The sequence below is a fragment of the Parafrankia sp. EUN1f genome (assembly GCF_000177675.1).
Lineage (GTDB): Bacteria > Actinomycetota > Actinomycetes > Frankiales > Frankiaceae > Parafrankia.
The window spans coordinates 1-47,888 of the sequence record NZ_ADGX01000064.1; the positions used below are offsets into that span (position 1 = coordinate 1).

General features: G+C 71.5%; 32 protein-coding genes and 1 pseudogene. 22 read left to right on the forward strand and 11 right to left on the reverse strand.

What is annotated here, in order from left to right:
- A partial coding sequence (locus FREUN1FDRAFT_RS19715) for an RNA-guided endonuclease TnpB family protein (RefSeq protein ID WP_035952459.1) occupies positions 1 to 674 on the forward strand: 674 nt, incomplete at its 5' end.
- Between the two features lie 447 nt (positions 675 to 1,121).
- Here FREUN1FDRAFT_RS19715 and FREUN1FDRAFT_RS19720 read toward each other — a convergent pair.
- On the reverse strand, positions 1,122 to 2,135 hold the full coding sequence (locus FREUN1FDRAFT_RS19720) for an alpha-hydroxy acid oxidase (RefSeq protein WP_006541912.1): 1,014 nt from the start codon (positions 2,133 to 2,135) through the stop codon (positions 1,122 to 1,124).
- Positions 2,136 to 2,286: 151 nt separating this feature from the next.
- The gene (locus FREUN1FDRAFT_RS19725) at positions 2,287 to 3,831 is read right to left on the reverse strand and encodes an alkaline phosphatase family protein (RefSeq protein ID WP_198144415.1); all 1,545 of its coding nucleotides are present in this window, start codon (positions 3,829 to 3,831) and stop codon (positions 2,287 to 2,289) included.
- 919 nt (positions 3,832 to 4,750) lie between these two features.
- Between FREUN1FDRAFT_RS19725 and pglW the strand changes: the two genes are divergently transcribed.
- The 13 genes from pglW (at position 4,751) to FREUN1FDRAFT_RS19790 (ending at position 31,266) form a co-directional block, all read left to right on the forward strand.
- Positions 4,751 to 9,577: a BREX system serine/threonine kinase PglW gene (gene pglW / locus FREUN1FDRAFT_RS19730; RefSeq protein ID WP_006541915.1), complete on the forward strand. Its 4,827-nt coding sequence runs from the start codon at positions 4,751 to 4,753 to the stop codon at positions 9,575 to 9,577.
- 128 nt (positions 9,578 to 9,705) lie between these two features.
- Positions 9,706 to 13,296, forward strand: coding sequence for a BREX-2 system adenine-specific DNA-methyltransferase PglX (gene pglX, locus FREUN1FDRAFT_RS19735; RefSeq protein WP_006541916.1), 3,591 nt, complete (start codon positions 9,706 to 9,708; stop codon positions 13,294 to 13,296).
- A gap of 79 nt (positions 13,297 to 13,375) precedes the next feature.
- On the forward strand, positions 13,376 to 17,518 hold the full coding sequence (locus FREUN1FDRAFT_RS19740; protein WP_006541917.1) for a hypothetical protein: 4,143 nt from the start codon (positions 13,376 to 13,378) through the stop codon (positions 17,516 to 17,518).
- A complete protein-coding gene (pglZ, locus tag FREUN1FDRAFT_RS19745; RefSeq protein ID WP_006541918.1) occupies positions 17,515 to 20,892 on the forward strand; it encodes a BREX-2 system phosphatase PglZ in 3,378 nt (1,125 codons plus the stop codon). The genes FREUN1FDRAFT_RS19740 and pglZ overlap by 4 nt, the downstream gene beginning before the upstream one ends.
- Positions 20,889 to 22,280 (forward strand): BREX system ATP-binding protein BrxD, encoded by a 1,392-nt coding sequence (gene brxD, locus FREUN1FDRAFT_RS19750; RefSeq protein WP_006541919.1) that lies wholly within the window; start codon positions 20,889 to 20,891, stop codon positions 22,278 to 22,280. Before pglZ ends, brxD begins: the two co-directional genes overlap by 4 nt.
- Before the next feature lie 86 nt (positions 22,281 to 22,366).
- Positions 22,367 to 24,481 carry a DEAD/DEAH box helicase gene (locus FREUN1FDRAFT_RS19755; RefSeq protein WP_232295292.1) on the forward strand — a complete coding sequence of 705 codons (2,115 nt, stop codon included), beginning with the start codon at positions 22,367 to 22,369 and terminating at the stop codon, positions 24,479 to 24,481.
- 89 nt (positions 24,482 to 24,570) lie between these two features.
- A complete protein-coding gene (locus tag FREUN1FDRAFT_RS19760) occupies positions 24,571 to 24,936 on the forward strand; it encodes a type II toxin-antitoxin system RelE/ParE family toxin (RefSeq protein ID WP_006541921.1) in 366 nt (121 codons plus the stop codon).
- A gap of 12 nt (positions 24,937 to 24,948) precedes the next feature.
- On the forward strand, positions 24,949 to 25,278 hold the full coding sequence (locus tag FREUN1FDRAFT_RS19765) for a helix-turn-helix transcriptional regulator (RefSeq protein ID WP_006541922.1): 330 nt from the start codon (positions 24,949 to 24,951) through the stop codon (positions 25,276 to 25,278).
- Between the two features lie 74 nt (positions 25,279 to 25,352).
- Entirely contained in the window at positions 25,353 to 26,525 is a 1,173-nt protein-coding gene (locus FREUN1FDRAFT_RS19770) for an alkaline phosphatase family protein (RefSeq protein ID WP_006541923.1), read from the forward strand.
- A gap of 87 nt (positions 26,526 to 26,612) precedes the next feature.
- Positions 26,613 to 27,092 carry a DinB family protein gene (locus FREUN1FDRAFT_RS19775; protein WP_006541924.1) on the forward strand — a complete coding sequence of 160 codons (480 nt, stop codon included), beginning with the start codon at positions 26,613 to 26,615 and terminating at the stop codon, positions 27,090 to 27,092.
- A 327-nt stretch (positions 27,093 to 27,419) separates the two neighbouring features.
- Positions 27,420 to 28,574 (forward strand): MFS transporter, encoded by a 1,155-nt coding sequence (locus tag FREUN1FDRAFT_RS19780; RefSeq protein ID WP_035952468.1) that lies wholly within the window; start codon positions 27,420 to 27,422, stop codon positions 28,572 to 28,574.
- Positions 28,575 to 28,996: 422 nt separating this feature from the next.
- A complete protein-coding gene (locus FREUN1FDRAFT_RS19785; RefSeq protein WP_006541927.1) occupies positions 28,997 to 30,154 on the forward strand; it encodes an acyl-CoA dehydrogenase family protein in 1,158 nt (385 codons plus the stop codon).
- Positions 30,151 to 31,266: an acyl-CoA dehydrogenase family protein gene (locus tag FREUN1FDRAFT_RS19790; protein ID WP_006541928.1), complete on the forward strand. Its 1,116-nt coding sequence runs from the start codon at positions 30,151 to 30,153 to the stop codon at positions 31,264 to 31,266. The genes FREUN1FDRAFT_RS19785 and FREUN1FDRAFT_RS19790 overlap by 4 nt, the downstream gene beginning before the upstream one ends.
- 84 nt (positions 31,267 to 31,350) lie before the next feature.
- On the opposite strand, the gene FREUN1FDRAFT_RS19795 is transcribed toward FREUN1FDRAFT_RS19790, so the two are convergent.
- The 3 genes from FREUN1FDRAFT_RS19795 to FREUN1FDRAFT_RS19805 form a co-directional block, all read right to left on the reverse strand.
- Positions 31,351 to 32,037, reverse strand: coding sequence for a TetR/AcrR family transcriptional regulator (locus tag FREUN1FDRAFT_RS19795; protein WP_006541929.1), 687 nt, complete (start codon positions 32,035 to 32,037; stop codon positions 31,351 to 31,353).
- Between the two features lie 289 nt (positions 32,038 to 32,326).
- On the reverse strand, positions 32,327 to 34,117 hold the full coding sequence (locus FREUN1FDRAFT_RS19800) for a class I adenylate-forming enzyme family protein (protein ID WP_006541930.1): 1,791 nt from the start codon (positions 34,115 to 34,117) through the stop codon (positions 32,327 to 32,329).
- 1 nt (position 34,118) lies between these two features.
- Positions 34,119 to 34,907, reverse strand: a complete 789-nt coding sequence (locus FREUN1FDRAFT_RS19805) for an enoyl-CoA hydratase/isomerase family protein (protein WP_006541931.1) — start codon at positions 34,905 to 34,907, stop codon at positions 34,119 to 34,121.
- Between the two features lie 233 nt (positions 34,908 to 35,140).
- Between FREUN1FDRAFT_RS19805 and FREUN1FDRAFT_RS19810 the strand changes: the two genes are divergently transcribed.
- The 3 genes from FREUN1FDRAFT_RS19810 to FREUN1FDRAFT_RS19820 are packed head-to-tail and all read left to right on the forward strand — an operon-like array spanning position 35,141 to position 38,786.
- On the forward strand, positions 35,141 to 36,319 hold the full coding sequence (locus FREUN1FDRAFT_RS19810; RefSeq protein ID WP_006541932.1) for an amidohydrolase family protein: 1,179 nt from the start codon (positions 35,141 to 35,143) through the stop codon (positions 36,317 to 36,319).
- Positions 36,316 to 37,521: an acyl-CoA dehydrogenase family protein gene (locus FREUN1FDRAFT_RS19815; RefSeq protein ID WP_006541933.1), complete on the forward strand. Its 1,206-nt coding sequence runs from the start codon at positions 36,316 to 36,318 to the stop codon at positions 37,519 to 37,521. The genes FREUN1FDRAFT_RS19810 and FREUN1FDRAFT_RS19815 overlap by 4 nt, the downstream gene beginning before the upstream one ends.
- Positions 37,521 to 38,786, forward strand: coding sequence for an amidohydrolase family protein (locus FREUN1FDRAFT_RS19820; protein WP_006541934.1), 1,266 nt, complete (start codon positions 37,521 to 37,523; stop codon positions 38,784 to 38,786). Before FREUN1FDRAFT_RS19815 ends, FREUN1FDRAFT_RS19820 begins: the two co-directional genes overlap by 1 nt.
- An 84-nt stretch (positions 38,787 to 38,870) precedes the next feature.
- On the opposite strand, the gene FREUN1FDRAFT_RS19825 is transcribed toward FREUN1FDRAFT_RS19820, so the two are convergent.
- Together FREUN1FDRAFT_RS19825 and FREUN1FDRAFT_RS19830 are read right to left on the reverse strand one after the other, a co-directional pair.
- Entirely contained in the window at positions 38,871 to 39,380 is a 510-nt protein-coding gene (locus tag FREUN1FDRAFT_RS19825; RefSeq protein ID WP_006541935.1) for an NUDIX hydrolase, read from the reverse strand.
- A gap of 48 nt (positions 39,381 to 39,428) precedes the next feature.
- Positions 39,429 to 39,995 (reverse strand): dihydrofolate reductase family protein, encoded by a 567-nt coding sequence (locus tag FREUN1FDRAFT_RS19830; protein ID WP_006541936.1) that lies wholly within the window; start codon positions 39,993 to 39,995, stop codon positions 39,429 to 39,431.
- Between the two features lie 182 nt (positions 39,996 to 40,177).
- On the opposite strand from FREUN1FDRAFT_RS19830, the gene FREUN1FDRAFT_RS19835 reads away from it, so the two are divergent.
- Positions 40,178 to 40,771: a TetR/AcrR family transcriptional regulator gene (locus tag FREUN1FDRAFT_RS19835; protein WP_006541937.1), complete on the forward strand. Its 594-nt coding sequence runs from the start codon at positions 40,178 to 40,180 to the stop codon at positions 40,769 to 40,771.
- Positions 40,768 to 41,604 carry an alpha/beta fold hydrolase gene (locus FREUN1FDRAFT_RS19840; protein WP_006541938.1) on the forward strand — a complete coding sequence of 279 codons (837 nt, stop codon included), beginning with the start codon at positions 40,768 to 40,770 and terminating at the stop codon, positions 41,602 to 41,604. The genes FREUN1FDRAFT_RS19835 and FREUN1FDRAFT_RS19840 overlap by 4 nt, the downstream gene beginning before the upstream one ends.
- A gap of 59 nt (positions 41,605 to 41,663) precedes the next feature.
- Here FREUN1FDRAFT_RS19840 and FREUN1FDRAFT_RS19845 read toward each other — a convergent pair whose 3' ends face one another.
- Positions 41,664 to 42,380 (reverse strand): SDR family oxidoreductase, encoded by a 717-nt coding sequence (locus FREUN1FDRAFT_RS19845; RefSeq protein WP_006541939.1) that lies wholly within the window; start codon positions 42,378 to 42,380, stop codon positions 41,664 to 41,666.
- Between the two features lie 22 nt (positions 42,381 to 42,402).
- Between FREUN1FDRAFT_RS19845 and FREUN1FDRAFT_RS45220 the strand changes: the two genes are divergently transcribed.
- Together FREUN1FDRAFT_RS45220 and FREUN1FDRAFT_RS19855 are read left to right on the forward strand one after the other, a co-directional pair.
- On the forward strand, positions 42,403 to 42,609 hold the full coding sequence (locus FREUN1FDRAFT_RS45220; RefSeq protein WP_006541940.1) for a hypothetical protein: 207 nt from the start codon (positions 42,403 to 42,405) through the stop codon (positions 42,607 to 42,609).
- A gap of 12 nt (positions 42,610 to 42,621) precedes the next feature.
- Positions 42,622 to 43,485, forward strand: a complete 864-nt coding sequence (locus FREUN1FDRAFT_RS19855) for a helix-turn-helix transcriptional regulator (protein ID WP_006541941.1) — start codon at positions 42,622 to 42,624, stop codon at positions 43,483 to 43,485.
- Positions 43,486 to 43,503: 18 nt separating this feature from the next.
- On the opposite strand, the gene FREUN1FDRAFT_RS19860 is transcribed toward FREUN1FDRAFT_RS19855, so the two are convergent.
- Positions 43,504 to 43,953 carry a group II truncated hemoglobin gene (locus FREUN1FDRAFT_RS19860; protein ID WP_006541942.1) on the reverse strand — a complete coding sequence of 150 codons (450 nt, stop codon included), beginning with the start codon at positions 43,951 to 43,953 and terminating at the stop codon, positions 43,504 to 43,506.
- Between the two features lie 193 nt (positions 43,954 to 44,146).
- On the opposite strand from FREUN1FDRAFT_RS19860, the gene FREUN1FDRAFT_RS19865 reads away from it, so the two are divergent.
- Entirely contained in the window at positions 44,147 to 44,908 is a 762-nt protein-coding gene (locus FREUN1FDRAFT_RS19865; RefSeq protein WP_006541943.1) for a crotonase/enoyl-CoA hydratase family protein, read from the forward strand.
- Positions 44,909 to 44,948: 40 nt separating this feature from the next.
- Here the strand turns inward: FREUN1FDRAFT_RS19865 and FREUN1FDRAFT_RS19870 are convergent, their stop codons facing one another.
- Both FREUN1FDRAFT_RS19870 and FREUN1FDRAFT_RS19875 read right to left on the reverse strand, forming a co-directional pair.
- Positions 44,949 to 46,607 carry a GMC oxidoreductase gene (locus tag FREUN1FDRAFT_RS19870; protein ID WP_006541944.1) on the reverse strand — a complete coding sequence of 553 codons (1,659 nt, stop codon included), beginning with the start codon at positions 46,605 to 46,607 and terminating at the stop codon, positions 44,949 to 44,951.
- Between the two features lie 778 nt (positions 46,608 to 47,385).
- Positions 47,386 to 47,888 (reverse strand): annotated as a pseudogene (locus tag FREUN1FDRAFT_RS19875) (hypothetical protein); the annotation flags it as partial.

Consider the following 47,888-nt stretch of genomic DNA (forward strand, 5'->3'; position numbering starts at 1 on the left):
CGGTGGGACGGGCGGGTGTCGACGCGGGGGTCACGTCGCTGGTCACGTTGTCGACCGGGGAGAAGGTGGCCAACCCGAGGCACGAGCAGCGGGATCGGGAACGCCTTGCCCGGGCGCAGCGGGCGCTGTCCCGCAAGGCGAAGGGCTCGGCGAACCGGGCGAAGGCCCGGCTGCGGGTTGCCCGGGTTCATGGTCGGATCGCCGATCGGCGTCGGGATCATCTGCACCAGTTGTCCACGAGGATCATCCGCGAGAACCAAACGGTGGTCGTCGAGGACCTGGCGGTGCGGAACATGGTCCGGAATCGTTCGCTGGCCCGGGCGATCTCGGATGCGTCGTGGTCGGAGCTGCGGCGGATGCTGGAGTACAAGGCCGGCTGGTATGGCCGGGAGGTCATCGTCGTCGACCGCTGGTATCCGAGCTCGAAGACCTGTTCGTCCTGCGGGGCGCGGGTCGAGGTTCTGCCGTTGACTGTTCGGGAGTGGGCCTGCCGGTGTGGTGTGGTGCACGATCGGGATGTGAACGCGGCGCGGAACATTCTGGCCGTGGGGCTCACGGTGTCAGCCTGTGGAGACGGAGTGAGACCTCCCCGTTCCTGGAACGGGGAGGCTTCTGTCGGTGAAGCAGGAAAACCTGCCCGTGAGGGTGGGAATCGCCGGCCTTCAGGCCGGTGAGAATGTCAAATGCCCATGCAGCCCATACGACGGCCGAGACGCGCAGGCCCTCACCGGGAGTTCGCGTATGCATTCAGTTTCTCCTGTCTCCTTGAACGGCGTGCGGAATGTCGCGGATCGCGACCGCGGCATCTATGCAAGCAGCGTTCGGGCGGGCCTGGGAGATGGCGCTTTCCAGGTTCCGACAGAACCCCCCTGCTTCCGCCGAACGGCCTTCGCGTGGAGATGTGGATGTCAACCGGTCCGAGGTGCGGGGCTTCCTCGTCACCCGCCGGGCCAAGATCACGCCGGAGTGGGCGGGGCCTCGACGTCCTCGCCACGAACATGCCCGGCCGCGCCCTGCATGCACCGCTCTACCCGACCTCGACCGAACAACCGACTTCGACCCGCATAAACCCATCCCAGGCTGACGGCTTCTCCCGGGCCGCCCGGCAGGCCATGGCGCGATCAGAGGCCGAGGAGGTCGGGGGTGAGGTCGTCCAGGCTGCGGGCGCCGGCGAGGGTCATGGCGTGGCGCAGCTCGGCGGTGAGGGTGCTCAGCAGGTGCCGGACGCCGTCGGCGCCGCGCGTCGCCAGCGCCCACAGGACGGGTCTGCCGAGCAGGACCGCGCGGGCTCCGAGCGCGAGCGCGGCCAGGATGTGGACGCCGCCGCGGATCCCGCCGTCGACGTAGACCTCGGCGCCGGTGCCGGCCAGAGCCCGGGCGACCGCGGGCAGGGCGGTGGCGGTGGGGATCGCGGCGTCCAGCTGCCGGCCGCCGTGGTTGCTGACGACGACCGCGCCCGCCCCGGCCCGCACGGCGGCCAGCGCGTCGTCGGCGCGCAGAACGCCCTTGACGATGACCGGCAGCCGGCTGACGTCCCGCAGCCAGGTGATGTCGTCGAAGGTGAGGTCGGTGGCGATGCCGCCGGGGGGATAGCTGGTCAGGAGCTCGCCGCCGTACCAGGGTGCGTCCGCGCGGGGCGCGGGGAAGGGGCGGTCGCCGATCACCGGGGTGTCGACGGTGAGGACGAGGGCGGCGGCGCCGGCGGCCTCGGCCCGCCCCACGAGATCCTGGGTAAGGGATCGGTCGCGCAGCACGTAGACCTGCGCCCACCACGGCGCACCGCCGTCGCGGATGTCGGTGTAGGGCCGGCTGGTCATGCACGAGACGCAGGTGAGGGAACCGGCCTTCGCCGCGCCGAGGGCGGTGGCCACCGCGCCCCCGGGCTCGACCACATGCTGGGCGGCGGTCGGGGCGACCAGCACCGGGGTCTGGACCGGGGTGCCGAGCACGGTCGTGTCGGTGGTGACGCTGGTGACGTCCCGCAGCACCCGGGGGTGCAGGCGCAGCGCGTCCCAGGCCGGCGTCGCCTCGTCGAGTGCCGCGTGGGTACCGGCGCCCTGGCGGAAGTAGTCGTACACGTCCTTCGGCAGTACCGCGGCGGCCTGCTGCTCCAGCTCGTCCAGCCAGCCGCTCACAGCCCGGCCCCCGACCCCGACCCCGCGTGCACCTCACCCGTTTTGTTCATCGACATAATGATAAATGGATGGACCGCCGGCGCGGGGGCCTGCCCGCGCCGGCGGCCGTGCCGCCCTCGCTACCAGGGCGAGGGCGGAATCGGTGCGGTCGTCAGGAGGTCGTCACCTTGAAATCGTCCACGGCCCAGTACCAGTTGTTGGTGCCGGTGTAGCGCAGCAGGAACTGGGCGTTCGTCGCCCCGGCCGGGACGGTGGCGGTGACCGTGCGCAGGCCGTTCTCGCTGGTGGTCGTCAGGGCGGCGAGCTGGGTCGCCGTGCCGCCGTTGAAACGCACCGAGACGCGGCCGGTCTGGCTGCCCTCCGCGCGGAAGTCGGAGAAGAAGCTCAGCTTCACCGTCTGCCCGGCGGTCACCGGGTACTGCGGGGTGAGCAGGGTCGAGTCGAACGCGCCGGAGCCGTGGGAGACGTCGTCCCACTCGTCGGAGTCGGCGACGGCGAAGACGTCCCGTACGAGCAGTGCGTTCTCGCGGGCCTGGCTGGCCTGGGCGCGCGACCAGAAGTCCTGGGTGGTGAACGTCCAGCCCTTCCACTCCTCCATGCCGCCGGTCGGCATCGCCGAGTTGTCGACGCTCCAGCCGGCCGGCGGGGTGTGCGTGTAGCCCTTGACCGTGGTGGGGATGCCGGTCTCACCGCTGCGGGTGAGCAGGGACGGGCGCAGGCCGTCGAACGCGTCGGCGGCGTGGCTGCCCACCGGGACGCCGTCGAGGCCCCACGCCGGGTTGATCGTGATGCCCATCCGGGACAGCGCGGTGGCGCCGGCGTCGGCGAGCTGGATGTCGTTGCGGTAGCCGGCGGGGACGCCGTCACCGGCGACGATCACGTAGGTGCTGCGCTCGGGGATGGTCGCCCCGCCGTGGCCGCCGGTCGGCTTGTGGCCGTGGTCGGCGGTGACGATGATCGTCCACTGCTCGCTCGCGCGGGTCGGGCGGGCGTTGACGGCGGCGAGCAGCTGGCCGAGCCGGGCGTCGGCGGCCTCGATCGCCTGGGTGAACTGGGTGCTGTTCGCGCCGTAGGTGTGGCCCGCGTGGTCGACGTCGTCGAGGGCGACGAACACGACGTCGGTCGCCGGGTCGGCCAGCGCGTTGACACCGGCCTGGGCGGTGGTGGCGTCCGGGCCGCCGGCGAGAGAGGTGTCGGCGTGCAGGATCGTTCCGCCCGCGGTGACATTCGTGACCAGCGGCGACCAGGTCGCGAAGGCCGCCGTGCGCAGACTGGGGCTGACCTGCTCGATGCGGTCGATGAAGCTCGGGTACGTCGCGTACTGCTTGCCGGAGAAGGTGTTGTCGACGACGTGGTGCTTGGCGGGCCAGACCCCGGTCAGCATCGTCGACCAGCCGGGGCCCGACAGCGTCTGCGCGCCCTTCTGCCCCCAGTCCGAGTCGCTCGCCGACGAGTAGAGCAGGGTACTGCCCCAGGTGCCCTGGGCACGGAGCGCGTCGAGGTTCGGCGCGTTCGCGGCGTCGACCCGGGCGATCTCACCCGCGCCGTCGATACCGACGAACAGGAGCTTCGGGGTCAGGGCCGTCGCCTGGGCGGGTGCCGTGCCGGCGACGACACCGACGAGCCCGGCGGCGAGGACGCCAGCCGCCATTCCCGCGGCGACGCGCCGCGCCGGGCGTCTGAAGAAGCTGGCCATCATGGATACAACTCCGATCAGAGTCTGATGGTGAGGGCTGCCACCCTCCGGCGATTACCTTCGCGGACCCACGGCTGCGCCGCGGGAAAACACAGGGGTGTACACGAAACATTCAGACGGGTGCGGGCGGGCGTTTGTCCGCTGCTTCCGAGCAAGAAGTGAGGATTATGGCTGCTGCAGGGACTGTAATCCTCATTTCTTGCGGATTGTCAAGCGACCGCGTGCGTTATTATGTCCCTTTTGGCCGAATCGCGGGCTGCGTGTGGCGGTGCGGGATCCCCGGTGGGTAGGCAAGCGGCGGGTGGGCGCGGAACGCCAGGTTGATATCGGTGGCCCGGGGTCGGCTACTTCTCGGGATTTCTTGACGCGCCAAGGACGACGAGAATCCTCAGGATCTTGAGCGGTGGCCTCGAATTCGCGTTGCTACCCGACGGGGTATGAGAATTCGGTCGTGGCAGCGACTAATATCCTCCGCTCCCAGGGTCGGGCCTGGGGCCGAGTTCGGGTCGAGACCTGGGCCCCGGCCCGAGCCCAAAGTCCGTGCCCCGAAGTGATGCCCAAGCCCAGAACCGTGTTCGAGCGTGGCGAGATCATCGATGTCGGAACGGCGGGGGAGCGCTGTGAGTGCTGCCCGGTCGTCATGTGCGGGTGGGTGTCGCCATGGCTCCGGCTCCGGGCCCCGTGGCCGCCGGGGCGGGAGTGCTGGGGCGGGAGTGTCGAGGCGTGCGGCGATGGTTGCGACGCGGATGGTCACTGCCGATCCAATCAGATCACTCCAGTCGGCAAACGTGGACACGGTGGATGGAAAATTTGATCGAACTTCGTCTGATTTTTACGGAGAACAAGAATAATGTCGCGTTCGGTGACATCGTGGGCCTGACGTTCGGGGGCGGGCCGCGGGCATGGCGGGGGCGGATGGATGCGTGACGGGCTGGGCCGGTGGGAGACGGTCACGCCGTCGCAGTTCCCTCATGAGCGGGAGGCACTGGAGCACGTCCGGCTCCTGCTGCCGGACGCCGAACCGTTCCGCGCCTGGTCGAACTTCACCTTCACCGCGACCACCGGGCACATCCGCGAGGTCGACCTGCTGGTCGTCGCCCGCGGTGGTGTCTACCTCATCGAGATCAAGAGCCTCGTCGGGCGGCTGACCGCGTCGGGTTCGACCTGGACCCAGCACCGGGCGTCCGGGTCCACCCGCATCTTCGACAACCCGCTGCACCTGGCGAACCAGAAGTCCAGGGAGCTGCGCTCCCTGCTCCAGGTGGCCGCCCAGGCGAGCCGGACGAAGATTCCCTTCATTCAGCCGGCGGTCTTCCTGTCGAATCCGACGCTGCGGGTCGACCTTCCCGACCACCACCTCCCCTGGGTCTTCGGCCCCGAGCGGGCCGCCGCGGTCAACCCCGGTGGCGCTGGTGGGGCCGGTGGTGGCGCTGGTGGCGCGGGCATCGTCGGAAACGCCGGCGGTGCCGGCGGAGCGGGCGGGCGCGGCACGATGCTGCCGTCACTCTGGACCGGGCTGCTGGACGTCCCGCTGCGTGACGAGCGGCAGCGGATCACCCCGGCGCTGTCGAAGGAGCTGGCCAGGCTGCTGCCCGCGGTCGGCATCGCGCGCAGCCGGCGCCATCAGCAGGTGGGCTCGTGGCAGCTGGAGTTCCCGGCCTTCGACTCCGGCCTGACCTGGCAGGACCACCACGCTGCCCATGCCCAGGTCGCGTCGGAGCGGCGGCGGGTGCGGATCTACCTCGTCGAGCGGGCCGCCGGCGAGGCGGAGCGGGCGCGCCGGGAGGCGGTCGCCCGCCGCGAGTTCCTGGTGCTGAACGGGATCAGCCACCCCGGGATCGTCCAGGTCGACGGCCTGGAGAGCCATGAGGCCGGCCCGGCGCTGATCTTCCGGCACCGCCCGGACGAGATGCGCCTCGACCACTACCTCGACCAGTTCGGTGACAGCCTCGACGCCGGCACCCGGGTCTCCATGATCCGTGAGCTGGCGGAGACGGTCGCCTACGCGCACGGACGGCACCTCTACCACCGGGCGCTGGCCGCGCGCAGCGTCCTGGTGGTGCCGCGCGCCGGCCGGGGCTGGCTCGCGCCCAGGCTGATGATCAGCGACTGGCAGGCCGCGGCCCGCGACACCATCCTCGGCAGCGGCACGCCGGTGAACGGGCTGTCGACGACGTCACGCGCGCTGGCGGTGGAGCCCGCAGCCCAGCTGCTGCCGCATCTGGAGCTGGCCGCCGGCGGCTACCTGGCGCCCGAGATCGGCGCGCCGTATCCGGACCCGGTCGGCATGGACATCTTCGGCCTGGGCGCGCTGGCCTATCTGATCCTCACCGGCCAGGCGCCCGCGGACAGCCCGAACGCGCTGAAGACACGGCTGGAGCAGTCCGGCGCCCTGTACCCGGCGGAGGTTGTCGACTCGCTGTCGGAGACGGCGAACGAGCTGGTGGCGGGGGCGACCCGCCCGCTGCCGGAGGAGCGTTTCGACACCGTCCGGGACCTGCTCGACTGGCTGCAGCTCATCGAGGAGGAGCTGACCCGGCCGGACGCCCCGGCTGCGACCCCCGGCTCGGCCCCGGCGGGCGGCGCCGGCGGCACGCCCGCGGATCCGTCCGCGCTGGATCCGAACGCCACACTCCAGTCCGTCACGTCCGTCTCCGTCGCGGGGCGGGCCGGCCAGGAGGCGGCCGAGGGGGAGTATGACGCGGATCCGCTGGAGGCACAGCGGGGCGACCTCGTCGGGGGCGAGTGGCGGATCAGGGAGCGGCTCGGCACCGGTTCGACGAGCCGTGCCTTCCTGGCGCACAACGAGAAGACCAACCGCGATGAGGTCCTCAAGATCGCGCTCTCCGATGAGCGGGCCCCGCGGCTGGGGCACGAGGCGGCGGTGTTGGGCCGCCTGAACGACTCGCGGGTGATCCGGCTGGCCCGGCCTGACACCCTGGTCGTCGGCGGGCGCACGGTGCTCGTCCTCGACCATGCCGGCGAGCAGACCGTCGCCCGCAAGCTGCGCGAGGGCCGGCTCTCCGTCGACGAGCTGGAGACCTACAGCGACTACCTGTTCGGCGCGGTCGACTACCTCGACGGCGAAGGCGTCGTCCACCGCGACCTCAAACCGGACAACATCGTCATCCGCCGGCGGCCGAACCGGACGTACCAGCTGGTCCTCATCGACTTCTCGCTGGCCAACCTCTCCGTGCACGAGACCGGCGCGGGAACGCCCCGCTACCTCGACCCGTTCGTCGGCGCCGGCACCCGTACCACCTACGACGACCACGCCGAGCGCTACGCCCTGGCGGTCACCCTGCATGAGATGGCGTCGGGGGAGCTGCCGCTGTGGGGGGACGGATCCGCCGAGGCGCGGTTCACCTCCGGCCCTCCGAAGGTGGTCACCGAGGCGTTCGACCCGGCGATCCGCTCCGGGCTCACCGTGTTCTTCCTCCGCGCGCTCGACCGGGACGCCGCCCGCAGGTTCGCGTCGCTGAAGGACATGCGCGACGCCTGGCAGGCCGTCTTCCGCGCCGCCGACTCCACCCCGCCGGCCCCGAGCATCCACCCGGCGACGGCCGGCTCGGCGGCGGTGGCGCGGCCGCACGGCTCGGCCGGCGGCGCCGACGAGGCAGCCGCCGAGCGGGCCCGCGACCTTGCCGCCGCGGCGGCCACCGCCGACACGCCGCTGGAGGCCGCGGGCCTGTCCCCGCGCGCCGTCTCGGCCGCGCACCGGCTCAACGCGACGACCGTCGCCGCGCTGCTGTCGCTCGGCTCGAAGGAGATCATCGGCCTGCCGGGTACCGGCGCGAAGACCCGCCTGGAGCTGCAGTCCCGGATCCGGCAGTGGCGCCGTGCCCTCGCCGCCGCACGGCCCGCTGCGATCGTTCCGCCCGCGGTCATGGCGACGCCGGCAGGGAAGCAGGACGACGGCGCGTCGGCGGCAGCGGCGCAGGACTACCCCCGCATGCCGGTCGAGGTCCTCGCCGACCGGCTGCTTCCCCGCGCTCCCCGGGCGGCGCCGGCCGATCGCAACGCCACCGAACGCGAGGCGACCCGGCTGCTGCTGGGACTGCCCGACGCTGACGGCACGCTGCCGGACCTGCCGCTGTGGGCCCCGCAGCAGCAGATCGCCGAACGGGTGGGGGTGACGGCGGGCCGGATCGCGCAGGTGCTGATCGCGCGGCGCAAGGCCTGGCACGCCGACCCGGCCGTGCGCTCGGTGCACGATGAGCTGATCGAGATCCTCGGCGACGCCGGCCGGGTGATGGGCTTCGACGAACTGGTCACCGCCGTTCTGGCCCGGCACGGCAGCGCCTGGCGCTCCCCGGCCGAGCGCCGGTCCTCGGGTGAGCGCCGGGCGTTCGCCGGCGCAGTGGTCCGCGCCGCGCTGGAGACCGTCGACCTCGACTCCGAGCCGCGGCTCGCGCGCCGCCGGTTCCACGACCGCATGCTGGTCGCGCTCGAAGCCGCCGAGGACGACGGCCCGCTCACCCCGGCCGCGCCGGCGTTGTTCGACTACGCCATCGCCCTGGGCAAGGCCGCGGACCGGCTCGCGCGCGCCGAGGAGCTGCCCGCCCCGGCGACCGTGCTGCGGGAGCTCGCCGGTGTCGCGGCCTCCGCCGGCGCCCCGGCCGCGGGTGCCGATGCCGGTTCCGAAAGTGTTGACAGCTCGGGAGGGTTGCCGGTGCTCGACCAGCGGCGCCTCGTCGGGCTTGCCGCCGCCGCCTCCCGCACCGCCGCCGCGAACGCCCGCCTGGAGATCTACCCGCGCGACCTGGACCTCGTCCGCGCTCTGCGTCTCGCCCAGGCCGGGGTGCAGCCCACCCGCCCCACCGCCGCCGTGGCACCGCCGGGCAGCGGCGACGAGCGGCCTGACCGGCTGTTGCTGGACGTCCCGACCATCCACGAGCGGGTACACAACCGCTTCCCGGGCCTGACCACCGACCTGCCGACCCATCCGGAGCTCGACCGCCCGCTGGTCGCCGCCGGCTTCGCCCTCGAATGGGACGCGGCCCGCGCCGGCTACGTGCCCCCGCACGGCCTGCTCTCCTCCGCCGGGTTCGGCTCGTGGGCCACTCCGGTCGCCCGCCAGCCCACCGGCCTGGGCGGCGGGTCAGCACGCGCGCTGCTCAGCGACCGCCCCGACGAGACGACGGCGGCCCTCGCCGAGCGGCGCCTCGAGACCGCCGCCGAAACCGGCGGCTTCCGGGCGCTGACCGTCCGGCGCAACCACTACCGGGCCGCCTGCGCGGAGCTGGCCAAACCACACCGGTTCGCCGCCGAACCGGTCGACGTCGCCGCCGTCTTCCTCGACGCCCTGCACGCCGAGGTCGACCCGCGGCCCAAGCCGACCTGGGCGACGATTCTGCGCGCCGACGCCGCCGAACCGGGCAGCCGGGCGGCCACCAAGCTCGCCGAGTACGTCCGAACAGCCTGGCAACGCGCTGCCGGCCAGCTCGCCGCCCACGTCGACGCCGCGCGGCCGGCACCGCTGCTGCTCCACGACGCCGGAGTGTTCGGGCACTACAACGGCCGCGGGCTGGACGTCCTGTTCGCGCTCGCCGACCGTGCCCGCGCCGGCGGGCGGCCCGTCTGGGTGCTGTGCCCGACGACCGAACCGACCCGGCCACCCCGGCTCGACGGCGCCCTCGTCCAGCTCGTCACCGAAAGCGAATGGGTGACCCTGCCGGACGCCTGGATCGCCAACTGGCACCGCGCCAGTGCCGAGCAGACGCCCGCGGGCGGAAGGGCGTCCTGACCGATGGCTGGACGCGCCTCGGGGCGCACGGCGCTTCGCCGTTGCCGGACGCCCGCCGGCCAGGGACCGCACCGGGCGCGAATGTTCGAAGAACGGGTGGAACGGGTGGAACGGGTGGGGGGACGTCTGTGATCGACCGGGTGGCGCTGCTCAAGGACGCGCAGCGGCAGGTGAAGGCGCTGGAGAAGGACCTGCGCGCCCAGGTGGACGACGTCGCAGAGGTCGGGACGCGGCTGAAAGCCGAGTACGAACGGGCCTTCAAGGTGGAGCGCACGGCCGCGACCTGGTCGGCGTGGCTCGGCGAGCGGGTCACCCAGGCGGCCGCCGCGTGGATGCTCGGGACGGTGTTCGTCCGCTTCTGCGAGGACAACGGGCTGATCGGCGACCCGTACCTGGCCGGCCCGACGACCGCCCGCCTCACCCTCGCCGAGGAGCGCACCGAGGACTTCTACCGCCGCCACCCGGAAAGGACCGCCCGCGACTGGCTGCAGGCCGGCTTCGGCGAGATCGCGAAGGTGCCGGTCGGCGCCGGCCTGTTCGACAGGCAGCACAACGCCCTGTTCCAGATCCCGCTCTCCCACGACGCCGCCAAGGAACTGCTCACCTTCTGGCGCCGCCGCACCGAGGCCGGCACCCTCGTCCACGACTTCACCGACCCCGCGTGGGACACCCGCTTCCTCGGCGACCTCTACCAGGACCTCTCCGAGGACGTGCGCAAGAAGTACGCGCTGCTGCAGACCCCGGAGTTCGTCGAGGAGTTCATCCTCGACCTGACGCTGACTCCGGCCATCGAGGAGTTCGGCTATGACGTCGTCAAGCTCATCGACCCCACCTGCGGCTCCGGCCACTTCCTCCTCGGTGCCTTCCACCGCCTCCTCGCCGAATGGGAGAACAACGCCCCCGACCGCGACGTCTTCGAACGCGTCCGCCTCGCCCTGGACGCGATCCACGGCGTCGACATCAACCCGTACGCGGTGGCGATTACCAGATTCAGGCTGGTGGTTGAGGTGTTGCGTGCGGCTGGTATCCGCACACTTGCGGCCGCAGTCGGATATCAATTGGCTCTGCATGTAGCTGTTGGTGACTCTCTGATCAAGGGGCGCCAACTCAAAATTTTCGACGACGCGCGTGATAATCTGGCGGAATTCTCCTACGTCACGGAGGATGTGCGCGAGCATTCGGACCTACTAAAAGAGGATCGTTATCATGTCGTTGTAGGAAATCCGCCATATATTACGGTTAAAGATGCGAGCCTCAACAAGATGTACCGAAAGCTCTACGGTGCCTGTGGAGGCTCCTATGCGCTGTCGGTCCCCTTCATGCAGCGGTTCTTCGAACTGGCGAAGGAGGCCGACAAAGAGGGGCGAGGTGCGGGTAGGGTAGGTCAGATCACGGCCAATTCATTCATGAAGCGTGAGTTCGGTAAAAAACTGATCCAAGATTTTCTCTCTTCCACTGCCGAGCTCACTCATGTCATTGACACTTCCGGTGCCTACATTCCTGGCCACGGTACACCGACCGTAATAGTCCTGGCGCGACGGAATCGATGGAATCGCTACCGCCCTGTTCGTGCTGTACTCGGCATCCGAGGGGAACCTTCCGCGCCCGTGGATCCGAGAAGAGGTCGTGTATGGCAGGCAATCGTCGAGGGTCTGTCGTCCCCGGGAAATGGCGGAGAGTGGGTGAGCGTGGTTGACTGGCCGCGTAGTCGCTTCGACTCTTTTCCGTGGGGCCTTGGGGGTGGCGGAGCGGCGGATCTTAGTACCTTTCTTGTGAATGGGAAAAAGAAGCTTACCAGCGAAATTCGGGTGATTGGTCGAACGGCCCATTCTGGCGCTGACGAAGCCTATTACGGCCCTGTCGGGGTGTGGGCGAGATTCTCTATTCCGGACAACTACTCTGTCGCTCTCGTTGAGGGTGAGGTTATACGTGACTGGGTTTTGGCTCCCGGCAAGGAGGCGATCTTCCCGTATGGGGGAGACTTGAAAGCAAGCCTGGATCCAGGCTCCACTGGGCGCATGCTTTGGTTAAATCGTACGATCTTGGTGCGAAGGAAGGAGCTCGGCGGCACGCACGAGGAAATTGGCCTTACTTGGTACGAGTGGAGTCGCTGGCATCCTGAACGTTTCGCGGTTCCCCTTGGAATCGCTTTTCCGTTCGTGTCTACGCATACCAGTTTTGTGCTTGACCGCGGCGGAAATGTTTTCAAGCAGACGGCTCCTGTAATCAAGCTTCCGCCGGATGCGTCCGAGGATGATCATCTGAGGCTGTTGGGGGTTTTGAACAGCTCGGCGGCGTGCTTCTGGCTCAAGCAGGTCTGCTACCCCAAGGGAGGGGATCCGGTCGGTCAGGACGGCGCTCGTGTCAGCGTCGAAGCGTGGTCGGATCGATACGAGTTCACCGGGACCAAACTGCAGGAGTTTCCGTTGCCGGCGGAGTATCCGTTGGAGCTGGCGCGGGAGCTGGATGGGTTGGCGCAGCGGCTGACGGCGGTGAGCCCGACCTCGGTGGCGGCGGGCGGGGCGCCCTCGCGGGTCCGGTTGGCTGAGGCACGGGGCGAGTGGGGGTCCACACGGGCGCGGATGATCGCGTTGCAGGAGGAGTTGGACTGGCAGGTGTATCGGCAGTACGGGTTGCTTGCCGATGAGCTGATCCTGCCGATGACTGAGGTGCCTGAGATCAGGTTGGGGGAGCGGGCGTTCGAGATCGTGTTGGCGCGCAAGATTGCGGCAGGCGATGAGACATCCGAGTGGTTTTCCCGGCACGGGTCGACGCCGATCACCGAGTTGCCGGCGCACTGGTCGGATGAGTACCGGGCGTTGGTGGAGAAGCGGATCGCGGTTATCGAGAGCGATCGGAACATCGGGCTGATCGAGCGGCCTGAGTACAAGCGGCGGTGGGCTACCGAGGGCTGGGACAAGATGCAGGACGCCGCCCTGCGTGACTGGCTGCTCGACCGGCTGGAGACGCGTGAGCTGTGGTTCGCCGAAGTCGACGGCATGGTGCAGCCGCGGGCGTGGACCACCGGGCGGCTCGCCGACGAGTTGGCCGCCGACGCGGATTTCGTGGCAGTCGCCGAGATCTACCGGCCGGGGGAGGACCTGACGAAGGTCGTCGCGGCCCTCGTGGAGAACGAGCATGTGCCGTTCCTGGCCGCGTTGCGTTACAAGGATTCCGGGCTGGTGAAGCGGGCCGACTGGGAGTCGGTGTGGGATCAGCAGCGCGCCGAGGACGCCGCCCCGGACGAAGAAGCCGCGAAGCGGATCCGTGACAGGATTCCCGTGCCGCCGAAGTACGCCCAGGCCGATTTCCGCAAGCCCAGCTACTGGCGGGCCCGCGGCAAGCTGGACGTCCCGAAGGAGCGGTTCATCTCCTACCCGCATGCCGGGCCGGAGAACGATCCGACGCTGCTGGTCGGCTGGGCTGGGTGGGATCACCGGGAGCAGGCGCAGGCGCTGGCGACGCTGGTCGTCGAGCGTCAGGACAACGACGGCTGGGGTGCGGAGAAGCTCGCCCCGCTGCTGGCCGGGCTGCGTGAGGTGATGCCGTGGGTCCGGCAGTGGCACAACGACATCGACCCGCTCTACGACGGCTCGCCCGCCGAGGTGTACGACGCGTTCCTCGCCGATTCGATGGGGCAGCACGCGCTGACCGCCGACGCCCTCACCGCTTGGCGCCCACCGGCGGCCGGTCGCGGCGGACGACGGGCGGCGAAGTGACCAGGCCCGCGCGCGGCTACCCGGCCCCGGATCCGCTCCCGCAGCACCCGTACGACCTGACCCCGACCGGAGGTGCTGTATGACCAGGCCGAGCCCGTCGTCGCAGCCGCAGCCGCTGCTGCGCGAGGTCATCGACATCCCGGAGCGGACGTCCGACAGCGACTTCGTCCTCAAGCTCGTCGAAGGGGTCACCGACACCGCGACGCTGAGCAGCTATGTGGTGACGGACCGGCTCGTCGGGAACTTCGACGAGGCGCTCGGGCTGATCGCGCAGGCGGTGAGCACCGGGTCGTCGAAGGGCGTGTACCTGCACGGGTCGTTCGGGTCCGGAAAGTCGCATTTCATGGCGGTGCTGCACGCGATGCTGCGCGGCGAGCCGGCCGCCCGGACGCTGGACGACCGGCTGACGGACGTCCTCGGCAAGCATGACGCGGCGCTGGCCGGCAAGCGGTTCCTGCTCGTCCCGTTCCACCTGCTCACCTCGAAGTCGATCGAGCAGCGGGTACTCGGCGGGTACGCCGACCATCTCCGCGTGCTGCACCCGCAGGCACCGATCCCGGCGGTGCACCGGGCCGGGGCGTTGCTGGACGAGGCTCGCAGCGTGCGGGCGAAGGTCGGTGACGCCACGTTCCTCGCCGAGCTCAACCGCGCCGGCTCCGGCGGCCCCGGCGGCGCGGGCGCGGATGCGGACCGGGCCACCGGTGCGGGGGCAGACGAGGACGAGGACCCCTGGGGTGACGCCGGCTGGACGGCCGCTGAACTGGACGCGGTGCTCGCGCCGGGCGCGCCGACCGACAGCGAGGACCGCCGCCTGCTGATCTCCGACCTGCTCTCCACCTGGTTCGCGAACACGTTCCGCGACCTGCGTGAGGACGCCGAGGGCTTCGTCTCCCTCGACGCCGGCCTCACCGAGATCGCCCGGCACGCGAAGGACCTCGGCTACGACGCGGTCATCCTGTTCCTCGACGAGCTGATCCTGTGGCTGGCGAACAACATGGGTGACCAGGCGTTCGTCTCCCGCGAGGTACAGAAGGTCACGAACTTCGTCGAGGGCGGGCTGGGTGCCCGGCCGATCCCGGTCGTCAGCTTCATCGCCCGCCAGCGCGACCTGCGGGAGCTGGTCGGCGACTCCATCGCCGGTGATGTGCGCCTGTCGTTCCTGGACGTCCTCACCCTCGCCGACGGCCGCTTCGACAAGATCATTCTTGAGGACCGCAACCTGCCGCTGATCGCCAACCGGCGGCTGCTGAAGCCGCGGGACGCCGACGCCGGGGCGGCGATCGCGCGGGCGTTCGACACGACCGCGAAGGTCCGCGCCGAGGTGTGGGACACGATGCTCGGCGGCAGCGACCAGCTCGGCGCCGACCGGGACGCCTTCCGGCTGTCCTACCCGTTCAGCCCGGCGTTCATGGACACGCTCGTGCACGTCTCGTCCGCCCTGCAGCGCAACCGGACGGCGCTCAAGCTCATGCGCCAGCTGCTCGTCGACCACCGTGACGACCTGCGCCTCGGCCAGGTGGTGCCGCTCGGCGACCTGTGGGATGTGATCACCCGCGGCGCCGACACGCCGTTCACCGATGTCCTGAAGGCCGAGTTCGACGCGGCGCAGAAGCTCTACACCCGCAAGCTGCGCCCCTACCTGCTCGACGCCGAGGGCCTCGACGAGGACACCCTCGCCCGCGTCCGCCGCGCCCAGGCCACCACAGCCGGCGGAGCCACCACAGCCGGCGGCGCAGCCGTCGACCCGGCGCTGGCAACGAAGGTCCGCCGGTTCACCGCGGATGACCGGCTGGCCAAGACGCTGCTGCTGTCCGCGCTCGCCCCGAGCGTGCCGGCGCTGCGCAACCTGACCCCGCGGCGGCTCTCGGCGCTCAACCACGGCAGCATCACCAGCCCCATCCCGGGCGGTGAGGCGGGCCTCGTCGGAAAGAAGGTCGAACGCTGGGCCGGGCAGTTCGGCGAGGTCAAGTACGTCCCGGTGGACGGCGGTGATCCGGGCGTCGGCCTGGAGCTGGTCGACGTCGAGGTCGACAGCATCCTCAACTCGGCCGTCGCCTACGACAACGGCGGCAACCGGCGCACCCTGGTGAAGCGGCTGCTCGTCGAGGAGCTCGGTGTCACCGTCACCGGGGACGTCTACGGCGACCGGCTCGACCTCGTCTGGAAGGGCAGCAAGCGCTCAGCCGAGGTCATCTTCGGCTCGATCCGCGGCGCGGACCTGCGCGACGACCAGTTCGCCCCGGTCGACCCGGACGCCTGGCGGCTCGTCATCGACTATCCGTTCGACGACGCTGGCGACGGGCCCGTCTACGCCCGGGCGCGGGTCGAGCGGATGCGAGGCGCGGGCGCCGGGCACCGGACGGTCTGCTGGATCCCCGCCGACCTGACCGCCACCCGCCTGGCCGACCTGGGGATGCTCGTCCGGCTCGACCATCTGCTCACCGGCAGCGGGCACCGGTTCGACAGCCATGCGCAGCACCTGAGCGCCGACGACCGCCAGCGTGCCCGCGGGGTGCTGAAGAGCCGCTACGACGCGCTGCTGACCAAGACCCGCACCGTGCTGCGCTCCGCCTACGGGCTCACCTCGAAGGACGAGCAGGACGTCACCGCCGACTTCACCGACCATCTGCGCGCGCTGTGGCCGGGGCTGAACCCGACGCTGCCGCTGGGCGCGTCGTTCCGCGACGCCCTCCGGCGCCTCGTCGGCGACCTGCTCGCCGACCAGTTCCCCGGCCATCCTGATCTCGACCCCGACCAGACCGGGACGGCAGTCAAGCCCGCCGAGCTGAAGATCGTCCTCGGTTACGTGACGAAGGCGGCGGAGGCCGACGGCGGGTCGGTCGAGGTCGCCCGCGCCGACCGGATCCCGATGCGCCGGATCGCACCGGCACTCGGACTCGGAGTGATGCACGAGGTGCGTTTCGAGCTGGGCCGTGAATGGGTCGACCACTTCACCCGCCAGGCGGCGCAGGCCGCGGCCGCGGACAGCGCGGGCGTTGCCGGCGGCACGGCTGGTGGGGGCGGTGCGGAGCCGGGTGAGCTACTGGTAGCCGACCTGCTGGGCTGGATCGACGTGCCAAAGGTGCGGGGCCTGGCGGACGACGTCGCCAACCTGATCGTCGCCGCGTTCGCGGAGCAGACCGACCGGGCCTGGTATCGGCACCGCGGCCACCTGCCGACCCCACCCGAGCTGACCGCCATCACGAAGGACATGGCGCTGCGCGAACAGCCTCTGCCGGACGCCGCCGACTGGGCCACCGCCGTCGACCGCGCCCAGGCGATCTTCGGGGTGCTGCCGCCCGCGCTGCTGCGTGGCCGACTGCTGCGCGGCTTCGTCGACGAACTGGTCGGGAAGACGCACAGCCGCCGGGCGGCCTGCCAGGAACTGGTCAGTGTCCTGGAGGCCCGTGCGACGGAGCTCGGCCTCGACCCACGCACCGGCGCCGCCCTGGCCAGCACCGCCCCGACCGCCGCGAGTGGGTCCGGCAGCACGGAGAGCCTTGGGGACCCGGAGGCCGACGGCTCCGCGGCGCAGGGAAGGCTGCGGACCGCCCGGGCGGCCCGCGACCTGGTGGTCGCGCTGGACGAGACCAGGGTGGCAACGGAGATCGTCCGCCGGCTCGCCCGCGCCGACCTCGCCGGCCCCGCCCGCCGGCTCGCGGTGAGCATCAGCCGCGCCACGGAGGTCGCGACCGCCGTCCGGGCGGCACCCTGGGATGTCTTCGTGGTCATCGCGGGGCTCGGCGAGCCGTATCGCTCCGAGGCCGACGAGATTCTCGACGCGCTGCGGGCCGCGGCTGCTGCCGACGAGCTGACATCACCACTCGCGACGGCGTTGGGAAATGCCCGATCCGAGGCCACCGCCCTGCTGCGTCGCGCGACCGCGGTGCCGGTAGCCCGAACCCCGCCGGACCCGCGTCCAGCGATCATCCAGCCGCCAGCCGAGGTCCCGGGCACGCCCAGCATCGACACCGACCGCATCGGGGTGACCGGCGGCGGGACCGGCACCGGCGGCGGGACCGGCGGCGGCAGTGGTGAGGGCGGAGGCGTCGGCGGCGAGACGGGGACCGTCGACACGGACCGGGTTCCGGTCGGCGATACCGGTGGCGTGCGGACGTGGCGAGTCAGGCTCGGCGGGCTGGAGAACGCCTTGGCCGAGTTGCGCGCCCATGCCGGTGACCGGCCCGGCGAGGTCGAGATCGTCTGGCGGCCGCAGCCGTGACCGTTCTGCCCTCCTCGTCATCCGCCGGGCACGCCGCCCCGAGTGGCATGTCCGGTGCCGGTGCCCCGCGGGTCACCCCGGCCATCGTGCTGGGCCGGGTCGCCCGGCTGCGGCGCGGCGGGCACAGCGATCACCGTGACCAGCCGCGGGTGCTGCTCGTCCGGGCCCGGCCCGAGTGGTCCGGACCCGCCGACCTCGACCTCGGCGGCCGACCGGTCCGGGTGGTGGCGTGCGTGTCGCCCCTCGCGGTGCTCGAGGAGGTCGTCCGCTGGACGCACGCCCCCGTCGAGGACGGCTGGCTGGTGCTGCTCACCGACGCCGACGAGGAGTCGCTGGGAGACTCGCTGCTCGCGCAGGTCCACCGGCAGCGGGTCGACGTCATCGAGCCGTGGCTCGCCGTCCTGGAGGACTTCGGGGCCACCCAGGCCGACCCGCGGCTGCGGGCCCCCGAGTACCGCTGGGTCGCTCCGGCGCTGCTGGAGGCCCGGCCCGCGGCCGGCTGGCCGCGCCGGCCCGGTGGTCTGCTCGGCCGGGAGGACGCGCTGGCCGAGCTGGCCGCCGCCCGACTCGGCCTCACCGAGCTGGGCCTGGGCGCCGCCGACCTGGACATCGCCACCCTGCTGCGCTGGACGACGACGCCCGGCGCGACCGCGGCGCTCGGCCGGCTCGGTGACGACGAACGCGCCGGCGTCACCAGATATCTGGTGGAACGCACCGGCCGCGCCGGGCAGGCGCTGTTCACGCTGACAGCTGCCGGCAACGGGGACCGGGCTCTTGCCCTCGGCCTGGTCTGCGACTGCCTGTGGCCCCGTCCGCAGCCAGCGCAACGCGGTTCCGCGGAACCGCCCGCCGGGACGTCGGGCCCAGGTGCCGGACCTGGCTCGGGTGCGGGTGCGGGTGCGGTCGAGCGCGTGGTTGAGCGGGCCCGGGTTCGGGTGGAGCGCTACTTCGGAGATGTGCTTCTCGACGACGTGACCATGCGGGCGTTCGCCGACGCCGTCCACGAGGTGGTGACGACGGCGCTGCTCACCGCCCGCCCGGGCGCCGGCAGCCTCGGCGTCGGCGCGGCCGGTGGGAGGGGTGCCACCGAGGACGCCTCGGTGACGCTGCACCCGGACGACGGCGTGCCGGCGCTGCTCGACACGGCCGACCGGCTGCTCGGTGACCTGGATGCCCGCGCCGCGGGCGCTGCCAGCGACATCCTGCGGTCCGGGTTCGACCATCGGCTGGGCATGGTCGCCGGCGCCGTCCGGGACTTTCTCGCCGCGGCGGAGTCCGGCGTCCACCGTTCGCTGCTCGCGAGGGCGGCCCGCGACGTCATGACCGCCGTCGGGTCGTTGCGCGGACATCTGCTGGCTGGCCTGAATCGTCCCGAGGTGGAACGGGCGGCGATGGCCGCCCGGCTCGTCGGCTGGCTCGCCACCCAGCCCACCGGCTCGCTCACCACCACCGGCGCGCCTGCCACCGGCGCGACTGCCGGGCCGACGTCGCTGGCCGCGGCCCTCGACGCGCACCTCGACGACGGTGCCTGGGCCGACATCGCGCTCAGCCATCTCGCCGCCGGCACGCCCGCACCCGTGGTCGGCTCGGCGTACGGTGATCTCTACCTGGTGGTGGCACGCCGCCGCCGCGCCCTCGACGCGGCTTTCGCGCGGCTGCTCGCCCAGTGGACCACCACCGGCCGGCCGGCACCGGCGGTGCAGCCGGTGCCGGCGGGGCCGGCGGCGCCGCTGTGTGTCGAGGACGTGCTCGACCGGGTGGTCAGGCCGGTCGTGACCGCCCGCGGCGGCCGCGCGCTTCTGCTCGTGCTCGACGGGATGAGCGCCGCCGTCGCCGCCCAGCTCGCCGCCGAGCTGCGCAGGGAGCGTTGGGAGGAATGCGACCCGCTGGGCCTGCCGGAAGCCGATCCCGCCGGCTCGGCGCGCCGGCGGGCAGCCCTCGCCGTGCTCCCGACCGTCACCACCACCTCGCGGACGTCGCTGCTCGCCGGCCGGCTGGTCACCGGGGACAAGACGACGGAGAAGACCGAGTTCGAGAACCATCCACGCTGGGGCCGCCGGCCCACCAGTCTGTTTCACCACGCCGACCTGGCCGGCGCGCCCGGCGTCGCTCTCGACGGGGCGCTCACCGACGCACTGACCTCGGACATCCCGCTCGTCGCGGTGGTCATCAACACGATCGACGACATGCTCGACCGGGGCCGGCCGCACGACGACGGCGGTTGGAGCCTGGCGGACGTCGGCCGGCTGCGCGCGGTGCTCGGCTACGCCCGCACCGCCGGGCGGGCCGTCATCCTGACCAGCGACCACGGCCATGTCGTCGACCACCGTGCCGAACGGCTGACCCCCGCCGCTGACGCCGAGATCCTGTCGGCCCGCCACCGTGCCTGCGCCCCGGGTGAAGGCGAAGGCGTCGCGGCCGAGGTGCTGCTCGCCGGGCCACGGGTGCTCGCACCCGGTGGGCGGATCGTCGCGCTGTGGGATCCCGACACGCACTACCTGGGCCGCCACGGCGGATATCACGGTGGGGCGTCGCCCGCGGAGGTGACCGTGCCCGTACTGGCGTTCCTGCCATTCCGCCTCTCCGCGGCGTCGACGAACCGTCACCTGCCGCCCGGCTGGCGCCCGCTGCCCGACCAGCGTCCCCGCTGGTGGTCCTTGGAGACGACGGACCTGCTCGGCGGCCTGGACAGCCTCGCCGGTGGCGAGACGGTGCTGCTCGGGCGGCCCGCCTCGTCCGCTGCCCTTGCTGCCTCCGCTGCTTCTGCCGCCACGGCGGCCGACGGTGGCGCGGAGGCAACGGTCGCCCTGCCCCGCAAACGGCGCCGGCCGGCGGAGGAACAGACCGGCCCGGCGTTGTTCGACCTGCCTGCGGCGGCGACCGGGGGACCCTCGGCCCGCCCTTCGGCTGATCCGGCAGCTGGCGGCGCTCCGGAGCCAGGCGCTCGGATGCCCGGCGGCGCGGTGGCCGGTGCTTCGGTGCCCGGCGGTGCGGCGGCTGACGAGGCGGTCGCCCTCGGAGCAACGGGCAGGCCTGGGGCGGGTGGCGGGCCCGCGGACCCGATCGACGTTCTCGTCGCCGGGCTGCTCGCGTCCGAGCTGTTCCGCTCCCAGCTCGACGGACTGGCCCGCAAGGTGCCGGTGGAGAAGGTGGAGGCCGCGGTGCGGGCGCTGCTCGGCGCGAACGGCACCCTGGCGACGTCCGTCGTCGCCGCACGGGCCGGTGAGCGCCCCGTGCGGGCCGGCGGGTTCGCCGTCACCCTGCGGCGCCTGTTCAACATCGACAACTATCCGGTGCTGGAGCCGATCGACGACGGCCACACCCTGCGCCTCAACGTCGACCTGCTGCGCGCCCAGTTCGGGCTGGCGGTATGAGCGCCGATGTCAGCGCCGCGCGGCGGCGGGATGTGCTCGACGCGCTGCGGCGAGGGGCGGTACCGGCGGCCGGTCTGGACCTGCTCGCGGTCGGGCTGGACCGGTTCGAGCGCGCCGCCGCCGACGACCTGGCCGCCGTCGCCGCCGGCGGGTCGGTGTTCAAGGCGATCCGCGGCGAATACGGCTCCGGGAAGACGTTCTTCACCCGCTGGCTCGCCGAACGGGCGAAGAAGGCGGGGCTGGCCACGGCCGAGGTGCAGATCTCGGAGAACGAGACACCACTGCACCGGCTGGAGACCGTCTACCGCCGGCTCACCGAGCGCCTGACCACCGCGACGTTCCCGCCGAGCGCCCTGCGCCAGGTCGTCGACGGCTGGTTCTACGCCCTCGAGGAGGACGTCCTCGCCGCCGACGAGGCGACCGGCGACGACCCGGTGGCCTTCGACGCGGCCGTCGGCGAGCTGGTCGACCGGCGGCTCGCCGACGTCGGCAGGACGGCCCCCGCGTTCGCGGCGGCGCTTCGGGGCTACCGGTCGGCGCTGACCGGCGGCGACGAGGCGTCCGCGGCGGCGGTGCTCGCCTGGCTCGGCGGGCAGCCGCACGTCGCCGCGAGCGCGCGCCGTGCCGCCGGGGTCCGCGGCGACCTGGACCACTTCGGGGCGCTCGGCTTCCTGCAGGGTCTGCTGGTGGTGCTGCGTGACAGTGGCTTCCGTGGGCTGCTGCTCGTCCTCGACGAGGTCGAGACCCTGCAGCGGGTCCGCTCCGACGCCCGCGACAAGGCCCTGAACGCGCTGCGCCAGCTCATCGACGAGGTCCACGGCGGCCGGTTCCCCGGGCTGTTCCTCGTCATCACCGGGACGCCGGCGTTCTACGAGGGCGCCCAGGGCGTGCCGCGGCTCGCGCCCCTCGCGCAGCGGCTCGCCACCGACTTCACCGCCAACCCGAGGTTCGACAACCCGCGGGCCGTTCAGCTGCGGCTGGCCGGGTTCACCGAGGCGTCGCTCGTCGAGCTCGGCGGGCGGGTCCGTGACCTGTACGTCGCCGGTTCGGCGGGCGATGCGGCGGGGCGGGAACGCATCGAGCGGCTTGTCGACGACGGCTACCTCGGCGAGCTGGCGGCGGCGGTCGCCGGGCGGCTCGGCGGCAAGGTCGGCGTCGCGCCGCGGCTGTTCCTCAAGAAGCTCGTCGGGGATGTCCTCGACCGGGTCGACCAGTTCGACGACTTCGACCCCCGCCGCGACTACCCGCTGATGATCGCCGCGGCGGAGCTGACCGACCTGGAACGCAACGCCGCCCGCGCCGACGACATCGACCTCGAACTGGACGACGACCTCGAACTGGACGACGACCTCGAACTGGACGACGACCTCGACCTGGACCAGCCCTGACCGCCGGACCCTCGGTCGGCGCCGGCGGCACCGGCGGCGGCGCCGACCCGGCGGACCTGCTGCATCCGGTGGTGACGCACCACATCGTGAACACGCTGCAGTGGCCGGGGCTGCGCCCGTTGCAGGAGGCGGCTGTCGCGCCGCTGCTCGCCGGATCGGACGCGCTGCTGCTCGCGCCGACCGCCGGCGGGAAGACCGAGGCCGCCACCTTCCCGATCCTGTCGCGGATGGCCGCGGAGAACTGGCAGGGCACATCCGTCCTGTACCTGTGCCCGCTCAAGGCGCTGCTGAACAACCTCACCCCACGGCTGGAGACCTACACCGGCTGGCTCGGCCGCCGGGCCGCCGTCTGGCACGGGGATGTGGCCGAGAGCCGGCGCGGGCGGATCCGCCGCGAACGGCCCGACGTCCTGCTCACCACACCCGAGTCGCTGGAGGCGATGCTCGTCAGCGTCCGCACCGACCATCACGGGTTCTTCGCCGGTGTGCGGGCCGTGATCGTCGACGAGGTGCACGCCTTCGCGGGCGACGACCGTGGCTGGCACCTGCTCGCCGTCCTGGAGCGACTGCGCCGGCTCATCGCCGCAGAGCTGCAGGTCATCGGGCTGTCGGCGACGGTCGGGAACCCGGCCGAGCTGCTGCGCTGGCTGCAGGGATCGGGCGCCGGCCGCCGCACCGCCCAGGTCGTCGCACCGGACGTCCCCCTCCAGCGGACCCACGAACCGACACCACCGACGTCCCACAGCGCGGTGCCGGCGACACCGCCGCCGGGTGAGATCGAGCTGGACTACGTGGGCTCGGTGACGAACGCCGCGAAGGTGCTGGCCGCCCTGCACCGCGGCGAGAAACGGCTGGTGTTCTGCGACTCGAGGAAGACCGTCGAGGAGCTCGGCCAGGCGCTGCGGGCGCTCGGCGTGGACACGTTCCTCTCGCACGCCTCCCTGTCCGCGGCCGAGCGGCGCCGCTCCGAGGAGGCCTTCGCGCAGGCCCGCGACTGCGTCATCGTGGCCACCAGCACGCTGGAGCTGGGCATCGACGTCGGCGACCTGGACCGGGTGATCCAGATCAACGCCCCGGCGACCGTCGCGTCCTTCCTGCAGCGCCTCGGCCGCACCGGCCGGCGGCCGGGCACCGTGCGCAACTGCCTGTTCCTCACCCTGTACGAGAGCGCGCTCGTGCAGGCCGCCGGGCTGCTGGCGCTGTGGGGCCGCGGCTGGGTCGAACCGGTCGTCGCCCCGCCCGAGCCACGGCACATCGTCGCCCAGCAACTGCTCGCCTACTGTCTGCAGGAGAACCGGATCGGCGACCGGACCTGGGTCGACGAGTGGAACGGCCTCGCGCCGTTCGACCGCTCGGCGGAACCGATCGTGCGCCACCTCGTCCGCGCCGGCTACCTGGACTCCGACGGCGGCATGCTGTTCGTCGGGCCCGAGGCCGAGCGCCGCTTCGGCCACCGGCACTTCTCCGAGCTGACCGCCGTGTTCACCGCCGCGCCGCAGTTCACCGTCGTGCACGGCCGCGACGAGATCGGCCGCACCGACCCGGTCCTGCTCACCGACCCGGTCGAGGGGCCGCGGCTGCTGCTGCTCGCCGGCCGCAGCTGGCGGGTCACCCACATCGACTGGAAACGTCGCCGCTGCTTCGTCGAACCCGCCGACGGCGGTGGCCGGGCCCGCTGGCTCACCGCCGCCGACGGCGGGATGTCCTTCGCACTGACCAGAGCGATGCGGGACGTCCTGCTCGGCGAGGACCCGCCGGTTCCCCTCACCCGCCGGGCGACGGAACGGCTCGCCGCCATCCGGGAGAACCACCTCGACGTCGTCCATCCGGGCGGCACGGTGATCGCCCGGACGGAGGATCACACCGACGTCCGCTGGTGGACCTGGGCCGGTGAACGCGCCAACCGCACCCTCGCCGCGAGCCTCGGCGACCTTGCCGACCCGCTGCAGTCCCCGACGGCCGCCTACCTGCGCCTGCGCACCGATCTGACCCCGGCCTTCTGGAAGACCGCGACCGCGGACCTGGCCGCCCGCCTGTGCCTGCCGCACGTCACCGAGGACGCCCTCGCGGGCCTGAAGTTCAACACCGCGCTGCCCCCACGGCTGGCCGAGGTCACCCTCGCCACCCGCCTCGCCGACCTGCCCGCCGCGGCGGCGGTCGTGCGCGAGCCCGTCCGCTTCACCCACCGAATCCCCGCGTAGCCCTGCCGAAGCGTGTTCGTCACGAATCCAACGCGGAGCGTTGCCGCAGAGGCGGCTGGCGATCATAAGAATGTCTTATACTCGTCGATGTGTGGGAGATCTTGCTGCACCCGGCGGTCGAGGACTGGTTTCTTGATCTGTGCCGCACGGACCCGACGAGCGCGGACCTGGTCTCCGAGGCCATCGACGTGCTCGCCGAAAACGGGCCAGCTCTGGGTCGGCCGCTCGTGGACCGCCTGAAGGGCAGCATCTATCACCATATGAAGGAACTCCGGCCTGGCTCGGCCGGCTCCACCGAGATCCGTATGATCTTCGTTTTCGATCCCCGCCGCGAGGCGATCTTCCTGGTCGCAGGCGACAAAGCCGGGGCTTGGCGGGAGTGGTACCGGACCGCTATCCCCCTCGCGGACGAACGGTTCACCGACCATCTGACCCGCCTGAAGGAAGAGGACTGAGGGGGACCAGCCGTGAGCCCGTCGAACTGGCGTGAGGTCAAATCCAAGGCCCGCGCCGCTGATCCCACCTGGGACAATGCTGAACGCGTCGAGCGCCGCGCCGAGATGCGCGCACAGATGCTCGCTTCCGTCAGCGGCGCCCAGCTCGCCGAGATCCGCCGCCAACTCGGCGTCACCCAGACCCAGCTCGCCGAGGCCACAGGGCTGACCCAGGCCAGAATCAGCCAGATCGAGAACGGCGGCGCGATGGGCCTCGACACCTTGCGTGCCTACATCACGGGCCTCGGTGGCCACCTGGACGTCGTCGCCCGCATCGGCAACATCCAACTCAACATCGCCTGACCACCACCCCGCCGAAGCTCAGTTCCCCGCCTAGCCCTGTCGGCGAGGCTGGGCACGGCCTATGATCGTGGATCATGAGCTTCCTGGCGCCTGACTACCGGGCGGGCTCGCTCGCTGACGTGATGCCGTCCGTGCTGGCCGGGATGGACGTGCCGGGCATGGCCAACGTCCTTGGGTTGCCGGCGGTGTCCAGGGTGTGCGTGCTGCTGGTGGACGGGCTGGGCTGGCAGCTGCTGCGGGCGCACGCCGACCAGGCACCGTTCCTGACCTCGCTGGCGGCCGGCCGGGAGCCAATCACCGCGGGCTTCCCGGCGACGACGGCGACGAGCGTCTCCGCGATCGGTACCGGAATGCCGCCCGGCGAGCACGGCATCGTCGGCTACTCGTTCGCCGTCGGCCCCGACGAGGTGCTCAACGCGCTCGGCTGGCGCAGCCAGGGCAATGGTGTCGGCGGCGGCGACGGTGACTCGTCGGTCGACCTGCGGGACAGGATCGTTCCCGAGCAGTTCCAGCCCCGCCCGACCGCGTTCGAGCGGGCCGTCGCCGCCGGGGTGGCCGTGCGGCTCGTTGGCCCGGCGCACCATGACGGCAGCGGCCTGAACCGCGCGGCACTGCGCGGCGGGCGGCACCGCGCGGCCCACGCCCTGGGTGATCTCACCATCGGGGTGCGCGACGAGCTGCGCGGCCCCGTCCTCTGCTACGCCTACCACGGCGATCTCGACCTGCTGGGGCACCGGTACGGGCCGGGCAGCGATCCGTGGCAGGAGCAGCTGGCCGTCGTCGACCAGCTCGCCGCCAGGATCGCCGCGGGCCTGCCGCCGGGCGGCCTGCTGGTGGTCACCGCCGATCACGGCATGGTGGCGGTCGCCGAGCAGGACCGGGTGGACGTCGACACCGAACCGGCGCTGCTCGACGGCGTGCGCCTGTTCGGCGGTGAGGCGCGCATCCGGCACCTCTACACCCACCCGGGCGCGACGGACGACGTGTGGCGCGCCTGGGGCGAGATCCTCGGTGAGCGGGCGCTGGTGTTGCGCCGCCACGAGGCGATCGAGGCGGGCTGGTTCGGCCCGCGGGTCGCCGAGCACGTCCGGCCCCGAATCGGCGATGTCGTCGTCGCCGCGCAGGGAACTCTGGTCATGATCCGTTCGAGCGTCGAACCCCGGTCGAGCCGCTTCGCCGGCCACCACGGCTCGCTCACCGCCAGCGAACAGCTCATCCCGCTGCTGACCGCCTCGAACTCGCGCTGACATCCAGCCCCCGGATGTGGACGGTGACGCTGTGGCTACGGTTACCGCATGCAGTCGCCATCGCTCCGCCCACCGGCACAACGGGTCATGCAGGCCACCGTCGCCGGTGAGCGCGAAACCCTGGAAGCGTTCCTCGACTTCTACCGGGATGTGCTCGTCCACAAGGTGCGCGGAATCGGTGACACAGAGGCCGGGCGCCGGCTGCTGCCCTCGCTCACCACACTCGCCGGCCTGGTCAAACACCTGACCGTGGTGGAGCGGCACTGGTTCCACCGCATGGCCGGCGGCGGTTCCGAGGCGACGGCGGATGACGAGGGGGACGCCAGCTGGGCACTCGCCGACACCGACACCGTCGAGTCTCTGCTGGCGGAGTATGACCGTGCGTGCGCGCTGTCCCGAACGATCGCGGACGGGTACGCGCTCGACGACGTCTTCGCCCACCCCAACGCATCGCAGGTGTCCCTGCGATGGATCTACATCCACATGATCGCGGAAACGGCTCGGCACACCGGCCACGCGGACATCGTGCGCGAACTGACCGACGGTGAGACCGGCGTGCTGGGTTAGCAGGCCGACAGGGCCCGTTCGCGCGGGACGGTCAGCCTGCGGCCCGGTCAGGCCCGGTCAGGCCCGGTCAGGCTGGGTGGCCGGCAGTCGGGACACCACGATCACGGTGGTTCCCACGACCCGGCGGAACCAGAATCGTGGGCGTTCCTCGACCGGGTCGTCCATGACTATCCCGGACCGAACGGCAGTATCCCGGCCTCCCGCCCGGCGGGGCAGGCAGGACCTTCCGAGCCGGCCGAAGCACGCACTGCAGGCGGTTCGGAGCCCTTGTCCCTCTATGTTGGTGGGGTGCTCAGGGGAACCCGGCGTGCCCGTCCGCCCCGGCGGATGTGGCCGCTGTACGCGGCCGGGTTCACCACCGCGTTCGGAGCGCACGGCATCGCCGCCAACCTCGGTGGCTTCTCCGACGACGTGGTCACCTCGCTGCTCGTGCTCGGCGGTCTGCTCGCCCTGTATGACGGCGCCGAGGTGCTGCTCAAACCGGTTTTCGGCAGCCTCGCCGACCGGGTGGGCGCCCGTCCGGTGCTGCTCGGCGGGCTCGTCGCGTTCGCGGTCGCCTCCGCGGTGTACGCCGTCGCGGGCAGTGCCGGCTGGCTGTGGGCCGCCCGCCTGGGTCAGGGCGCCGCGGCCTCCGCGTTCTCACCGTCGGCCTCGGCGCTGGTCGCCCGGCTCAACCCGGCGGCGAAGCACGGCCGGGCGTTCGGCTCCTACGGCTTCTACAAGTCGATCGGCTACACCCTCGGGCCGCTGCTCGGCGGGGTGCTGGTCTGGGCCGGAGGTCTGCGGCTGCTGTTCGCGGTGCTGGCGGTCCTCGGTGTGGCGGTCGCGGTGTGGGCGGCGGTGGCCGTTCCGGTCGTGCCGCCGCTGCCACGGGCCCGGCAGACGGTGCTGGACCTCGCCCGGCGGCTGACCAGCCCGGACTTCCTCGGCCCGACCGCCGCGTTGGCGGCGGCGACGGCCGCGCTGTCGGCCGGGGTGGGGTTCCTGCCCGTCTCGGGCCGTGCGGCCGGCCTCGGCACGGTTGCCACCGGTGCCGCCGTCTCCGTTCTCGCCGCCTGCGCGGCGGTCGTCCAGCCGCGGACCGGGCGGGCGCTCGACCAGGGGCGGCTGACGGCCCGCGCCGGCACGGCCGCGGGCCTTGCGGTCACCGCCGCCGGACTGGCCGGCGCGATGCTGCCGGGCCTGGCCGGTGTGCTGATCAGTGCCGCCCTGATCGGTGTGGGCACGGGCCTGATCACCCCGCTGGGCTTCGCGGCGCTGGCCGCGAGCACCCCCGCCGAGCGCCTCGGCCAGACCATGGGCACCGCCGAGCTCGGCCGGGAGCTCGGTGACGCCGGCGGCCCACTGCTCGTCGCCGCCGTCGCCACGCTGACCACGCTCACCTACGGTTTCGGGGCGCTCGCACTGCTCCTCGCGGCCGGCGCGACTCTCACCCTCGCGACCAGCCAGGCCACGGTGCCCGCCGCCGGGACGGAGTCGTGACGAGCGGAGTCGCGACCGGTCGGGTGACCTCGCGCCTCTGACAGGCCGGACGACCGTCATCGGCCTCAGCCTTGCTGCCACCGGTGACGGGCCGGTCGACGAATCCATGTGCGGCGGAGACGACGACCCGTCCGGCGGCTATGTCGCAGAGCTGGTGCGGACTCGATCTGGCGCCCGCATCAACATCGAGTGGGGTCCGCCGGCCGGGGGCCGCGACCCTGGTCACACTCCGTCCTGGAGCGCCCGCTCCGCGGCGTCAAACTGCCCGGCACGACACCGTCGCCTGGTCACGGCTCCCCAGCCTGGAGCGGGTAGCCCGATCCCGGCGCGACCGCTCCCTGATCTTGAGTGCGGGTCTCCCCACATGCGGTTCATCCGAGGTTTCGTTGCTTTGGCGTCCAAAACTTCCTATATTGACGTCGATGTTGCATATAACGCGGAGCAGTGAGTGCGATCCGTATCGTGAAGATGTCGATGCGTATCGGGCGGCCCTCGAGACGTGGCTGGCCACCCGGCCACCCGTGTTCGAGGCCGCGGCGCGCCCCATCGCGTCCTACGAGCAGCGGGTGGCGGTGAGCTGCGCGCTCATGCAGGTGCTGTTCGACCAGGACTGGGCCCGCTACGGCTGGCCCGAGCACCTCGGCGGGCTCGGCGGGGACATCCGCCACCGGGCGGCGATGTGGGAGGCACTGGCGCGCCACGGGCTGCCCGCGATGGCCCTGTTCGAGCACCTGGAGATCCTGGCTCCGACGCTTGTCGCCCTGGGAGACCCGGGCCTCATAGGTCAGCTGCTGCCCCGGTTCCTGCGCGGCGAGCAGCTGTGGTCGCAGGGCTTCTCCGAGCCGGAGGCGGGCTCCGACCTCGCCAGCGCCCGCACGCGCGCGGTGGCCGTCGACGGCGGTCACGTCATCACCGGGCGGAAGATCTGGACGAGCTGGGCGCGCTACGCGAGATGGTGCCTCGTCCTCGCGCGCACCGGGACGCCGCAGGAGCGCCACCGCGGGCTGAGCGCGTTCGTCGTCGACCTGACGCATCCGGGTGTCGAGGTCCGGCCGATCGAGCAGGCCAACGGCACCGACGAGCTCGCCGAAGTCACGTTCGACGAGGTCCCTGTCGGGCCGGAGCGGCTGGTGGGCGAGCTGGGTGGTGGCTGGCGGGTGGCGATGCACATCCTGGCCCATGAGCGGGGCACCTTCGGCTGGTACCGGCACAGCTTCCTGAACCGGCAGCTGCTCGAGAACCGGGAGCAGGGCACACCGGCCGGCGACGCGCTCCTCGGCAACGCGCTGCTCGACCTGGCGGCCGTCCGGGCCGCCAGCGGTGCGGCGGTGCGGGCCCATGCCGCGGGCGGCACGCTCGGCCCGCGGGCCGCGTTCGTGAAGCTGATGCTCGCCGCCAGCGAGCAGGCGGTGAACGACTGGACGCTGGCGAGCGTCCCCGACCTCGCCGTCGCGCCGAACGATGATCACACGGCGGTGTGCCGACAGGACTACCTGTTCTCCCGCATCGTCACCGTCTACGGAGGATCTCAGCAGATGCAGCTCGACACCATCGCCAAGCAGATCCTTCGACTTCCATGACCCGCGGCGGTGACGTCGGGGACCTGCAGGAACAGGCCGACCAGGAGTTCCTCGACGCGGCCTGCCTGGCCCTGCGTGCCCAGGCCGACGCCAGCCCGGACGGCGCCGGCGCGGGTGACGCCGCGGTTGGCGGTGCGGTTGACGATGCGCCGGGCACCCGGAGTGACCCGCTGCGGGAGCTGGGGTGGTTCGACCTGCTGCCCGAGCTGGGCGACCGCGACGCCCGCGTCGCCGCACTGACGCTCTTCCGCGCCCAGGGCCGGGAGCTGGCCGGTACCCGTGCGCTCGGTGCCCTGCTGGCCCAGCCCTTCCTCGCCGCGGCGGGCCTGCCCCCCGACGCCGCCGTCGCGACGATCAGCCGCACCTCGGCCCGTCAGGGCAAGCGGCTGATGGTCGTCGGGGACGTCGCGGACCCGGCCGGCGCGATCGGCATGGCCGGCACGGCGCTGCTCATCGACCGGCCCGGGCACGGGGCCGCGGTGGTCCCGGCCGACGAGATCGAACTGTGGCCGGTGGCCGTCAGCGGGCGCCTCGAGCTCCATGAGGTGATCCACGGGCCGGCGGACTGGGTTCCCACGGTCGACGAGGAGCACGCCGCCGTCGCCAGGGCCCGCGCACGGTTCCTCGGACGTCTCGCGGCAGCCCTGGAGATCCTCGGCGCGGCCGAGGGCGCGCTCGCTCTCGCCGTGGCCTACGCCCGCACCCGCGAGCAGTTCGGCCGGCCGATCGGCACCTTCCAGGCCGTGCGCCATCTGCTGGCCTGGGCGCAGACCGACTGCGTCGCCCTGGAGAAGGTCACCACCGCCGCGGCGGCCCTCGACGGGGTGCAGGCGGCGCCGCCCCGCCACGACGAGGTCGTCAAGGCTCTGGCGGGCCGCAACGGCCGGCGGGTCTGCGAGCGGGCGCTGCAGGTGCTGGGCGGGATCGGGTTCACCAGCGAGCACACCCACCACCATTTCCACAGCCGGGTGCTCGCCCTCGACGCGCTGCTGGGCACGTCGGCCGAGCTGACCCACGGCCTGGGAGCCTGGCTGCGCGAGGCGGACGACGACACGACCGCGTCGGCGCTGTGGACCGCGCCGCGGCTGCCGCTGCTGCCGAGCAAGAGCTGAGGATCCTGGTCGCCGGCACGACCAGAATCCTTCACTCTTCGGGCGGGCCGGGCGGGCCGGGTGCCGGTGGGGGAGCGGGCGCTGTCAGTCGCTCGCGCGGACTCCGAGCGCGTTCGCCCACAGGATGGTGAGCTGCTCGACCGCGTTGTCGAGGGTGAAGCCGGCGCTGTTGTCGGTGTTGAACAGCAGGTCGGCGAAGTAGGCGACCATGCCGCCGAGGGCCTGCGCGGCGTAGGCGGGGTCGACGGTGCGGTCCGCGATGCCGGCGTCCTGCATGGAGGCGACCCGGCGTTCGATGGAGCGGGCGAAGACCTCGTGGCGCTGCAGGCGAATCTTGTGGACGTCCTCGTCGAAGGTCGCGACCTGCTGGATGACGTGCATGATCTTGGCGCTGGTCGCGTACGTCTCGAGGTAGTGCCGGTTCGCGGCGCGGATCCGCTCGACCGGGTCGGCCGTCGAGGTGGAGGGCTCGGGGCTGAGCAGGTCGAGCTCGACGGAGTCGACGACCTCGCGGAAGATCTCTTCCTTGGACACGAAGTACGTGTAGAAGGAGCCGTGCGAGAAGCCGGCGAGGTCGCAGATGTCGGCGACCCGGGCGTGCAGGAAGCCGTCGCGCTCGAACACGGTGCGGGCGGCGTCGACGAGCTGGCTGCGTGTCTGGCGGCCGCGGCGGGTGCGGCCGGTGCCGCGCCGCTTGCCGACCTCCTGGTCGTCGCGGGCCGGGCGGGGGGCGATGGGGGTGGTGGTCCCGTGTTGCGTGTGCTCCGGCACGGCGGCTCCTCGTGGCGTATGTCAACCGGCTCGGCCGGCGGTGCCGGAACCTGGTGACCAGTGACGGGTCAGGGAGGCCCGGCCTCGGTGGCCGGATCGCACCAGTCCCCTCCCGGGACGTCCGTGTCATGGTGCACGAACATTCAGTTCGACGTCGATATTGTAGATGTGGCGTTGGCAACGGTTGACGCGGCGATGATCGTAACTGTCGGCGTGTCGCCGCCGGGCCCGGACGGCCCGGCCGGCGTCAGCCATGTTGTCCCAGCCCGCTGTCCTGGTCCTGCCGTGCTCAGTGCGGGTGGTCGTGCAGCCGTTCCGCGAGATCGCCGGCATGCGCCGCCGCGTCGCGGGCGAGGGTGGAGCGCACGATCTTTCCCGAGGCTGTGCGGGGGAGTGGTCCGTCCCAGCGCACCAGCTGCTCGGGCAGCTTGCGGATGGCGAGACCACCGGCGCGCAGATGCGTCAGGACGTCGTCCAGGGTGACGGTGGCACCATCCGCCACGACGACCGCGACCGCGAGCCGTTCGCCGGTCGTGGCGTCGGGAAGCCCGAAGGACGCGAACTCGGTCACCCCCGCCAGGCCCTGCACGGCGGCGTCGATCTCGCTGAGCGCGATCTTCAGGCCGTTGCGGTTCACGACCTCCTTGAGCCGCCCGACGACGGTGAGCCGGCCGGAGTCGGTGTCGATCTGGTCGCCGCTGCGGTACCAGTCGCCCTCGAAGGCGGCCTCGTCATCGGCCGGGTCGAGGTAGCCGAGGAAGACGTTCGGCCCTCGCAGCAGGCCTTCCCGGGGGTGCGCGGCGGAGCCGACGCGTACCTCGCCGCCGGGCATGAGCGCGCCGTCGTCCGCCAGCCGACGCTCCAGCTCGTCGGAGGGCAGGCTCCCGGAGAAGTTCGGCGCCTCGGAGGAGCCGTAGACCCGGGCGATCTCGATGCCGAACGTGCGCGACGCCAGCTCGAGCAGCGGGCGCGGCAGCATCGAGCCACCCAGCGCGAGCGTCCGCAGGCCGATACCGACGCCGTTACCGGAGTCGGCCTCGGCGTCGCCCTCGGTGTCTCTGCCGGCACCGGAGTCGCTGCCGTCGTCTGTGCTCGGCGTCGCGCGGGTCGCGGCGGCGAGCAGCCGTTCGGCGATGACCGGCGCACCGCCGAGCAGTGTCGCGCCGACGTCGTTCAGCCGGCGCAGGGTCGCCGTCGGCTCGAACCGGTCCTCCAACACGAGCGCTCCGCCCTGGTCGGCCGCGAGATGCAGCTGCATCAGGCCGGTGATGCTGGTCAGCGGGCTGACGAGGAACACGACGGCGCTCTCGTCGGCGGAGGTGATGCGCGCCATGTTCGCGGCACCGGCGGTGAGGGTGTTGAGCGAGTGGAGCACTCCCTTCGGCCGGCCCGTGGTGCCCGAGCTGAACAGGATCACCGCCGGCCGATCCCGGTCCGGCTCGGCCCACCGCACCGTGGGCGGGTCGCCGGCCGTGGCCGGCCCGTCGAAGAGGTCCAGGGCAAGGATGTGGGCGGTGGTCAGGGCCTCGCCGAGGCGGTCCCGTTCCCCGGTGGGCACGATGACGAACGGCCGGGACGGCAGGACGTCCAGCGCATGGCGCACCTCCGCGGCCCCGCAGCGCCGGTCGAGCACGACCACGGTGGCCCCGGCCCGCAGCAGCGCGTGGTAGGCGATCACCCCGTGGCGGGTGTTGCCGCTGACGAGCACGACGCCGTCGCCGGCCCGCACGCCGTGGGCGGCGAGCAGGTCCACCCCGGCGGCGACGGCCGCGGCGAGCTGGGCGCAGGTCAGCTCTCGCTCGTTGTCCGCGAGCGCCAGCGCGCCCGGCCGCCGGGCCGCGGCCGCCTCGACACCGTCGGCCAGGCCGCGGCTGTCCCACTGACCATCCGCCCGGTAGCGCTCCGCCAGCTCCGGCGACACCCGCCTCGGCGACGCCACTCCCGGCGACACCGGCTCCGGCGACAGCGGCTCCGGCGACACCGGCTCCGGCGACACCGGCTCCGGCCCGCCGAGGGCCGGCTGGGTGGACGGGTCGCGCGGCTGGTCCGGTCCGGGCTTGTTCCCCACGGCCGTCCCCACGTCAGGCCGATCCGGTCCGGCTCAGCATCCGGGCCAGGTTGCGCTGGAACGCGGGCTCGTCGAAGGACGCGGTCTCGCTGTCGAGCGCGGTGGTCAGCAGCCCCTCGACGGCCCGCCGGATGCCGTCGTTGAGCAGTGCCTTGCTCGCGATGACCGCCTGCGGCGGCAGCGCGGCGATGCGGTCCGCGAGCTCCAGCGCGGTCGACAGGGCGGTGCCCTTCGCCACGACCCGGTTGGCCAGCCCCAGTGCCAGTGCCTCCTGCGCCGGGATCCGGTCACCGAGCAGAATGAACTCCTTGGCGCGCAGCAGGCTGGTGAGCTGTGGCCACATCAGCGCACCGCCGTCGGCGGCGACCAGGCCCAGCATGACGTGCGGGTCGGCGAAGTACGCCTGCTCCTCGACGACGACGAGGTCGCTCATCGAGGCCAGGCTGCAGCCGAGCCCCACCGCGGGGCCGTTGACGGCGCTGACGATGGGAACCCGTACGGAGGTCATCCCGCGGACGATGTCGGCGGCCTCCGCCATCACGTCGGCCCGCAGCCGCGGGTCGCGGACCATGCGGTCGAGCAGGCCGAGGTCGCCCCCGGCGGAGAAGGCGCCACCGGCGCCGGTGAGGACGACGGCGCGGATGTCCGGGTCCGCGGCGAGCGCCGGCCACAGCTCGGCGAGCGCGCGGTGCAGGCTCTCGTCGGCGGCGTTGTAGGCGTCGGGGCGGTTCAGCGTCACGACTCGCACCGCACCGCGGGCCTCGACGATCAGCGGACTGCTCGGTTCCTCGCGCTCGCTCACGTCACTCCCTGGAGATCACACGAATGTCGACGTTGCTTCGAGGTTGGCATTTTCCTATATTGACGTCAACATTGCATATAGCTTACTGGTATCGGCTGCGACCCGTTGTGTGACGGTGTGTACGCGCTGCTACCGCCACCGTGACCGCAACCGCGACGAACCACCGCCTCGGGCCGGCGGATCAGCAGATCAGCGGGCCCATGGGCCGGCGGACCAGCCAGGGAAGGATCTCCATGCCGTCGAGTGTGTCCCCGTATCCGATTTTCGATGCGGACAACCACATGTACGAGACCGAAGAGGCGTTCACCAAGTTCCTGCCCGAGCGGTACCGGTCGGCGATCCGCTACGTGCAGGTCGAGGGCCGGACGAAGATCGCCGTCAAGGGGCAGATCAGCGACTACATCCCCAACCCCACGTTCGAGGTCGTCGCGCGACCCGGCGCGCAGGAGGACTACTTCCGCAACGGCAACCCGGAGGGCAAGTCGTACCGGGAGATCATCGGCAAGCCGATGCGGTCCATCCCGGCCTTCCGGGAGCCGGTGTCGCGCCTGGCCCTGCTTGACGAGCAGGGCATCGAGCGCTCGCTGATGTTCCCGACCCTGGCGAGCCTGCTCGAGGAGCGCATGCGGGACGACGTCGAGCTGACCCACGTCGTCATCCACGCGCTCAACGAGTGGATGTACGAGACCTGGCAGTTCAACTACGAGAACCGGATCTTCTCCACTCCGGTCATCACCCTGCCGATCGTCGAGAAGGCGATCGAGGAGCTCGAGTGGGTGCTGGAGCGCGGAGCGCGCGCGATCCTCATCCGGCCCGCGCCGGTGCCCGGCCCCGGCGGCTCCCGCTCCTTCGGGCTGCCCGAGTTCGACCCGTTCTGGAAGCGGGCCGAGGAGTCCGGCGTGCTGGTCGCGTTCCACTCGTCCGACAGTGGCTACAACCGCTACACCCAGGACTGGGAGGGCGCCAACCGCGAGTACCTGCCCTTCCAGCCGGACGCCTTCCGGATGATCAGCCAGTGGCGCCCGATCGAGGACACCGTCTCCGCGCTGATCTGCCACGGTGCGCTGTCCCGGTTCCCGCGGCTGAAGGTGGCCATCGTCGAGAACGGCGCGGACTGGGTCGCCCCGCTGATCAAGTCGCTGAAGAACGCCTACAAGAAGCACCCGCACCTGTTCCCCGAGGAGCCGGTGTCGGTGCTGCGGCGCAACATCCACGTCAGCCCGTTCTGGGAGGAGAACATGGCCGAGCTCGCCGGCCTGCTCGGCGTGGAGCGCGTCCTGTTCGGCTCCGACTACCCGCACCCGGAGGGCCTGGCGGACCCGGCCGGCTTCTTCAGCGAGCTGACGGACCTCACCGAGGAGGAGAAGGCCCTCATCCTCGGCGGCAACCTGTCACGGCTGATCCCGGTATGACGAGTTCCGGATCGGGCCTGGGGGAGAGCGACCTCGCAGAGGTGCTCGCCGCCGTCCGCGCGTTCGTGCGGGAGCGGGTGGTGCCCGCGGAGGCCGAGATCGAGGAGACCGACGCCATTCCGGCCGCGCTGCGGGCCGAGGCGGCGCGGATGGGCCTGTTCGGCTTCGCCATCCCGGCGGAGTACGGGGGCCTGGGCCTGTCGATGAGCGAGGAGGTCCGCCTCGTCGCCGAGCTCGGGTACACGACGCCGTCGTTCCGGTCGATGTTCGGGACGAACAACGGCATCGCCGGGCACGTCCTGCTGGAAGGCGCCACCGAGGAGCAGAGGCAGACCTACCTGCCGAAGATCGCCTCCGGGGAGTGGACGGCGTCCTTCGCGCTCACCGAGGAGGGCGCCGGCTCCGACCCGGCGGGCCTGGCCACCACGGCCGTGCGCAAGGACGACGGCTGGGTCATCAACGGCTCCAAGCGGTACATCACCAACGCGCCGAGCGCCGACGTCCTCATGGTCTTCGCCCGCACCGACCCGGCGGCGACCGGCGGCGACGGCATCAGCGTCTTCATGGTCGAACGCGACACCCCCGGGGTGAGCGTGGCACCCAAGGACGTCAAGATGGGCCAGGCCGGGTCGCTGACGGCCGACGTCCACTTCGACGACGTCCGGGTCGGGCCGGAAACCCTCGTCGGCGGCGAGGCCGGGGAAGGCCGTGGTTACCGCACGGCGATGCGATGCCTCGCGCATGGGCGGATCCACATCGCCGCGCTGTGCGTCGGCATGGCGCAGCGGCTGGTGGACGAATCCGTGGCCTACGCGGCCAGCCGGTCGCAGGGCGGGCAGGTCATCGGCACCTACCAGCTCATCCAGGGGCTGCTCGCCGACTCGGCCACCGACCTGTACGCCGCCCGGGCCCTGGTGACGCAGACCGCCGCCGCGTTCGACGACGGCAGCGACACGCGGATCGGCCCGTCCTGCGCGAAGTACTTCGCCTCGGAGGCGGTCGGGCGCATCGCCGACCGCGCGGTGCAGATCCACGGCGGCGCGGGCTACATGCGCGGAGTTCCGGTAGAACGGTTCTACCGGGACGCGCGGTTGTTCCGCATCTACGAGGGAACCAGCCAGATCCAGCAGCTCGTCATCGCCCGCCAGCTGCTGCGGGACGCGGCGGCACCGGGAGCGGCGGGCCTGAGGGGAGCGTCCTGATGAAGACCGAGGACATGGTGTTGGTGAGCATCGACGACCACGTCGTCGAGCCACCCGACATGTTCGTCCGGCACGTGCCGGCGAAGTGGGCCGACCAGGCGCCCAAGGTCGTGACGACCGACGAGGGCTTCCAGTCCTGGGAGTTCAACGGCAACCGCACCGGCACGCTGTCGCTCAACGCGGTCGTGTCGTGGCCGGCGGAGGAATGGGGCCTCGACCCCGCCGGCTACCCGGAGATGCGCCCGGGTGCGTACGACATCCACGAGCGGGTCCGCGACATGGACCGCAACGGGATCTTCGGGTCGATGTGCTTCCCGACCTTCCCCGGCTTCAGCGCCGGCAACCTCGGTCGCGGTCGCAACGAGCTCGCCTACGTGATGGTCCAGGCGTACAACGACTGGCACATCGACGAATGGGCGGCCGCCTACCCGGGCCGGTTCATCCCGCTCGCGCTGCTGCCCACCTGGGACACGCAGCTGATGGTCGCCGAGATCCGCCGGATCTCGGCGAAGGGCTGCCCGGCCGTCTCGATGCCGGAACTGCCGCACATCGAAGGCCTGCCCAGCTACCACAACCTCGACCACTGGGGCCCGGTGTTCGCGGCCCTGGCCGAGACCGGCACCGTCATGTGCCTGCACATCGGGCAGGGCTTCGGCGCGCTCAAGCAGCCCTCCGACGCCCCGATCGACAACTTCATCATCCTGGCGACGCAGGTCTCCACCCTCGCCGCCCAGGACCTGCTGTGGGGCCCCGCGATGCGGGACTACCCGGCGCTGAAGATCGCCTGGTCGGAGGCCGGGATCGGCTGGATCCCGTTCTACCTGAGCCGCTGCGACCGCCACTACACCAACCAGAAGTGGCTGCGCCGTGACTTCGGCGGCAAGCTGCCCAGCGAGGTGTTCCGCGAGCACTCGCTGGCCTGCTACGTGACCGACCCGGTGGCCCTCAAGGTGCGCCACGACATCGGCATCGACATCATCGCCTGGGAGTGCGACTACCCGCACTCCGACTCGATCTGGCCGGACGCCCCCGAGCAGGTCATGGCCGAGATGGTCGGCGCCGGCGCCTCCGACGAGGACATCGACAAGATCACCTGGCAGAACTCCTGCCGCTTCTTCAACTGGGACCCGTTCCGCGGCCTGCCGCGGGAGCAGGTCACGGTCGGTGCCCTGCGTGCCAAGGCCACCGACGTCGACACCGCCGTGCGCCCGCGCAAGGAGTGGGCGGAGCTCTACAGGCAGCGCCACGCGGCCGCTGCGGGCTGACCGCTGACTCCGGTTCTGCACCGCGCCGCATCCGCTGCGCCCGCTGGGCCCGGCCGCCATCCCGGCGGCCGGGCCCAGCCGCATTTACGGCGTGGGGTGGTCGGGGGCCCAGCCGTGGTGCAGGTAGGCAGTGTGGCCGAAGCGGCGTGCCTGGACGGCGGCATGAACGCGACGGGCCAGGCGCGGGACGAGGAGTTCGTCGCATTCCGCGGCGGTGCACAGGCGCCACGCACGCAGCTCGCTCTCCTGGAGCCGCAGGCCGCGATCCTGCGATGGGGAGAATGATCCCCCGTCGAAGACGAAGTGGACCAGTGCGGGGCGGCCATCGGGTTGCGGGGGAACCCAGTCGACGGCCAGGAGGCGGCCTGGCTGGACGTCGATGCCGAGTTCCTCCTGGATTTCGCGCCGGGCGGTCTGCAGCGGGTATTCACCGTCGTCCATGCCCCCGCCGGGGATTTCCCAGGTGTCGTCCCGGTAGGTGGGCTGGACCAGCAGGACCCGGTCGGTGGCATCGCAGAAGACTGCTCCAGCGGCGGCGATCACTCGAGGCAGGCGCGCGTAGTAGGCGGCGGTGGGCAGGGGCGGCATGGGCATGCGCCATGACAGCAGGTGCAGCCGGGCCCGTGATTCCCGGGCGAGCGCTCAGCGCCTCGTCTCGTACCTGGTCAGGACCACGCCGCCGGGAAACGTCCGCGTCTCCACCAGGTTCAGGTTCACCCAGCTGTCCAGCGCGGTGAAGAACGGCGTGCCCCCGCCCGTCAGGACCGGATGGGTGACCACCGCGTACTCGTCGATCAGCCCGGCCCGCAGGGCCGCCCCGGCGAGCGTTGCGCCGCCGATGCTCATCGGGCCGCCGTCCTCGGCCTTGAGCCGGGTGATCTCGGCGATCGCGTCGCCGGTGACCAGGCGGGTGTTCCAGTCGACCTTGTCGATCGTCGAGGAGAACACCACCTTCGGCGTGTCCCGCCAGTTCTGCGCGAACTCGATTTCCGCCGGGGTGGCGCCCGGCAGCTGGTCGCCGGTCGGCCAGTAGGAGCTCATCGTCTCCCACAGCTTGCGCCCATACAGCGCCACGCCGCTCGCCCGGTCCTGGTCGAGCCACCACTGGAACAGCTCGTCGCTCGGCGGCCCGCCCCAGCTGATGTCATCGCCGGCCGCCGCGATGTAGCCGTCCAGGGTGAGGTTCATGCCGTAGATCAGGTTGCGCATGGCGCCAGCCTTCCGTGAGTCGGTCCCAGACGTACAGACCGGCGCGCCGCGAGAAACTCATCGGTGCGCGATCCAGGCCCGCAGGTAGTCCTCATGTTCGGGAAGCCGCAGCGATCGCTCGCTCGGTTGCTTTCCTAGGGGTACTAGGATATTCCTAGAGCCCCTAGGAATCTGGAGGATGCATGGCGCGAGCCGGGCTCACGGTGGAGCGGGTGACGGTCGCGGGCGCCGATCTGGCGGACGAGGTCGGGCTCGGCCAGGTGACCATGTCGCAGGTGGCTCGGCGTCTCGGGGTGAGAGACGCGAGCCTCTACACGCATGTCCGCAGTCTGAAGGATCTACAGGGGCGGATCGCGCTCCTGGCAGCGGACGAGAAGTCCATCCAGATCGCGGAGGCGACCGCCGGACGGGCAGGCAAGGATGCGCTGGTCGCGTTTGCGAACGCCTGGCGGGCGTACGCGCACCGGTATCCGGGGCGCTACCTGGCTACGCAGACCCCGATCCAGATCGCCCCCGAGCTCGCCGCGCAGGCGCCCGGCCCCCGGCGTGCCGTCGAGCTGACCTACGGCATGCTGCGCGGCTACGGCCTGGCCGAACCCGACCTGACCGACGCGGTCCGGCTGCTGCGCAGCACGTTTCACGGGTTCGTCGCACTGGAGGCCGCGGGTGGTTTCGCGCACGAGCGTTCGCCGCAGCAGTCCTGGGTCCGCACCCTCGATGCCCTGCACGCCCTGCTGGAGCACTGGCCACCGGCGGAGGAAGGACACTCCTCATGACCGAGTCGACCATCGGAAGGCTGCGTGTGCACGGTGCGACCCTGCACTACGAAACACGCGGCCAGGGCCCGCTCCTGCTGCTGATTCCCGGCGGGACGGGTGGTGCCGCCGCCTTCGACGGCATCGCCGACAACCTGGCTGCCGAATACACCGTCGCGACCTACGATCCGCGCGGCATGTCCCGTAGCCTGCTGGACGACCCGGAGGCGGAGCAGCGCGTCACCGAGCACGCCGACGATGCCTTCCGTGTTCTGCAGATGCTGTCGCCCGGCGAGCCCGTGAGGGTGTTCGGCGCCAGCTCAGGCGCCATCGTCGCCCTTGATCTGCTCTCCACTCATCCGGAGCGGATCGAGCGCGTCGTGGCACACGAGCCGCCGGTCGTGGAGCTCCTGCCGGACGCCGCCGAACACCGCGCTCTGATCGCCCGAGTGCAGGAAACGTTCCAGAGGCAGGGCCTCATGCCGGCCATGGCGGTGTTCGCTGCGGGGCTGGAGAGAAACGGTGGCGCCGCGCCGAAGGCCGAGGCCGACCTTCCTCCCCAGTCGGCGGCGCGAGCCGAGCAGACAATGGCCAACCTGCCCTATTTCGTCGGACGCATCGTGCCCAGCTTCATGTCCTATTCTCCGGACGTCCAGCGGCTGGAACCGCTTTCCGAGCGCCTCGTGCTCGCCTGCGGCCAGGACTCGCACGGCGAGCTTCCGTATCGTGCGGCCGCCTTCCTGGCCGAGCGACTCGGCGCGGAGCCGTGGCACTTTCCCGGCGGGCACGTCGGCCTGACCACGCACCCCGCCGAGTTCAGCGAACTACTGCGGAAGGCTCTCGTGCCCAGGTGATTTCGGCTTCTGTCCCACTGCTATTGGCGAATCGAAGTCGCTGGTCGTCCCCGCCCGTTTCAGACCAGGCGGTGGCCGCCGTCGATGTGCAGCACGGAACCGGTCATGAACTCGTTGCACAGAACGGCGAGGTAGGCCTGCGCGAGGTCCGCCGGGGTGCCGATTCGTCCGGCCGGGAGGCGGTGCGCCATCGCCGCGAGCGCGGCTGACCGGTCGACACCGGCGAGTGTGTCCCAGACCGGGGTGTCGACCCAGCCGGGGGAGACCACGTTGACGCGGATCGGCGCGAGTTCGAGGGCGAGCGCGTAGGCGAGGGATTCCAATGCCCCGTTCGCGGCGGCGACGACCGAGCCACTGACCGACGGCCGGTAGGCGGCGATGCCGGAGGTGAAGGTGAGGGAGCCGCCTGGGAGCAGGTACGGAGCGCAGTGTTTGGCCACCAGCCAGGGGCCGAGCACCTTCGTACCGAGAAAGCCCTGAGCGCCCTCGACGCCGATCGTGGCGATCGGCCCGCTGGCGCCCGTCCCGTCGGCGGCGGTTGTGATGACGTGCTGGACGGGCCCCGCTTCCTGGAAAAGCCGCTCGACGTCGCTCTCCCGGGAGATGTCCGCCGCAGCGGTGCGGACAAGTGCTCCCGAGTGGTCGAGGGCGCCCAGCCCGCGGGAGGCGGCAGCCAGCCGGCTGCCGGAACGCGACACCACGGTCACCTCAGTGCCCGCGCGTACCAGTGCCTGCGCGAGCCCAAGCCCGATCCCGGAGCTACCTCCGATGATCAACACCGGTCCGTGAGGCGTGGGCGTGGGCGTGGGCGTGGGCTGGCTGGACGGGGCCGGGTTGGCGGGCGGTGTCGGGTTGGCGGGCGGTGTCGGGGCGGAGGCCGAAGTCGTCATGCCGCCCAGACTGGCGACAGGCCGCCGGCCCGACGAGACCGTGCTGAACCCGGTGATGCCGTTCCAGGGTGTGACAGGGCCAGGTAACGGGCCCGGCCGGCAGGCCGTGGGCTGACACAATCGATCGATGACCGACGACCACGGGATGGGAGCCTTCCTGCGGGATCGGCGGGCCCGGGTCCAGCCGACCGACGTCGGGCTTCCCGGCGGGCCGGGCCGTCGGCGCACCCGCGGCCTTCGGCGGGAGGAGCTGGCGGCGCTGGCCGGGGTGAGTGTCGACTACTACACCCGGATCGAGCAGGGCCGTGAGACCGCGCCGAGCGACGCGGTGATCGATGCGCTCGCCCGTGCACTGCGCCTCGACGACCACGAGCGGGTGTACCTGTTCACCCTGGCCGACAACGCGGCCCACCGGGCACCCCGGCAACCGGTGACGCCCAGCAGCGTCGTCCGGCCCGGCCTGGCTCAGCTGCTGGAGTCGGTGCGGGCGAACCCGGCGTTCGTCCTCAGCCAGCTCAACGACATCCTGGCCGCGAACCCGGAGGGCCTGGCCCTGCTCGCCGGGATCGAACGGTGGCCGGAGGGGCGGCGCAACCTCATCCGCTACGTCTTCGGGGACCCGAATGCCAGGACCGTCTTCGTCGACTGGGAGCGGACCGCCCGCAACACCGTCGCCCACCTGCGCGCGGTCAGCGCCACGAGCCTGTACGCGGCGAGCCTGACCGCGCTGGTGGAGGAGCTATCTGCCAGCAGCGCGGAGTTCGCCGAGTTGTGGCGGACCTATGACGTGCGGGTCAAGACGGGTTCCGAGATCCGGTTCCGGCATCCGGCCGTCGGCGAGTTCAGCCTCCGCTCGGAGATCCTCGGGCCCGGCCCGGACGGTCAGCGTTTCGTCGTCTACCAGGCCGCGCCGGGCAGCCGGGACCAGGACGCTCTCGTCCTGCTGGCCATGACGATCGACGGTGGCAGCGGCGAGCGCGTCACCAGCTGAGACCGGACCTGTGTCGGGTCAGTGAACGAGCCCCTGGTACCCCCAGCGGGGGGTGGCGCCGGGATCGCCCAGGTCGGTTCCGACGGGATCCTGGGAAATCTCCTGGGCGATGGCGGTGCCCCACTCGAAGTACTCCATGAGCGTCGTGGCCAGCTCCGGCCCGGCGGGTAGAACCTCGCCGATCGCGTCAGCCATCAGGTCCAGCCAGCGTTGGCGGTGCTCGTCGCGGATGCCGAGGCCGAGATGGCTGCGCAGCAGTGCCTGATGCCCGCCGAGGTGGGCGGAGAAGTCCGCCGGGCCCCCGAAGACCTCTCCCAGCCAGACGGCGACATGGTCGAGGTGGGTGGGTGTGAAGTGCGCGAACACGGGTGCGAGCACCTCGTCCGCGAGCACCCGGTCGTAGAACGCCCCGGACAGTCGCCGTAGGCCGTCGAGTCCGCCGACGTCGTCGTAGAGCGAGGAGCTCATTGTTTCCTCCAGAGGGACGGCTGTTGCCAGCCTCCCGGAAGTCCTGACGGACCGGAACGACTTTCGCCGGTCGCGGATTCGCCGCGGGCGAACGACCACCGGCCCAGCGGTTGTTCCGGGTTCGGCCGATGAGCCGATCTGATGAGCTGATAGCTGATGAGCTGATGACGAGGCAACCTGTTGAGGAGGTCCGGTGGCCGACGAGGCGCTGGTCGATGTCGACGGCAACGTCATGGTCATAACGCTGAACCGGCCGGCGGTGCGCAACGCGTTCAACCGCGCGGCCAGCCAGGCGGCGGCGGACGCGTTCCGGGAGTTCGACGCCCGCCCGGATCTGAGAGTGGCCGTGCTGACCGGCGCGGGCGGCACCTTCTCCTCCGGCCAGGATCTCAGGGCATTCGCCGACGGCGAGGTCGCCGAGGTCGAAGGTGGGCTGGCCGGCATCACCGGCGCGCCTCCGCGCAAGCCGGTGATCGCGGCAGTCGAGGGCTATGCCCTGGCCGGCGGCTTCGAGGTTGCGCTCGCCTGCGATCTCATCACGGCGGCGTCCGACGCGGTTTTCGGCCTGCCCGAGGTGCGCCGCGGCCTGGTCTCCGGAGCCGGCGGTCTGCTGCGGCTGGCCAGACGCATCCCGTACCACACGGCGATGCGTCTCGCCCTCACCGGCGCGACGCTGCCCGCCCCGCAGGCCTATGAGTACGGCCTGGTCAGCACCCTCACCGAGCCGGGTGAGGCACTGGCGGCTGCGCTGGACCTCGCTGCCGAGATCGCGGCCAACGCTCCGCTGGCCGTCATCGGCAGCAAGGAGGTCGTCGCCGGATCAGCGCAGTGGAGCGCCGACGAGGCCTGGCAGAGGCAGCGGAAGATCATGAAGCAGGCCGCCCGGTCCGCCGACGCACGTGAAGGCGCGATCGCCTTCACGGAGAAGCGCCCGCCGATCTGGCGCGGCGAATAGCAGGCGCCGTGACGTCCCGGACGGCCGGTGTTTCGTTGAATCAGAAGATGGTGCCGACGTCCTGCGTGACGATTCTGGCCATGCTGTGTTCGGCGAGGGCGGCGATGGTCATGGACGGGTTGCACGCGCCGGTGGAGCCGGGTATGCGGGCGCCGTCGAGGACGTAGAGGCCGCGGTGGCCGACGACGCGGCCGGTCAGGTCGACCGCCGAACCCATGGGGACGCCGCCGAGGGCGTGCCAGGTCGAGTTCTCGGTCAGGTTGGTGTCGATCATGATGCCGCCGCCGGTGAGGGCAAGGCCGGTCATGCGCGCGGAGATCAGGGTCTGTAGTGCGGTGTCGGCGCCGACAGGCCAGGTCAGCACGGCGTCGTCGGTGGCCGCGTCGTAGGCCCAGGTGCCGACGGCGGGGACGATGCCGAAGCCGACGACGGTCATCAGGCGCTGGATTCCGGCGATCAGCGGCGGCGCCCCGGCATGGATGATCTTCAGGGGGATGGGGCTGGTCGTGTCGGTGGCGCCGACACAGGCCGGGCCGCCCTGGGTGGCGCCCGGGTCCTGCCACATCCCGATCCATTCGTAGATGCGGTCGCCGTTGTTGCCCCACTGGGTGCCGACGGAGTCCGGCAGGTTCGGGATGAGGTTCTTGGCCTTCGCCTTGACGAGCAGCCGGGTCGTGCCGGGGGAGCCGGCGTTGAGGAAGACCGCGTTCGCGGTGATGATCTTGCGTTCCTGGGTGACACCGGCGGTGTCGATCCGGTCGACGGTCAGGGTCCATTTGTTGTTGGCGGCGAGGGCGATGTCGCGGACGACGTGCAGCGGCTGCACCGTCACCTTGCCGGTGGCCTCGGCGGCGGCCAGGTAGGTGACGTCGATGGAGTGCTTTCCACCGTTGTTCACGCCGAAGGCGATGTCGCTGTTGGTGTAGGCGGCGTTGTAGGTGCCGTTGAGCTCACCGCGCACGTAGTTCCAGTCGACGGGCAGCGGCACCTTGAAGGTCTTCAGCCCGAGATTGCGGGGGGCGACGTCCAGGAAGATTCTGGAGGATTTGTAGGGTGCCGCGTTGAGGACGTCGTCGGGAACGGTGGAGACCCCGAGCATCGACGCCACGGTGGGGTACCACGTGCTGTTCAGCTCGTCGTACAGGCCGGCGGCCATGGGCATGGAGCGGGTGAAATCGGATTTGGTCGGCTGCAGCGTCATGCCGTGGTACATGAGTGACCCGCCACCGACCGCGGCGCCGCAGTTGACGGTCATGTTGTTGCCTTTGATGACCTCGAGCACCCCGGTGTAGAGGGGCCAGGTCTGGTTGGCGCCGCCGGTGAGGCTCGCGATGCTCGGTAGCGGGGGTGTGGGGGAGAGCCAGGCCGACCGGTTGTCGAGGTTCGCGAGGGTGGCGAAGGTGTTCGAGTTCGGTCCGGTCGGCCACCGCAGGCCGCGTTCGAGGACGAGTGTGGGTACCCCGGCCTTGGCGAGGCGCAGTGCGGTCACCCCGCCGCCGAAGCCGGTGCCTACGACCACCGCCCGTGCGCTCACCTCGGTCGTCGTCACCGCTCGCGCCGGTGACGCGCTGGCGACCAGGCCGCCGAACGCGGCCGTGCCGACACCTACGGCCGCGGCCCCGACGAACTTCCGCCGGCTGAGGCCGGTGGAGTCACCCGGAACGGTGGTCTCGGGTAACTGTGCTGCTGTGCTGGGCATTTTGCTCTCCGTGTGCATAGAGTTGTTGCGTTCCGTCGCCGTGTGGGCGGAACGTAAGGTACCTTTTTGTCGCGCGCTCGTTCGTACGATGAGTGCTGTTCTCGTGTCGACCTCTGAGGATGGGTGTCGACGCACGAGAAAGGCGGGATGCGCCTCGGTGCTCCTGCTCGCTCAATGCGGCAGGTATTCTTCGCGGGTCGTCGCCGATATGCGATGGACGTATCGGAGAGTTGTCGGATCGTGCACGCTCGGAATGGGCGGCCGGGTCTGGCGGGCAGTGCCAGGTGGGCGCCGCCCGGGGCCGGTGGTGGTGGCAGCCGGCAGTCAATGAGCCCGGTCTGTCTCAGGCCTCGCTATCAGGGGCGTCGCGAGTTGACGTTGACGAAGGAAAATGGCTCGTTCGCGACCCGATCGTGGCCAGGCCCGTCGGCCAACTTGTCCATTATGTATAGAAGATTTGCATGCGGGAGATTTTTAACACGCGATCAGGATGATAGACAAGTGTCCTCGTTGGAGGCGTTCGAGAATCGGTAAACCGGTTTTCTTATCGCATATATTGGATAATTTCCGGTCAAGGGGGTGTGGCAATATCGCGAAAGGCGGCGGGGCCCGGGCCACCGGCATCGGCCAGGTGGCCCGTGTCCATTCGCCGCCTGGCTACCCCCAGGGATCCGGCACCGTCCCGCCGTGTCTGCAATTCACTCAAGAAAATTGCTTGACACTCGGCAAGGGCGGAGGATTTTGGCTGTCCGAACGACCAAAATCCTCCACTCTTGCTTCAAGGCCGCGTAGTTAAGTGATCTCGGTTGCTGTCAAGGGTGTTTGAGGTCAGGGTGTAGGTCGCTCGGTCGGTCTTGTGGAGGAGCCCCTGGCGGGCCCACTGCGACATCCGGGTGCGGAAGCTGTTGATGTTCGTGACGTGGAGGATCCGGGCGATGTCCCGGCTGTGCCAGGCGCGGTGAGGATCGCCGCGCAGGAGGTCCAGGACGTCGGTCGCGGTGGGTGCCGGGCGGTGGGATGGCTGGTCCGGTGCTGTCGGGTCGGTGTCCGGTGGTGGCACGGCGGGCCGGGTGAGCGCCGGGGTGGCTTGCCGGGGTGGTGTCCGGTTGCGGTGGCTGGCCGCGGGTGTGGCGGGGGTGGCGTGGGGGGTGGAGTCGTCGGTGGTCACGGTCGCGATGCTGGTGGTGACCAGTGGCCGGTCGTCTCCGGCGGGCCGGGCGTGGTAGCGGGAGAGGGGGACGTTGGACCTTGCGGGTGCTGTAACGGGCGTCGCCGGGCCGG

Bases quoted from the DNA above. Each gene is read 5' to 3' on its own strand.
- FREUN1FDRAFT_RS19810 (WP_006541932.1), top strand. From the start codon at position 35,141: ATGCCGTCGAGTGTGTCCCCGTATCCGATTTTCGATGCGGACAACCAC.
- FREUN1FDRAFT_RS19770 (WP_006541923.1), top strand. From the start codon at position 25,353: ATGAGCTTCCTGGCGCCTGACTACCGGGCGGGCTCGCTCGCTGACGTG.
- FREUN1FDRAFT_RS19840 (WP_006541938.1), top strand. From the start codon at position 40,768: ATGACCGAGTCGACCATCGGAAGGCTGCGTGTGCACGGTGCGACCCTG.
- FREUN1FDRAFT_RS19790 (WP_006541928.1), top strand. From the start codon at position 30,151: ATGACCCGCGGCGGTGACGTCGGGGACCTGCAGGAACAGGCCGACCAG.
- pglW (WP_006541915.1), top strand. From the start codon at position 4,751: ATGCGTGACGGGCTGGGCCGGTGGGAGACGGTCACGCCGTCGCAGTTC.
- FREUN1FDRAFT_RS19780 (WP_035952468.1), top strand. From the start codon at position 27,420: ATGTGGCCGCTGTACGCGGCCGGGTTCACCACCGCGTTCGGAGCGCAC.
- FREUN1FDRAFT_RS19785 (WP_006541927.1), top strand. From the start codon at position 28,997: ATGTTGCATATAACGCGGAGCAGTGAGTGCGATCCGTATCGTGAAGAT.
- FREUN1FDRAFT_RS19855 (WP_006541941.1), top strand. From the start codon at position 42,622: ATGACCGACGACCACGGGATGGGAGCCTTCCTGCGGGATCGGCGGGCC.
- FREUN1FDRAFT_RS19830 (WP_006541936.1), bottom strand. From the start codon at position 39,995: ATGCGCAACCTGATCTACGGCATGAACCTCACCCTGGACGGCTACATC.
- FREUN1FDRAFT_RS19725 (WP_198144415.1), bottom strand. From the start codon at position 3,831: ATGGCCAGCTTCTTCAGACGCCCGGCGCGGCGCGTCGCCGCGGGAATG.
- FREUN1FDRAFT_RS19775 (WP_006541924.1), top strand. From the start codon at position 26,613: ATGCAGGCCACCGTCGCCGGTGAGCGCGAAACCCTGGAAGCGTTCCTC.
- FREUN1FDRAFT_RS19825 (WP_006541935.1), bottom strand. From the start codon at position 39,380: ATGCCCATGCCGCCCCTGCCCACCGCCGCCTACTACGCGCGCCTGCCT.
- FREUN1FDRAFT_RS19870 (WP_006541944.1), bottom strand. From the start codon at position 46,607: ATGCCCAGCACAGCAGCACAGTTACCCGAGACCACCGTTCCGGGTGAC.
- brxD (WP_006541919.1), top strand. From the start codon at position 20,889: ATGAGCGCCGATGTCAGCGCCGCGCGGCGGCGGGATGTGCTCGACGCG.
- FREUN1FDRAFT_RS19740 (WP_006541917.1), top strand. From the start codon at position 13,376: ATGACCAGGCCGAGCCCGTCGTCGCAGCCGCAGCCGCTGCTGCGCGAG.
- FREUN1FDRAFT_RS19835 (WP_006541937.1), top strand. From the start codon at position 40,178: ATGGCGCGAGCCGGGCTCACGGTGGAGCGGGTGACGGTCGCGGGCGCC.
- FREUN1FDRAFT_RS19820 (WP_006541934.1), top strand. From the start codon at position 37,521: ATGAAGACCGAGGACATGGTGTTGGTGAGCATCGACGACCACGTCGTC.
- FREUN1FDRAFT_RS19815 (WP_006541933.1), top strand. From the start codon at position 36,316: ATGACGAGTTCCGGATCGGGCCTGGGGGAGAGCGACCTCGCAGAGGTG.
- FREUN1FDRAFT_RS19860 (WP_006541942.1), bottom strand. From the start codon at position 43,953: ATGAGCTCCTCGCTCTACGACGACGTCGGCGGACTCGACGGCCTACGG.